Raw genomic sequence first — 47,668 nt, forward strand, 5'->3', positions numbered from 1 at the left:
CCGACTACGGGCTGGTGGGCGATCTGTTCAGTGTCATTCCAGAACTGACGAGCGCCTTGGACTGAAACTGTCGGCGGAGGCCGTGCGCACATGAACCTGCCCGCTGCGTTGTTTCCGACAAGCTGGCATTGGTTTGCTCTTGCGCTCGCGTTGATCGTGCTGTACCAGGCAATCCTGAAGGCGCCGTGGAAGCGGCTGCGCGAGTCGACCCAGGTCAACCTGTTGCTCGGATTCGTTGTCGGCTTGAGCCTGACGTGGAGCATGAAGGCCGGCGTCAAACCTGGCCTTAATCTCCATATGCTGGGGGCAATGGCGGTGACGCTGACCCTCGGTCCACGGTTGGCGATCATCGCGCTGGGGCTCACGCTGACCGGTATCGGGTTGAATGGTGCGATCGAGTGGAGTGCATGGCCAATCAATTTCCTGCTCATGGCGGTGCTTCCCGTGATGATTGCGCATGGTTTGCATCGCCTCGCAGTGCGTACGTTGCCCGCTCACTTCTTCATCTTCATCTTCGTGATCGGATTTGCAGGCTCGGCGCTGACCGTCATGCTGCAGGGCGCATTGACATCAGCGGCGATGGTTTTGTCCGGTGCCTACGGCGCCGAATTCCTGCTCAACGAGTATCTGCCGTATTTTTTGCTGCTCGGCTTTGCTGAAGGCTGGCTGAGCGGCGCCCTGATTACCGTCATGGTGGTTTACCGGCCCGAGTGGGTGGCTGCGTTCGATGATCGCCGCTACCTGTGGAACAAGTGAATTCCTGGGTCGTTCATATCTGTTCATTCCGGAGAGAGACATATGAGTAACTACGCCGCACCGATTCGTGACATGCAGTTCGTGATGAATGAACTGGCCGATTTCGATGCCGTCGCTGCATTGCCAGGCAACGAGGAGGTTTCGGTCGACCTGGTCGATGCCATCCTTGACGAAGCAAGCAAGTTTGCCGGCGAGGTCCTGGCGCCACTGAACTGGAGTGGCGATCAGGAAGGCGCAACATGGACCAAGGAAGGGGTCCGGACCGCTACCGGCTGGAAGGAAGCCTACAAACAGTTTTCCGCGTCCGGCTGGACGGCATTGGCGTGCGATCCGGCCTATGGCGGCCAGGGCCTGCCGAAACTGCTGTCAACCGCGGTCATGGAAATGTGGAAGTCGGCCAACATGGCGTTTTCGCTGTGCCCGATGCTGACCACCGGTGCGATCGAGTCGCTGATGCTGCGTGGCAGCGACGAACAGAAGGACATGTACCTGCCGAAGATGGTCAGCGGTGAATGGACGGGGACGATGAACCTGACCGAGCCGCAGGCCGGATCGGATCTCGCCGCCGTGCGCACTCGGGCCGAACCGCAGGGCGACGGCACCTACCGCATCTTCGGTCAGAAGATCTTCATCACCTATGGTGAGCACGACATGACCGACAACATCGTTCATCTGGTGTTGGCACGTCTTCCGGATGCGCCAGAGGGGGTAAAGGGCATTTCGCTCTTTGTCGTACCCAAGTTCCTGGTCAATGCCGACGGTAGCCTGGGCGCGCGCAATGACGTGCATTGCGTATCGATCGAACACAAGCTCGGCATTCACGCCAGCCCGACCTGCGTACTCGCATTCGGCGACAACGGTGGCGCCATCGGCACGCTGATCGGCGAAGCGAATCGCGGCCTGGAGTACATGTTCATCATGATGAACGAGGCGCGCTTCGCGGTGGGCATGGAAGGTCTTGCCCTGTCCGAGCGGGCCTACCAGCACGCCTTGCAGTATGCCAAGGACCGTATCCAGGGCACCGAAGCTGGCGTTCGCGGCGGGCCCAAGGTCAGCATCATCCATCATGCCGATGTCAGACGCATGCTGATGTCGATGAAGAGCAAGACCGAAGCGATGCGTGCGCTGGCCTACGTCGTGGGTGCCGCAACCGATCTGGCACATCATCACACCGACCAATCCGTTCGGGCACAGAAACAGGCTTTCGTCGATCTGATGATTCCGGTGGTCAAGGGCTGGCTGACGGAGAACTCGATCGATGTCGCCTCGACCGGCGTCCAGGTTCACGGCGGCATGGGCTTCATCGAGGAAACGGGGGCGGCCCAGCACCTGCGCGACGCGCGTATCACGACGATCTACGAAGGCACGACCGCCATCCAGGCCAACGACCTGATCGGGCGCAAGATTGCGCGCGAAAACGGGGTCACCATCAAGGCGCTGATTGCAGAGATGCGCGCGGTGGAGGGGCGTCTCGATGCAGCGGATCCCGCACTCGCAGCCATCCGTCGCTCGCTCGCGGCCGGGATCGCGGCCGTTGAGGAGGCCGTGGGCTACATCCTTGCGACCTACAACGACGATATCAAGGCGGCCTCGGTCGGTTCGGTTCCCTTCCTCAAATTGCTGGGCATCGTCGCCGGTGGGTGGCAGATGGCACGCGCGGCGCTGGTCGCGAAGGAAAAGCTAACACAGTCGTCCGGTGACAAGGACTTCTATACGGCAAAGTTGGCCACCGCGCACTTCTATGCGGACCACGTGCTCTCCGAGGCGTCCGGGCTGGCCTATACGGTGGTGAACGGGGCGGCCAGCGCGCTGGCGTTGCCCGACGATCTGTTCTGATCGCACGCGGGCAATTGCCCGCGCCGGTCACGGCAGAGAATAAGAAAGCGGCGGGTGGGAATCTCTCCCCCCGCCGCTTGTTCATCCAGCCTTCAGTGCCTTACTGGACCTTGGCTTTGGCGCGCAGATCAAGGATATGTTTCTCCACGATCTGTTGCTGCAGGCGTTGCTGGATCTGCGGCTTCACTTCTTCGTACGGCGGGGCCTTCAGATCACGTACGTCCTCGAGGTAGATGACGTGGTAACCGAAGTCGCTCTTGACCGGGGTCGTGGTGAACTTGCCCTTGGCGAGCTTGACCATTGCCTCGGAAAAGGGTGCGACGAACATGCCGGGATTGCTCCAGCCCAGATCGCCACCGCGGTCCTTGGAGCCCGGATCGCGTGAGTCCTTGGCCAGATCCTCGATCTTGGCACCGGACTGCAGCTTGGCGATCACCTCCTTGGCCTGATCTTCGGTCTCGAGCAGCACGTGACGCGGCTTGTATTCCTTGTCGCCCATGTGGCTCTTGATGTTGTCGTACTCTTTCTTGAGATCCGCCTCCGTGACCGGATTGCTCTTGACGTAGTCCTGCAGGTAAGCGCGAATCAGGATGGCCTGGCGCGCGATGTCCATCTGCGCCAGAACGTCTGCCTTCTTGTCCAGGCCCTTCTTGACGGCAGCCTGACCCAGGATTTCACGGCGCACCAGTTCCTCGCGCACTGCGTCACGCAGCTGGGGGCTGTCCGGTGCGCCTTGCGCACGCTGCTCACTCATCATGGCTTCAGCGCGGGCGGCGGGGATGGCAGTGCCATTGACCGTGGCCACCGCATCGGCGGCGAAGCTCGCGTGTGTGACAAAGCCCGCAAGCAGGGCGATGGCCAGACGGCTCGGGAAAAGTTTCATTGGTAATCCTCAGGTGGTATGTTTGGCTTCATCAGCCGTTTGAGCACGAATGGCAAGGGCATGAATCTCGCCTTTCATCAATTCACCGAGCGCGGCATAGATCATCCTGTGTCGCGCAACGGTATTCTTGCCGGCAAATTCGCCGGATACGATATGCAGATTGTAATGTCCACCGCCACTTCTGGCACCGGCATGGCCGGCGTGGCGTGCGCTGTCATCCTCGATCTCGATGAACTCCGGCGACAATACCTCGAGACGTTGCCGGATACGTTCCGCAACCGTCATGGCATGACCTTGCGGAACGGGCGCACCGAGGTCGACGCAAAAACACCCTGTTTGACATAGGGATCTTCGGCCATCCAATCCTGTGCGTCGCTCAAGGACGCGAACTCGGCGACGACCAGGCTGCCGGTAAAGCCGGCCGGGCCCGGGTCGGGCGAATCGATGGCCGGCAGCGGGCCCACCAGCAGCACCCGGCCTTCATCACGCAACTTCTCCAGCCGCGCGAGGTGTTCCGGACGGGCCGCCATCCGCTTTTCGAGCGAATTCGGAACGTCTTCACCCATCAGGACGTAGAACATCAGTTTGCATCCTCCTGCATGTGTTTGGAGAGATAAAAGCCTTGGCCAAGAACGAAGGCGAGCATCAGTCCCATCCCGCCGAATAGCTTGAAGTTCACCCAGGCCTCTTCGGAAAAGCTGTAGGCGACATAGAGATTGAGCACGCCCATGCCAAGGAAGAACGCAGCCCACGCGAGATTGAGCCGCGACCAGACCGCATCGGGCAACTGTATCTGGGCTTCGAGCATGTTGCGAATCAGATTGCGCTTGAGGACCAGCGCCGAAAAGGCCAGCGCCCCACTGAACAGCCAGTACAGCGCGGTCGGCTTCCACTTGATGAAGGTCGGATTATGAAACAGCAGCGTCGCGCCACCAAACACCACGATGATGGCGAGACTGACCCAGAGCATGCGATCGACCTTGCGGTGCTTCAGCCACACGATCGCGATCTGCAGCACGGTCGCGCAGATCGCAACGATGGTCGCCACCAGAATCGGGGCCTGGCTGGCCTCGATATCGCCCTGCAGTACGCCGCTCAACAGGGTGAGCGCGCCCTCGGGATCGGCACCGGCAAATTTGTAAGCGACAAAAAACAGGATGACCGGCAACAGGTCGAAAAGAAACTTCATGGATTCGTATCGTGCATCGGGGTGGATCGGAAAATTCAGGCTGTCTCGGCGCGATTGCGCATATGGTTCGCAAGCGCGGCGAAGGACTCGTGCAAGCGCTTGCGCAGCGCCTCGTCCTGGATGTGCTCCTGCAGCGCCTGCGACATGCACAGCATCCACTGGTCGCGTTCGGCGCTACCGATCGAAAACGGCAGGTGTCTTGCGCGCAGGAAGGGCGGGCCGAAACGTTCAACGTAAAGCTGTGGTCCGCCGAACCAGCCCGACAGAAAGAGAAAGAGTTTTTCCTCGGAACCGGCAAGGTCTTCGGCGTGCATCCGGCGAATGCCGTAGGTTTCCGGGAGCATGTCCATGAGCTGGTAAAACCGCTTGACCAGCGCGCGGACGACGACCTCGCCGCCGATTTCGTCATAGGGGGTGAGTTGCGGCAGGGTATTTCGCGCGTCAGGCTGCATGAATGTCGATCATATCCTCGCTGCGTCCGCAGCGCTGGTTTGCCGGTACGGCTTCATCGATCAGCCGCGGGCGGGGAAGCTTGAGCTCGCCCATCTGTTCGATGAACGAATCGCGTGTCTGGTTCCTGAAGCGTGAGTTGGTGAGCGCTTCCTGCCCTACCGAACTGACCCGCATGCCCTTGTAGTCGTGTCCGGGGTAGATCAGCGTTTCGTCCGGAAACGACATGATGCGGCTGATGCTGTCGAACAGCGCGCCTGCATCACCGCCCTGAAAATCAGTCCGGCCACAACCGCCAATCATCAGGGTATCACCAGTGAAGAGCCGATCACGCCAGTGAAAGGTCATGCAGCCTGCCGTGTGACCGGGGGTCGCCATGGCGCGAATCACCTCGTTGCCGAAAACGATGACGTCTCCGTCCACGAGCTGGCGGTCGGCACAACTGGCACCGGACAGTTCACCGGTGGCACTGCGGGCACCGGTAACTTCGCGCAAGCCCGCAACACCGGTGATGTGATCCGCGTGCGCATGCGTCTCGAGCAGCCAGGTCAGCTGAAGATTGAGTTCCTGCAGCAGCGTCAGATACCGTCCGACATGCTCGCGCACCGAATCGATCAGCACAGCATCCCCTGTTTGCGGGTCCGCAAGCAGGTAAGTCAGCGTGCAGCTAGTGTCGTCGAACAACTGACGGAATTCGATACTCATTGATGATGCGCTCCGGCCTTGACTGCCGGCATTCTAACGCGGCTGGATGACGCTGCGGTGAGCGGAACCCGCAGTATTGCACGCAAGCCCCCCTCGGGGCGTGGAAGCAGGTCCAGGTGTCCGCCGTGAGACTTGACGATGCGCTCGACAATGGCCAGCCCGAGGCCAGCCCCCTTAGTGTTGCTGCGCGCCCCCTCCATGCGCGTAAACGGGTGGCGCATGCGTTCGATCTGGTCCTCTGGAATGCCGGGCCCCCTGTCCGCAACCTCGATACAGGCGTCGTCGTCATCCACGAACGCCGAGATGTCGATCGACTGCGTTTCGCCGGCATAACGCAGCGCATTGTCGATCAGATTTGCCAGCGCCCGGCGTAGCGAGAGCCGCCGCACGGGCGCTTCCAGCCGGGCGGGCAACGACAACTCGAGCGGGAGCCCGCGCAGCCGGTAAGGTTCGGCAAGCTCGGCAACCAGCGCGGACAGGTCGGTCTCCTGCAGGGGCTCTTGTGGCGCGCCGCGACCGAAATCCAGAAACTGCCCGATGATGCGGTCCATTTCCTCGATATCGGTCACCATCGCGGTCACCTCGCCGTCGGGCGCGCCAGACATCTCCACGCCTAGGCGCAGGCGCGCAAGCGGCGTGCGCAGGTCATGAGACACGCCCGCGAGAATCAGCGCGCGGTCGGCATCGGTTCGCGCCAGGTCTCCGGCCATCTGATTGAAAGCACGCGCGACGATCGCAATCTCCTGAGGACCGGATTCCGCAAGCGGGGGAGGCGTCTGTCCGTTTCCCACCATGCGCGCGGCGCGCGCCATCTGCCGCAAGGGCGCGCCGATGCGCGAGACGATGAGGTAGGCCCCGAGCAGCGCCGCCATCAGCGCTGCGCCTCCCCAAGACAGCCACTCGAGCGCGTGCGGCTTGGCAATGCGGTCTTGCGGCAGCATGGCCCAATACTCGTCCTGATCGTCGGGATCGAGTCGAAAGCTGATCCAGAAGCCATCGAGGGTTTTCCAGCGCGAGGCAAAACGGGTGTGTTCACCAAGGTTGCGCCGGACTTCGGCCACGAGAAGCCGCATCGGTCGGGTATCCTGCAGGGGGACGATCTCGTCCGTGCTTTCTGCCGGATACACGCGAATTCCTTCGAGTGCGGCCAGTTCGATCAGCAGTTCTCGCCGTCGTGCTGCGTCGCCGTTGATGAGTGCGGTACGGGTCAGATTGACCACGCTCACCACCATCTGCGCGAGGTCACGCGCCCTCGGCCCCTCTTCGAAATAGCGAAATATCTGACTCCAGGCGGCGAGTGCCAGCGTAAGCAGCAGCGCAACCAGCAGGAAGGTCTGCCACAACAGCGTGCGGGGGAGCAGACGCTGCGCAACGCGGTGCAGCTGATGGAGCCAGCCGGATGGCCGCCGGGCGAGGAGTTCAGTCACTGACCGCAGGCTTGTTATCGTCGGGCACGAAGACGTAACCGAAGCCCCAGACGGTTTGAATGTAGCGCGGCTTTGCCGGATCGTCTTCCACGAGCTTGCGCAGGCGAGACACCTGGACGTCAATCGCGCGATCGAAGACGCCATATTCGCGTCCGCGGGCCAATTCCATCAGTTTGTCGCGGGAAAGCGGCTGACGCGGATGTTGCAACAGCACTTTCAGCAGCGAAAACTCTCCGGTCGTGAGCTGGATTTCCTCACCATCGCGCATCAGCGAGCGGGTGCCGAGATTCACGCGGATCCGCCCGAAGACGACGATTTCGTCTTCCGCAGTCGGTGCGCCGGGCAGGGGAGGGGGCTGGCGTCGCATGACGGCCTGGATGCGAGCCACCAGTTCGCGCGGGTTGAACGGTTTGCCGAGATAATCGTCGGCACCCATCTCGAGGCCGACGATGCGGTCGACGTCGTCACCCTTGGCAGTCAACATGATGATCGGAATCGCGCTTTCGGCGGCACGAAGACGACGACAGATCGAAAGACCGTCCTCACCCGGAAGCATGAGATCGAGCACGATGAGATCGAAATGTTCCCGATGCAGCGCACGGTCCATCATTGGCGCATCGTTCACCGCCTTGACGGCAAATCCCTGCTCCTGCAAATAGCGCGAGAGCAGATCACGCAGACGGGCGTCATCGTCCACAAGCAGAACGCGGTATCTTGTTTTTCCATTCATGCTGCGCATCCTATCGTTTGTTCAGGTGGCTCGCCAGCGTTGAGCGGGCGCGGACGGGATCTGCTGCGTAACGCTTCGTAAGGCCCCGAGGAAAGGCAACATCCCCTTACAAAGAGGGTACGGCGGAGAGCACCCAGACTAGCGTAGCGCCCCGTTGTCCGCTATTTTGACACCTGTGGACACGACGAGGGGTTCTAGCGGACCCTCAACGAAAATGAAGCCGAATCGCAAACCGTCAGCCTCAACAGAAGCGCCCCTGCGGCGGCGATGCAGAAAGCTTGTTCTTGCGCTGGCGGTATTCGGGGCCCTGGGCTCCACGGCCATGGCCGAAACACTTCGTGAAGATGCCGAAGTCCTTGTCGAGGCGCCGATTGCGCACCCGACCAGTCGCCGCATCGAATTGCGCCGTGCGCTCGAATCCAATGTGCAGGCCGGTACTGCTCATGACCGCCGGCGCCTGAGCCTGGAAGAACGCGAGGCGCTGCATCGCGACCTGCGTGCAGTGATGCGAAACGTCAACGCCGATCATGGGGACGGCGAACGCCGCTGAAAGGTGCGCGTGAAAGTGGCCGCAGGCGCCCGAGACGTCGATTGCGGGCGCTTGTGCCGGTAGAATACCGGCACCATGAAGCTACTTTCTCTTGAAACGTCCTGCGAGCACGCGAGTATCGCGCTCAACCTCGACGGGGCCATCGAAGATCGTCAGATCGACGGTCACAACAATCATTCAGAGAATATCCTGCGCATCATTCATGCGCTGCTTGCCGACGCCGGCGTGACGCCGGCCGCGCTCGACGGAATCGCTTTCGGTAGTGGCCCAGGGGCATTCACCGGCTTGCGTCTTTCCTGCGGGATCGCGCAGGGATTCGCACTTGGCGCGGGAATCGGCGTGGTGCCGGTCTGCAGTCTGGATGCGCTTGCCCTGCAGAGCGCGCTGTCGCGAATCCTGGTGGCGACCGACGCCCGCATGGGCGAGATCTATTGCCGCAGCTATGCGCTTGAGGACGGGCATTTGTCCGCTTTGAGCGATGCTGCGTGTGCATCTCCCGACACACTGCCGCTACCGGATGGACAATGGTACGGGATCGGGTCGGCTTTCGAGGCCTATCCGGCGTTGCGCTCCCGCCTCGGGAGCCGCCTGACGGGCTGCGATGCCCATGCGGTACCGCGTGCGCGAGAGGTCGCACTGCTGGCAGCAGAAGCCGTCGAGCGCGGTGAGCTCCTCAGCGCCGAGTTGGCCACTCCGCTCTACGTGCGCGACAAGGTGGCGCTGACCACGGCCGAGCGTCTTGCCCGCGGTGGCAAGGCATGAGCGTTTGCGCGCGGATTTCGTACGTGCCCATGACGACGGCCGATCTGAGCTGGGTGACAATGCACGAGTCTGACCTGCATGCCTGCCCGTGGTCGACAGGCAACTTTGTCGATGCACTGGAAGCGGGTTACAGCTGCTGGGTCATGCATGACGCGGATGTGCCCATCGGATACAGCGTCGTCCTGAAGGTGCTCGACGAAGCCCATCTGCTCAACATCAGCATCCTGCGCACGGCGCAGGGCAAGGGCATGGGTTCGCGCTTCCTCGATTTCCTGCTCGCGCAGGCCAGAGACGGGGGGGCAAACCAGTTCTTTCTTGAAGTCAGGCCTTCGAACCAGCCGGCCATTGCGCTCTATGAAGGCAGGGGGTTTGTCGAGATCGGCAGGCGTCGCGACTATTACCGGATGGCGGATGCTCGCGAAGACGCCATCGTGATGAAGGTCGAGTTGTGAACACTCGTCGCGATGCCGTGCTCAGGGAGATGGGGCTCGGGCCGATCTGGCGCTTGCGCACGAGCGTGAGCGAAGCCGCGCCAGACCTCGTCGACTCGCGACCGGACCCAGCGATGGTTCGCACCTTCGAACCCGAGACGGACGCAAGCAGGCGGGCGCGCTTGCCCGAGCAGAAGGCCGTACCCGCAAAGAGGTCTCCGGCACCACCTGCACCGGCGCGCGATTACCGGCCGGTGCCTGCTGAACCATCGCACACTGTGTCTCCGCGTCGCGATGACCGCCGGTCCGAACGTATTGCACAGATGGACTGGATGCAGCTCGATGCGGACATCCGCGCCTGTCAGGCGTGTTCTCTGTGCGAAAAACGCAAGCAGGCCGTGCCGGGCACGGGCAATCGCAATGCGCGATGGATGTTGGTCGGCGAGGGCCCCGGCGCAGAGGAGGACCGGCTCGGGGAACCCTTTGTCGGCCAGGCCGGCAAGTTGCTCGACAACATGCTCGCCGCGTTGGGTCTCACCCGCGAGGCCGATGTCTTCATTGCCAATGCAGTCAAGTGCCGCCCGCCCCACAACCGCACGCCTGAAGCGGACGAGCTCGCGGCCTGCCGCCCCTATCTGCTACGCCAGATCGAACTGGTCGAGCCGGACCTGCTGATCGCACTGGGGCGGCCGGCTGCGCTGGCCCTGCTCGAGCGCGAGATCAATATCGGCGCGGCTAGGGGAAAACCGCATAGTTATCGGGATATACCTGTCGTGGTCACCTATCACCCAGCCTACCTGTTGCGCAATCCGCAGGACAAGGGCAAGGCATGGGAGGATCTGTGCTTTGCGCGCAGACTGGTGCCGTTGAAATAACACCCGACCGCGGCGCTTGGCTGCGTGAGATTCGTGATCAGTGGTGGTGGTCGTCGAGTTGACCGACGGCATCGGCCACACGCTGGTTGGCTTCATGCTTGAGTTTGACCAGGAACATCGAGGCGGCGACGAATATCCCGAACAGCACGATCACCGCATTGATCGACAGGCCCGACATGATCAGCAGTGCATAGCCTCCGGTCATGATCAGGATCGACAGGTTTTCGTTGAAGTTCTGGACCGCAATCGAATGTCCGGCCCCCATCAGGATGTGGCCACGATGCTGCAGCAGGGCATTCATCGGCACGACGAAGAATCCGGCCAGTGCACCGACGACGACCATCAGGACCATGGCGATCGTTGCATCCGTGACGATGGTCATGACCAGCACCACCAGGCCCATTGCGATGCCAAGCGGAATGACCCTGACCGAACGTCGCAAGGTGACGAAACGCGCGGCCATCACCGCGCCGATGGCGATGCCGATGGCGACAACGCCCTGCAGCATCGACGCCTTCGAGAGATCGAGGCCAAGGTTGTGCTCGGCCCACTTGATAACGATGAACTGCAATGTCGCACCGGCGCCCCAGAACAGGGTGGTGACGGCGAGTGAAATCTGCCCCAGCTTGTCCCGCCACAGCAGTTTGAGGCAATGGTTGAAGTCGTGAACGAGATAGAGCGGATTGTTCTTGAGCGGTTTGTGATCGACGCCGGTATCGGGGATGTGGAAATTGAACCAGGCGCCGATCAGATACAGCGTGCTGATTGCCAGCACACTGGCCTGGAAGGCGGAGCCGACGAAAGGCAGTTTGAGCGTGAGCAGCCAGCCGGATACGTCGGGGCGAATCAGCACCCCGCCCATGACCGTACCCAGGATGATCGCACCAACCGTCAGACCTTCTATCCAGCCGTTGGCGACAACCAGCAGACGATGAGGCAGATACTCGGTGAGAATGCCGTACTTGGCAGGGGAGTAGGCTGCGGCCCCCAGGCCGATGACCGCGTATGCAAACAGCGGGTGTGCCCCGAGCAGCAGCATGAGGCAGCCGCCGATCTTGATCGTATTGCTGATCAGCATCACCCGCCATTTCGGCATCGAATCGGCAAAGGCGCCGACGAAGGCTGCAAGTGCAACGTAGGAAACGGTGAAGAACAGCTTCAGCAGCGGCTCATACTCTGCCGGTGAGCCCATGTCGCGCAGCAGCGCAATGGCAACGATGAGGAGAGCATTGTCGGCAAGCGCAGAAAAAAACTGCGCGGCCATGATGATATAGAAGCCAAGCGGCATCGTAGCGGTACACACCGTCGCGTTAGCGGAAGCGCGGTTTATATCACGAAGGGAAGAAACTTGTTACAGCATTGGTCGCCGCGATGCCCGATCCGGGGTGAACGGAAAGCGGATCTGTGGTGTAATTCACGATATAAACGGGATTTATGTAAATTATGGCTGATCGCAGACTGCAGGTATTTCATGCCGTGGCAAAGCACGGGTCATTCACACGAGCTGCCGAGCATTTGTTCATGACCCAACCGGCGGTGACCTTCCAGATCAAGCAACTGGAAGAGCACTTCAACACCCGCCTGCTCGAGCGCGGCCATGGCCATATTTCGCTAACCCCCGCAGGCGAGGTCGTCCTTGCATATGCGGAACGGATTCTCGGGCTGTCCGACGAGCTCGAATCGAGGGTCTCCGAACTTACCGATGAACTGGCCGGCGTCATCAACATCGGCACCAGCACGACGATTGCGGCCTACTGGCTGCCACAGCTGCTGGAGCGCTTCAAACGCTTGTATCCGCGCGTTCTGCCGCGCGTCGTGGTAGGCAACTCGCAGCTCACCGAGGACCGCGTGGCTGCGCGCGACCTGGACATTGGCCTGATCGAGATCGTCTCCGACCAGCCTGCGATCGAGCGCTTCAGCGCGGCGAAGGACGACCTTCTCGTCATCTGCGCGCCGACCCATCCGCTTGCCAAGGCACAGTCGCTGCGTGCCGAGGACCTGGTCCAGCATCCATTCATCACGCGTGATGCAGGCAATGCGATACGCGAGCTGGCCGAAGAGTTCTTTAATGCAGCCGGCCTGCCGATGAGCGAGGTCAACGTGTGTGCGGAGCTCGGCAGCCTGGCCACGGTCAAGCATCTTGCGGCGGAGGGCATGGGCTATGGCGTCGCGTCGCGTGCCGCGATCCTGCGCGACCTGCGCGAGGGGAAACTGGTCGGCATTCCGCTCGAACCCAGGCTTTACACCCCGCTCGAAGTTATCATTCCGCGCGACAAGTTTCGCTCGCGCCTCATTACCGCCTTTGCGGAGCATGCCTGCAAGGTGCTTGCCGAAATGGCTGAAGACGTCGCCTTGCGGGCGAAAAAGCAGGGCATCGCCTGATGGCGAAGGCAAAGTCGGCGTATGTCTGCTCCGATTGCGGGGCGCAGACACCGCGCTGGCAAGGTCAATGTCCGCAGTGCCAGGCGTGGAACACGCTGGTCGAGACCATCGTCGAACGCGGCAGCGCCAGCGCACCGAGCCGGTTTGCCGCGCTTGCGGGCAACGCGTCCCGCCTGCAGCCGCTGTCCTCGCTTCAGCCGCGCGAGGAACCCCGGATCCCGACCGGTCTCGAAGAGTTCGATCGCGTGCTCGGGGGTGGGCTCGTTGCAGGCGGGGTGGTGCTGATCGGCGGCGACCCCGGCATCGGAAAATCGACCCTGCTGCTACAGGCCCTGTGCCAGCTGGCCGCGGCACACCCCGTGGTCTATGTGAGCGGCGAGGAGTCGGGCGAACAGGTGGCGCTGAGGGCGCAACGGCTGCAACTGCAGGCGGCCGAACTGCAGATGCTGGCCGAAATCAACCTCGAGCGCATTCTCGACACCTTGCGTAGCGCGGCCCCGCGCGTTGCCGTGATCGATTCCATTCAGACCGTCTATTCCGAGACCCTGCAGTCCGCGCCGGGTTCGGTCGGACAGGTGAGGGAGTGTGCGGCGCAGCTGACCCGCTTCGCCAAGCAGAGCGGGACGACGCTGATCCTGGTCGGTCACGTCACCAAGGACGGCGCGCTGGCCGGTCCCCGGGTGCTGGAACACATTGTCGATACCGTGCTGTATTTCGAAGGTGACAACCACTCCAGTTTTCGGCTTGTGCGCGCGATCAAGAACCGCTTCGGTGCGGTGAATGAGCTTGGGGTGTTCGCGATGACCGACCGCGGCCTGCGCGGCGTCTCGAATCCGTCCGCGCTGTTCCTGTCGCAGCACGCGGAACAGGTGTCGGGCAGTTGCGTACTGGTCACGCAGGAGGGCACCCGACCGTTGCTGGTCGAGATCCAGGCGCTGGTCGATGGCGCCCAGAGTCCGAACCCGCGTCGGCTGTCTGTCGGCCTCGAGCAGACCCGGCTGGCCATGCTGCTGGCGGTGGTGCATCGCCATGCGGGGATCGTGTGCTTCGATCAGGACGTGTTCGTGAATGCGGTAGGCGGGGTCAAGATCACCGAACCAGCGGCCGATCTGGCCATTTTGCTGGCGGTCGTGTCCTCCTTGCGCGACCGGCCGCTCAAAAGCGGGCTGGCAGTGTTCGGCGAAGTCGGCCTCGCCGGCGAGATCCGTCCGGCACCACGCGGTCAGGAACGCCTGAAGGAGGCGGCCAAGCTCGGCTTCAATACCGCGATCATCCCCAAGGCCAACATGCCCCGTCACCCGATCGACGGCATGGAGATCCACGGCGTCGAACGCATCGATCAGGCGCTGGAACTGATCAGATAACGGGATCACGCCGTCCGTCGTACCGTTGTGCCATGGCATGACGACATGGCACAACGGCGGTCGTCAGCGGCCAGCCGACACTGCGGGCAGCCAGGTCGACAGGGCCGGCACCGCAGCGATCACGACCAGCAACAGCAGCACTGTGGCCAGGAAGGGCAGGGTCGCCCTGAACAGCGCGCCCATCGGTACATGCGCCTGAACCATGGCAATGTAGAGTCCGGGGCCGACCGGTGGCGTGACCAGGCCGATCACCGTGGCCACCGTGCAGATCACGCCGAAATGAATGGGATCAATGCCGAGATGCTGGACCACCGGCATCAGGATCGGGACGACCACGATCAAGACGCTGATGCTCTCTAGGAACATGCCAAGCACCAGCATCAGGACGATGACCAGCAGCAGAAACAGAAACGGCGAGTCGGTCACGCCGGCGATGTACGCCACCAGCAGATCCGGAATACCCTGAAACGCCAGCACCCAGCTGAACACCGATGCAGCGGCGATCAGGCCGGTGATGGTGGCGGTGTTGATCGCCACGGCTTTCAGGATGGCAGGCAGGTCGGACCATTTGATCTCGCCATAGGCGAATGCCAGCACGAGCGCGATGATCGACGCGACCGCGCCTGATTCTGTCGGGGTCATGGCGCCACTCATGATGCCGAGAATGACGACGGCGGGTATCAATCCCGGCACGACGCCGGCCACGATCGTTTTCCACGACTCGCGCCAGCGCGTCGGCGTGCCGTCGGGCAGGGTGTCACCACGCAGTCCGTGAAAGAAGATCACCAGCGCGAGACCGACCACGATCAGCGTGCCCGGTACGATACCGGCGATGAACAGCGGCGCGATCGGCTGCACCGCCACCACCCCGTAGATGATCATCAGCATCGAGGGCGGAATGATCGGGCCCAGCAGCCCGGCGGAGACAGTAACCGCGCCCGAGAACGCGCGGTCGTATCCCTTCTTTTCCATCTCCGGAATCATCACTTTGCTCATGACGCCGATCTGCGCCACTGCCGAGCCCAGGATCGAGGCAGCCATCGCGTTCGTAATCAGATTGGCATAGGCAAGTCCGCCCTTGAGCCCGCCCACGAAAACTTCAGTCAATGCGATCAGGCGCTGCGTGAGGCAGCCCTTGTTCATGATCTCGCCAACCAGCATGAACAGCGGAATCGCGAGCAGACCATTGATTTCCAGTGCGCCGTAGAACTGAATCGGTATCGAGTCGTACAGTACCGCCAGATCGTTCGTGGCCATGAAGGCGACGGCACCGGCCAGAATGGCACCAAATATCGGAAAGCCCGTCAGGAGCAGCCCGAAGAAGACGATCAGCGTCATCATGTGCGGGCCCCTTCATGGCGGATGAGATCGTGGGCATGGCGCATGACCGCAGCGAACTGATGAAATGACATCGCAAGCATCGCGCCGGGCAGCGCGGCGTAGTTGTACCAGCGCGGCAACTGCGTCGTGGCGCTGATCTCGAGCTGAACGTCGGCGCGCATGACCCATTCCAGGCCAAGCTTGGCAACAAAGCCGAGCAGGGCGAGAAACACCACCCCATGCAGGACCGCAAGCCAGTGCCGCCCACGTGCCGACAACGCCCGTGGCAGAAAGTCGATTGTCACCAGCTCGCCCTTGTGCACGAGGATGGAGATGCCGAACAGGGTGATGAAGACCAGGATCTGCACCGAGATTTCCTCCGCCCAGAACAGCGGGGCGCTGAAGAAATAGCGCAGTACCACCTGCGTCATCATGATGCAGGTCAGTGTCGCGGTGAGCGAAATGGCCAGCAGGCGTTCGGCGCTGGCAAGCCAGCGATCGATGGCCTGAATCAGGGCATAGGGGGACATGAATCTCTCTCTGCTGCGTATTTTTCGGATGTCGTTCTTATGCGCGGAGCCGCGCCTCGATGCGCATCGAGGGCGTGTCCCGCGTAATCGCGTACGCCAGCGCCGGCCGAGCGGCGCATGCGCTCGTCCGGTGTGGCGAAGCGTGCGCTCAGAGCGCTTTGGACTGCTTGTAGAAGTCGGCGATGAGGGGATTGCGCGCCATGTATTTCTCGCGAATCTGGCCACCGACCGCTTCGAACGCCTTCAGATCGGCGTCGATGACCTTCGCGCCGTCAGCGGTCGCCTTTTCCAGGTTGCCCTTGTCGGCCGCGATGGCCTCCTGGAAGCCCCAGCGCTCTGCATCGGCCACGGCCTTGAGAATCATCGCCCGATCGGCATCGCTGCGCGTATCCCACCATTTCTTCGACACCACGATCACGCCCGGGAAGGCCATGTGGTTCGTCAGCGTGAGATTGGGCGCCTGCTGGTGGAACTTGAGTCCGACCAGCGCATCGAGGTCGACGTCCACCGCGTCGAGCAGGCGCGTGGTCAGCGAGGGCGCCACCTCCGACAGCGGCAGCGCGGTGGGTGCGGCGCCGTTGGCGGCCCACCAGTCGTTGTAGATCGGGCTGGGGAAGGCACGGATCTTCTTGTTGGCCAGATCGGCAGGCGACTTCACCGGGTCGAGCGAGAGCACATGGCGCATGCCGGCGAAGGTGTACCCCAGGCCGACCAGGCCGTGTGGCTCCAGCCGCTTCAGCATTTCCTGGGCGGCTGGCGTCTTGCTCGCGGTGGTCGCGTGCGCAACATCCCGGAAGGTGTAAGGCAGCGACCACCCGAGAAAGGATTCCTCGCGGTTTGCCAGGCCGCCTGCGGTCAGGACGGCGAACTGCACGGCCCCTGCCTGCATCAGGTTGATCATCTGGCCTTCGTTGCCCAGCTTCTGCAGCGGGCTGACGCTGACCTTGAGCTTCCCGCCGGAGGCTTCGCCAAGATTGTCGGCGATGCGTTCGGATACCTTGTGCCAGACATGACTGGGCGGCGTGATGTGACCGAGCTTGAGCATCTCGGCGCTGGCCGGGACGGCGCTCAGCGAACCCAGCGCAAGCAGGCCGGCGGTGGCGAATGATTTCAGCGTATTCTTGATCGAGCGGTGCATGGAGGTCTCCTCTCTATGGGTTGCCTTGTGCGCAATGGCACAGGCGTTCTGGTTTGCTGCAGTGGTGAATCGATTCAGGCAGACGGTGGCGGTGCATCCGGTTGTGCCGCCGGTGCTGCGCGGCGAAAGGCATCCAGCTCCGCGCAGGCGGCATCCACCGCGAGAATTTGGGGATAGGCAGACAGATCGACGCCGAAGCGGCGCGCACTCTCGACCTGGGGCACGAGATAGGCATCGGCGATCGTCGGTGCGTCGCCATGGCAGAACCGGCCGCGCTGTGTATCGGCGGCGAGAAGCGCCTCGAGCGCATCGAATCCGGCGCAGATCCAGGTTGCGCACCACACATTCACCGCGGCTTCGTCGCAGCCGAGCGTGTTGCGCAGGTACTCGAGCACGCGCCGATTGTTCAAGGGATGAATATCGCAACCGACGATCGCTGCCAGCGCGCGTACGCGGGCGCGGCCGTCGTCGTCGGCCGGCAGCAGCGCCGGCGTGGGGTAGCGCGCTTCCAGCCATTCGATGATGGCCGGGGTCTGGATCAGCGTCAGTTCGCCGGTTTCGAGCGCGGGTACCAGCTGTTGCGGGTTGACGGCCTTGAACGCGGCGCCGAGATGCTCCTCGGTGCGCAGATTCACCGCGACGTATTCATACGCGATGCCTTTCAGGTTCAATACGATCCGCAGCCGGTGGGACGTACCACTGCGAAAGAAGTTGTGCAGTTTCATGACGGTCTCTGGTCTTGTGAGTGTCCCGCTGGCCACAGACGCCATGCCTGCAGCCAGCGGGTGAGCGCGTGCCGGGTGATGCCGCTGGAATCAGTTCCTGGCCAGGCAGTTGTCCACGTTCCAGCCGTACAGCCATTCCATCGCATCGTAGAAGCGCTCGGCCGAGCGCCCGCGCCACAAGTCATTGCGGACCAGGCGCTCGACCCCCTTGGCGTGGTAGATGCGCCCCATTTCACGCGAACTCAGCACGATGCGGGCAGTGCGCGCGATGCGCGAACGCTGGTATAGATCGAAGGCCTTGGCGAAATCGTTGTCATGCACGCGCAAGGCCTCGCCGAGCGTGACCGCGTCTTCGAGTGCCATGCACGCCCCCTGCGCCATGTATTGCGTGGTCGGGTGGGCGGCATCGCCGAGCAGGGTGACGCGACCGAAAGACCACTGCCCGATCGGCTCGCGGTCGGCGGTGGCCCAGCGCTTCCAGCTCTTGGGCAGGTCGATGAGCTGGCGCGCTTTCGGACAGATGTCCTGGAAATAGCTTTGCACCTCTTCCGGACTGCCCTCGGTGACGCCCCATTCCTCCTTGCCGCGGCTGTGGAAGGTCACCACCACGTTGTATTGCTCGCCGCCCCGCAGCGGGTAGTGGACCAGATGGCAATTGGGGCCGACCCAGATACTGGCTGCGTTCCACTGCAGATCGGTCGGAAAGTCGGCCTTGTCGACCACGGCCCGATACACCACATGCCCGGTCACGCGCGCCGGATCGCCGACGTATTGATCGCGTACCACCGAGCGCACGCCGTCGGCACCAATCAGTGCGGCGCCGCGAAACGATTTGCCGCCACTGCAGATCACGGTGACACCGGCGTCATCCTGTTCCACGCGTTCGACATGAGTCGAGGTGTGAAACTCGACCTCGCCGGTTTCCTGCGCACCCTCGAGCAGCGACAGATGCACGTCCACCCGGTGGATCACCGCATAGGGATTGCCGAAGCGCTTGATGAACGCTTCACCGGTGGGAATCTTGCCGACCTCGTATTCGTCGAGCGCGTCGTGCATCACCATGTAGTCGGTATACACCGCGCGTCCGCGCGCCTTTTCACCCACACCGAGGGCATCGAAGGCATGGAAGGCATTGGGGCCGAGCTGGATGCCAGCGCCGATCTCGCCGATCTCCGCGGCCTGTTCCAGCACAAGCACCTTGAAGCCGCGCCGCACCAGCGCAAGCGCTGCTGCAAGACCGCCGATGCCACCGCCGGCGACGATGACGGGAAGTTTCTCACTCATGTTGTGTCTCCTTACGTTCTTATCGGGAATCGATCACTCGGCTTCGCCAACGACGAGCGCGACCTCACCCACGCCATCGATGTGACCGCTGATGCGGTCACCGCTCTTCACCGCGCCAACGCCTTCGGGGGTGCCGGTGTAGATCAGGTCGCCCGGTTCGAGGTGGTAGAACTTCGACAGGTCGGCAATGATTTCCCTGACATTCCAGATCAGCATCGACAGATCCGACGCCTGCCGGGTCTCGCCGTTTACCTGCAGACTGATGGCACCCTTGTCGAGCGCCGCGCCGCCAGTCGCCGGCAGGATCGGGGCACAGACCGCGGACTTCTCGAAGTTCTTGCCCAGATCCCACGGCCGTCCCTGTTCCCGCGCCACCAACTGCAAGTCGCGGCGCGTCATGTCGAGACCGGCGGCATAGCCGAAAATCAGCGCGTCGGCATCGGCCTCGGCGACACGGAAGCCGGGCTTGCCGATCGCCACCACCAATTCCATTTCATAGTGGTAGTTGGACGTACCGGTGGGGTAGGGCACGGTGGCACCGGACTCGACCAGGGTCGAGGCGTCCTTCAGGAAGTAGAAGGGGCTCATCGTCGACTTGTCGACGGGGCGTCCCATCTCGACGGCATGGGCGTGGTAGTTGCGGCCGACACAGAAGATGCGTCTGACCGGCATGCGGGCATTGCTGCCGACGATCGGCAGCGAGTAGGTGGGCGATGGCGCCCAGATGAATTCGGGTTGGGACATGGACTGGCTCTCCAGGGGACATTGCGGAAGGCATTCCCGGCACCAGCCAGGAAGCTTCCTTTTCACGAAACGGGACAGGGACCGGGCGAGGCGGCTCAGGCTCGCACTTCGCTCAGGTTCGTACTTCGCTCACGCTCTCACTTCATATACGCCGAGCTTTCGGTGCAGCGGAGTTTCGTCCGCGATGAAGATGAAGCTCGGCTCGGAGGCCGACAGGTTCTTCAGCGTGACCGGCGTGTAGCCCGGCGCGCAGCAGGTGTCAGCGGGCGCGAGTGAGAAAGTCGTTCCGTCGATATCCACACTGGCACCGCCTTCGATGAGGTGGAAAACCATTGCGGGCGAGCGCACCGGCAGTCGCAGCGACTCGCCGGGGCGAAGCATCAGCGCCGAGAAGCCGAGAATGTTCTGACAGTCGCCACCGGTCTCGGGATTGACATAGGCAACCTGAACCGCCTCGGCCTCGGGATGGGCCTGCGCCTGGGCGACCAGTGCGGCACGCGCATCGACCCACGGGTAGCGCAGCATCGGGTAGCGGCGATCGCTGCCGCGACTGAACATCGGTGCCGGCAATACGCCACCATGCGCGTAAGCACGCTCGTTCATGGTGCCGGTCACGGCCTGCGCCTTGCCTTCGGTTACGTAAGAGGTTTCGGTGTAATAGACCAGCGGCAGGTCGAGGACATCGAGCCAGACCACGGGCGCGTTGCCGTCGTGACCGTGCTCGTGCCACAGCCCGGTCGGGGTGAGAATGAGGTCGCCACGACTCATCGGGCACTTCTCGCCATCGACGGTCGTATACGCCCCTTCGCCTTCGACGATCATGCGCACGGCGTTGGGCGTATGTTTGTGCGACGGCGCCCATTCGTTCGGCATCAACAGTTGCATGCCCAGGTACATGCACGCGCTGGCCTGCATCTTTTCCAGGCCGTGCCCCGGATTGGCCAGCACCAGCACGCGGCGTTCCGCCTTCTCGATCGGGGTCAGTTCGCCGGCTTCCAGAAGCAGCGGGCGCAGCGCCTTGTATTCCCAGCAGGTGGGACGGGTGCGCAGCGTCGGTTTTCCCGGCGGGAGCACGGCACGCAGGCTCGGCCACAGGGGCACGAGGTTTTGCGCGGTGAGGGCCTTGCGATAGGTTTCGGGTAGATCTTCGAGTGTTCCAAGTGCCTGCATGATGAACCTTGCCTCCTTCTATCCACCCATTCCGGGGTGCGTTCTTTTGATCTGGATCAATGTTTTGCTGCCTTCGGGGCGAAATCTAGACGGCCAGCACCATTTGATCCATGCAATGGATCGAATAGAATCCATTCCATAATCGAATAAAGGAGTGACCATGCAGATGCTCGAAGTCCGCCTGCTCAACGTATTCGATGAGATCTACAAGACCCGGAGCGTGACGCGGGCGGCGGACAACCTGGGACTCGGGCAACCCGCGGTCAGCATTGCACTGGGCAAGCTGCGTGAGCACTTCAAAGACCCGCTGTTCGTTCGCACCTCGGGCGGCATGGAGCCCACGCCATTCGGGGAAGGGCTGGTGCAACCGGTACGCAAGGCGATCGACGCGGTCGAGGCCGCCCTCGGCCACCGCTCGGCCTTCGACCCGGCGGTCTCGCAACGCATCTTCCGCATCGCCATGACCGACATCAGCCAACTGGTGCTGCTACCGGGGCTGTTGAGGCGGATCCGCGAAGTGGCGCCCGGCGTGACCATCGACGTGGCACCCTTGACCAGTGAAACGGGCGCGATGCTCGAGTCCGGCGGGGTGGATATGGCACTGGGCTTCATGCCGCAGCTCGACGCCGGCTTTTACCAGCAAGCGCTGTTCCACCAGCACTATGTCTGCCTGGCCAGCGCCGACCACCCGAGAATTCGGGAGCGCCTGGATCTTGCGCAGTTTGAAGCGGAAGAGCACGCCGTGGTCACGACGTCCGGTACCGGGCACCTGATCATCGACCATGAAATCGCCCGGCAGGGCATCAGGCGACGCGTCGCCTTGCGGATTCCGAACTTCGTCGGCGTCGCATTCGTGGCAGAACGCACCGACCTGGTGGTGACCATTCCGTCCCGACTGGGCGAAATGCTGGCCGGACGCGGACGCTTCGCCATCTACCCGGTACCCTTTCCGCTGCCGGACTACGCCGTCAAACAGCATTGGCACGAGCGCTATCATCATGACCCGGGCAGTCGATGGCTGCGGGGGGTGATTCACGACCTGCTCGGCGATTCGTGGTCCGACACTGCCGCCGCGGGGGCGGCCTGACGGATTAGCCGGCGACGCCTTTTTTCAGCATCTCGACCATGACATCGGCAATTTCCTGAGGACTGCGCTTGCCTTCGTTGAACCAGACCGAAACCCAGTTCATCGCGCCAAGCAGTGTCAGGCGCAGCAGCGCCCTGTCAACACCCGGGGCCAGCGGCAAGGCCGCAACGAGGTCGCGGAAGACCTGTTCGTAGGCGCGCCGCGCATCGATGATCTTGTCGTAGAGGGTATGGTCGCCGATCATCGCCAGGCTGTGGCCCGTGATGCGATCGACGGGAGAGCCCTCGACCATGCCGGCGACGTGCACCTGGCACGCCCTGCGCAGGCTGTCCCATGGATCGCTACCTTCTGCCGCCGCAGCCTTCACACGCTCGAGCACACGCCTGAAGCCCTCACGGTGGATGGCGAGGTACAAGTCCTCCTTGGCCGGGAAGTGATGGTATACCGAGCCCGGCAACAGCCCGACACTGCGCGCGATATCCCGAATCGAGGTGCGGTCGTATCCGTGTGCGGCAAAACGTTCGGCCGCCACATGCAGGATCAATTCGTGGCGGCTCAGTCCTTCTCCTTCCGCGCCGGTTGCCGACGTCTTGCCCGGGGTCGCGTCACCCGCCACCTTGACCTGCGCCAGACGCGCGCTCAGTTGCCCGCGCTCGAGCAGGCGTTGCTGATCCGGCGTCAAGGCGTCCGCGCCGTCATCGGCGAGCGCCTGCAGACGCTTGACCGCGGTTTCCAGTCCATGACGTTGCCAGATATAGCGCACACCGGATGGCGAGATTCGGACACCGCTCGCGCGCAGGCGTTCGGCAACGGCGGCTTGCCCCATGGTCGGCTCTGTCCGTGCGAGCTGGAGGATGGCGGCTTCGATGCCGGAGCCTTCGTCGTTCGACTGCTGGTTCATTGCTTCTTGCTTCCTGCATGGAGTCGGATGTGTGCGCGTGCCCAATGATAGCCGGGCTCGTGGCCGCTTAGCAGTGCGCCGGCATTCCTGGCCTCGGCGGCAGCGAATCACACGGCTCACGAAATTTATCTTAGCTTCTTTGGTCAGGTGTTTGACAAGTTAGTTTATCGCGTCTATCTTTGCACCATCGTCGCGTGAGTGACGAAGCGCAAGACAGAGCGGATCGATCCGCCGCCAATGCGCCCCCAGGACAACGGATTCATCCGGACCGGACGAAGGTGGAGACAAGATGGATTTACAAATCGCGATCCTGCTCGGGCAGGATGGCATCACCACAGGTGCGATCTACGCCCTGCTGGCACTGGCGCTGGTGCTGGTGTTCGCAGTGACGCGGGTCATCTTCATTCCGCAGGGTGAGTTTGTCGCCTTTGGCGCGCTCAGCCTGGCGGCACTGCAAACCGGCAACGCGCCGGCGACCTTGTGGCTGCTGCTGGCGTGCGGGGCCTGTGTGGCCGTGCTGGACGGTCGTACCGCACTCGCACGGAACGACGGCCGGAAACTGGTCGCGGTGCTCGCCGCAAATCTCGGATATCCCTTGCTCCTTGCCGCGCTGCTGTTCGCCTTTTCGCCCGCGAACCTGCCGGTTCTGGTCCAGGTCGCGCTGACGCTGGCGATCGTGGTCCCGCTCGGACCCATGCTGTATCGACTTGCCTACCAGCCCATTGCCGAGGCATCGGTACTAATCCTGCTGATCGTCTCGGTGGCGCTGCATGTGATGATGGTGGGCCTCGGCCTGCTGTTCTTCGGGGCGGAGGGCGTGCGCACCCCGCCATTTTCGGATGCCCGTTTCGAGTTCGGGTCGATCCTGATCAATGGTCAGCAGATCTGGGTTGTGCTGGTATCGGCACTGCTGATCGTCGCGCTCTACCTGTTCTTTGACCGCACCATCTATGGCAAGGCCCTGCGTGCCACCGCGATCAATCGCAACGGCGCCCGGCTGATGGGCTTCTCGCCGGTGTTCGCCGGCAAGCTCACCTTCCTGCTCGCGGCCCTGATCGGGGTCCTGTCCGGGGTGTTGATCGCACCGGTGACCACGATCTACTACGACACCGGCTTCCTGATCGGGCTGAAGGGCTTTGTTGCGGCCATCATCGGCGGCCTGGCGTCCTATCCGCTCGCGGCCGCAGGTGCCTTGCTGGTGGGCTTTCTCGAATCCTTTTCTTCATTCTGGGCCAGTGCCTACAAGGAAGTGATCGTGTTTACGCTGATCATTCCGGTCCTCCTGTGGCAGTCCCTGAATCGTCACCACGTCGACGAGGAGGAATGAACATGCGCCAAACCGACTCCCGCCCCCTCGTCGCGCCGCTGCCAGCGCCTTCGATGACGCTCGATGGCCGTTTTCGCTGCTTCACCCCGCGCCAGGTGCTCGCTGCCTTCCTCGTGCTCATCGCAGTCGTGCCGCTGGTGCTGCCCGAGTTCTACGTCACGCTGCTCAACTATATCGGGCTGTATGCGATGGTTGCGCTGGGTCTGGTCCTGCTTACCGGCGTCGGTGGCCTGACCAGTTTCGGGCAGGCCGCTTTTGTCGGCCTCGGCGCCTATACCACGGCCGTGCTGACCACATCGACCGACTTGCCGGGCTGGCTGGCCTGGGCCGGCGGCTCGCCGTGGCTGGCGCTCGGCGTCGGGCTGCTCATTACCGCACTGGTCGCGCTGCTGGTCGGTTCGCTGACCTTGCGCCTGTCCGGTCACTTCCTGCCACTGGGCACCATTGCCTGGGGAATCTCGCTGTACTTCCTGTTCGGCACCATGGATATCCTCGGCGGCCACACCGGCATGAGCGGCATTCCGCCGATCTCGATCTTCGGCTGGCAGCTCGACGAGGGCCACGAGATCTATTACCTGATCTGGATCTTCCTTCTCGCCGCCGCGCTGACGACGCAGAATCTGCTCGATTCCCGCGAGGGCAGGGCGATCCGCGCGCTCAAGGGCGGCATGGTGATGGCCGAAGCGATGGGGGTGAACACCTCGCGCTCACGCATGATCATCTTCGTCATCGCCGCGCTGCACGCCGCCGCCTCGGGCTGGCTCTACGCCCACATGCAGCGCTTCGTGAACCCGACACCGTTCGGCGTGCATATCGGCATCGAGTACCTGTTCATGGCCGTGGTCGGTGGGGCCGGGCAAGTGTGGGGGGCGATCGTCGGCGCAGGCGCCATCACCATCATGAAGCAGTGGCTGCAGGACGTGCTGCCGGCAGTGCTGGGTGCCACCGGAAACTTCGAGGTCATCGTCTTCGGCCTGCTGATGGTGCTCATCCTGCATCGCGCCCGCGACGGGATCTGGCCGTGGCTGGCCCGCCTGGTGCCGGTGCGCGGCAACCAGATCGAGATCGATCATGCCGCCGCAGCGCTGCCCCGGCGCGAGATGCCGACCCGGGGCGAGGTCATCCTCGAAGCGCGCAATGTCACGCGCAGGTTCGGCGGACTGGTCGCCAACAACGACATGAGCCTGCATGTCGAGGCGGGTGAGATCCTGGCGCTGATCGGCCCCAATGGCGCCGGCAAGAGCACCATGTTCAATCAGCTGTCCGGCGTCGATACCCCGACCTCCGGTGAGGTGCTGTTCCGCGGCAAGTCTATCGCCGGTCATGAATCGCGCGAGATTGCGCATCTGGGTATGAGCCGCACCTTCCAGCACGTCAAGCTGCTGCCGAAGATGAGCGTGCTCGAGAACGTCGCCATCGGGGCCCACCTTCGCGGCAATCGGGGGGTGATTCCGTCCGCCTGGCGTCTCGATCGTGCCGAGGAGGCCCGCTTGCTGGCCGAGGCCGCGCGCCAGATCGAGCGTGTCGGGCTGGGCTCGCACATGCACGACGAAGCCGGCTCGCTCGCTTTGGGGCAGCAGCGCATCCTGGAAATCGCGCGTGCGCTGGCTTCCGATCCATGTCTGCTGCTGCTCGACGAGCCTGCCGCGGGATTGCGCCTGAAGGAGAAGCAGACGCTTGGCGACCTGCTCAGGAAACTGCGCGCCGAAGGCATGGCGATCCTGCTGGTCGAGCACGACATGGACTTCGTCATGGGCCTGGTGGATCGCGTGGTGGTGATGGAGTTCGGCCAGAAGATCGCCGAGGGTCTGCCCGAAGACGTGCAGAAGAATCCGGCCGTGCTTGAAGCCTATCTCGGAGGCGTGGAATGAACTCGATCGACAACCCGGTGCTTGAAGTGCGCGACCTCTGTGTGGCCTACGGCAAGGTCGAGGCGCTCACCGACGCCAACATCCGCGTCGGCGAGGGGCAGATCGTCACCGTGATCGGACCCAACGGCGCAGGCAAGACCACCATGCTGTCGGCCATCATCGGACTGCTGGCTTCACGCGGCCAGGTCGCCTTCGACGGCAGTGTCGAGGTCAGCCCCGAAGTCGAGCGCATGGTCGCCAGCGGCATGAGCCTGGTGCCCGAGAAGCGCGAACTGTTTGGCGAGATGAGCGTCGAGGACAACCTCGTGCTCGGCGCCTTTCAGCGCTATCGCATGGGCAAGCGCGACCACGCGCAGACCATGGAGGAAGTCTTCACGCTGTTTCCGCGCCTGCGCGAGCGCCGCGCCCAGCAGGCCGGCACACTGTCGGGCGGCGAGCGCCAGATGCTGGCGGTGGGCCGCGCCCTGATGGGCAAGCCAAAGCTGTTGATGCTCGACGAACCCAGTTTGGGACTGGCGCCGCTCATTACCCGCGAGATCTTTCGCATCATCGCCGAATTGCGCAAGACCGGCGTGTCGATTCTGCTCGTCGAGCAGAACGCCCGCGCCGCACTTGCCGTTGCCGATTACGCCTATGTCCTCGAGACCGGCGCAATCGCCATGCAGGGCCCCGCGCATGCGCTGCGGGACGATCCGCGCGTCATCGAAGCCTATCTCGGTCTGGGGGGCAAGCATCAGGACATGCTGGCAAGCTGAATGAAGCAGCAGACAGCCGGTCCGGAAAACGGGATGGCTGGGAGTAAGAAGTGAGAAGTGCAAAGCAGGAGGCCACGACAAGGGTGCCTAACGCCCGGGCCGGTATCCGACATGAACCTTGGGGAACATGGGCGGAAAATGAAACCAGAGGAGTCGAAGGAGAAATCATGAAAATGAAGAAACTTGCATTGTTGTGTTCCACCGCTGCGCTGTTCGCCAGCCAGGCGGCGCTTGCCGACATCAATGTCGGCGTGTCCCTGAGCTCCACCGGCCCGGGTGCGGCGCTCGGCATTCCGGAGAAGAACGCGGTCGCCTTGCTGCCTGCCGAGATCGGCGGCGAGAAGATCAACTACATGCTGCTCGACGACGCAACCGACCCGTCTGCCGCGACCAAGAATGCACGCAAGCTCACCACCGAGGACAAGGTCGACATCCTGCTCGGCTCATCGGTGACCCCCACGTCGCTGGCGATTGCGGAAGTGGCAGTCGAGAGCCAGACCCCGCAGATCGCGATCGCGCCGGCCAACCTGCCGCCGGAGAAGGACCGCTGGGTATTCCGCACGCCACAGCATGTGAACGTGATGGCCAGCGCGGTGGTTGCGCACATGAAGGCCAAGGGGGTCAAGACCGTCGGCTTCCTCGGTTATTCGGACGCTTATGGCGAAGACTGGCTCGTGGCCATGAAGCCGATGCTCGAAGCGGCCGGAATCAAGTTCACCACGGTCGAGCGCTTCAATCGCACCGATACCTCGGTCAGCGGCCAGGTCCTGAAGATCGTCAGTTCGCAGCCCGATGCCGTCCTCGTGGTCGCCTCCGGCAGCCCGGCGGCCCTGCCGCAGACGGCGCTGGTCGAGCGTGGCTACAAGGGCCAGATCTACCAGACCCATGCAGCCGCCAATCCGGCCTTCCTCAAGGTTGCAGGCAAGGCGGCCGACGGCGCGATCATGCCCATCGGTCCGGTCGTGGTCGTGGACCAGATCCCCGACAGCCATCCGTCGAAGAAGCCCGGTCAGGCCTTCGTCAAGGCCTACGAGGAAAAGTACGGCGCCGGCACGTTCTCGTCCTTCGCCGGACATGTCCACGATGCGGGTTCGCTGCTGCAGGCAGCGGTGCCGGTTGCACTGAAAAAGGCAAAGCCGGGGACGAGCGAATTTCGCGCCGCGCTGCGTGACGCGATCGAGGGGGCAAAGGACGTCGTTGGCGTTCATGGCGTCTTCAACATGACGCCGACCGACCATTTCGGCATGGACGACCGCGGCCGGGTGCTGATCCGGGTGGAAAACGGCGGCTACAAGCTGATCGCAAACTGAGGAGCAGGGTGATGGCAACAGGTACTCCGGACATGATCGCCGACAACACGAAGATGTTCGTCGATCCCGTCCTGCTGATCGAAGCTCGCGCTGACGGCACGCGCATTCTGCGTTCCGGCATCAATCTGCCCGAGAACTATGCGCGCTGCGTTGGCGAATGGCTTGAGCACTGGGCGCGCACCGAACCGGAGCGCCTGTTTCTCGCCCAGCGTGATGCCTCGGGCGAATGGGTCCGCCTCACCTACGGTGCGGCCCGGCAGCGGGTGGTGGCGATTGCCACCTGGCTGCTGGGTCAGAACCTGTCGCCCGAGCGGCCGGTCGCGATCCTGTCCGACAACTCGATTGAACATGCCTTGCTGATGCTGGCCGCCATGCACATCGGCGTGCCCGCATGCTCGATCTCGCCGGGCAACTCACTGATGTCGAAGGATCACGGGAAGCTCAAGGGCAATATCGAGCTGCTGCGCCCCGGCGTGATCTATGCGGATCCGCTCGAGCGCTACATGCCTGCCATCGAAGCGGTTGCCGGGCTGCACAGCGGCGTGGTCGTGGCCGGTGGAATCAGCGGCACGGTGCCGGGTTCGGTCCCCTTCGCCGAGCTCGAGACCCGTACGGATGAAGTCGCCGTCATGTCGGCGTTCAACCGCATCACCCCCGATACGATCGGCAAGTTTCTGTTTACCTCCGGGTCGGTGGGCACGCCAAAGGCTGTCATCAATACCCAGCGCATGATGTGCTCCAACCAGAAGGCCAAGGAACTGATGTGGCCCTTCCTCGCCGAGGAGCCGCCGGTGCTGGTCGATTGGCTGCCCTGGAGCCACACCTTCGGCAGCAACCACAACTTCAACATGGTGCTGCGCTGGGGCGGAACCATCCATATCGACGAAGGCAAGCCGACGCCGGCAGGCCTCGACAAGACGGTGAGCAATCTCAAGGAAATCTCGCCGACGGTGTATTTCAACGTCCCGCGCGCCTACGACATGCTGGTGCCGCTGCTGCGCGAGGACAAGCAACTGCGCGACAACTTCTTCCGCCGGCTCAAGTTCATCTTCAACGCGGGGGCCGCCTTGCCCCACCACTTGTGGACCGCGCTCGAGGATCTGTCCTTCGAGTCGACCGGCAGGAAGGTGCTGCTGGTGTCGTCCTGGGGCGCCACCGAAACCGCGCCGATGGCGACCGACTGCCATTTCCGCGCCCGCCGTCCGGGCGTCATCGGACTGCCGGTGCCGGGCACGGCGCTCAAGCTCGTCCCGTCGGCCGACAAGATGGAAGTGCGGGTCAAGGGCCCCAACGTCTTTCCGGGTTACTGGCGTCAGCCGGACATCACCGCCAAATCCTTCGACGACGAGGGTTACTACCTGATCGGCGACGCGGTCGAGTTCGTCGATGTGGCCCAGCCGACACTCGGCCTGCTGTTCGACGGCCGTGTCGGTGAGGACTTCAAGCTGCTCACCGGCACCTGGGTGCACGTCGGATCGCTGCGGGTGAGCGGGATCGACGCGATGAAGCCGGTGGCCCAGGACATCGTGGTCACCGGCCACGATCGGGACGAAATCGGCTTCCTGGTCTTTCCCAACATCCCCGAGTGCCGCACCCTCTGTCCCGGTCTGCCCGCCGACGCCCCCGTCGAGCAGGTGCTCTCGAGTCCGGCCGTGGTCAACCAGGTCAGGGCGGGCCTGCAGGCACTGAAGCAGCAAGGCGGCGGCAGTTCGACCTATGCCACGCGCGCCCTGCTGCTGGCGGAACCGCCATCGGTCGAAGGCGGCGAAATCACCGACAAGGGCTACATCAACCAGCGCGCGGTGCTGAATCGCCGCGCCGATCTCGTCGAATACCTGTATGCCGACCTGCTGGACAAGACGGTCATCACCGTACACGGCGTCGTCTGAACCAAGGAAACAAACATGACCGAGCAACTCGTCAAAACCGCGCAAGACGGCCAGATCTACACCATCACGCTGGCCCGGCCGGCCAAGCGCAACGCCGTGAGCGATCGACTGCTGGCCGCGTTGGAAGCCGCCTTCATGGCCACCCCGGAGGGCACCCGGGCGATCATCCTGGCCGGGGAGGGCGATCATTTCTGCGCCGGCCTGGATCTGGCCGAACATCAGCACCGCGACCCCTTCGGCGTCATGCAGCACTCCCGCGGCTGGCACCGCATCTTCGATCGCATCGAGAACGGCGGCATCCCGGTGATTGCGGCCTTGCATGGCGCTGTCATCGGCGGCGGCCTCGAACTGGCCACCGCGACGCACATCCGCGTGGCCGAGCCGGACACCATCTACCAGCTTCCCGAGGGGCGCCACGGCATCTTCGTCGGGGGCGGTGCTTCGCTGCGGGTCGCACGCATCATCGGTCCGGGGCGGATGTGCGAAATGATGCTGACCGGCCGCGTCATCGACGCCGAAGAAGGCTACCGGCTGGGCCTGTCGCACTACCAGGTGGGCAAGGGCGAGGCGATGGCGAAGGCGCGTCAGCTCGCCGAGCGGGTTGCCGAGAATGCGCCGATGGCCAACTGGGCGATGTGCACCGCGATCAATCGCATCGACAACATGAGCAGCGAGGACGGCCTGTTCGTCGAGTCGCTCACCGCCGCCCTGACTCAGACCAGCCCCGAAGTCGTCGGACGCATCGGCGAATTTCTCAAACGCAAAGGACAAGGACCCCGCACATGACCAGCACCCACGCTTTTGCCGCATCCGAAGCGGCGGCCCTCTCTGCCACTTATGACGACATCTGGCTGGTCGCCGGCCAGCGTACGCCGTTCGCGGACTACAACGGACCGCTGCGCGATGCCTCCGCCACCGATCTCGGCATCGCCGCGGCACGCTCGCTGTTTTCGACAAGCGGCATTCCCGCTGGCGAGGTCAATGCGATCATCGCGGGCAACATGGCGCAGTCGAGTTTCGACGCCTACTTTCTGCCGCGCCACATCGGCCTGTATTCCGGGGTCAATTCGAATGCACCGGCCTTGCTGGTGCAACGCCTGTGCTGCACCGGTTTCGAGACCATTCTCACCGCGGCCGACCAGATCACCCTGGGCAAGGCCAGCGTGGTGCTCGCCGTGGGTGCCGAATCCATGTCGCGCAACCCGGTGGCGGCCTATACCCACCGCGCCGGCTTTCGCATGGGGCAGGTGGATTTTCGCGACTTCCTGTGGGAAGCGACGAAGGACACCGCACCGGGCATCGGCATGGGGGACACCGCCGAGAATCTTGCCAGGCGTTACGGCATCAGCCGCGAAGAGGTGGACCGCTTCGCCGCACTGAGTTTCGAACGCGGCTGCGCGGCGTGGGAAGCGGGCTGGTACGCAGATGAAGTCTCCGCCGTCACCAATGAAAAGTGGGAACTCGACGGCTACCAGCCCCGTGCCATCAAGCTGGCCGATCGTGCGGAACGCTTCGAGCGCGATGGCCATGTGCGCCCCACCAGCTTCGACACCCTGCAAAAGCTCAAGCCCGCATTCGGCGGCGTACAGACCGGCGGCAACAGCTCGGCCATCGTCGACGGCGCGGCGGCGGTGATCGTCGCCCGCGGCGACTGGGTACGGGCCAACGGCCTCAAGCCCCTGGCCCGTATCGTCGGCGGCGCCGCCGTCGCCGTGCCGCCCGAGATCATGGGCATCGGTCCGGCGCCGGCCATCCGGGCCGCGGCCGCAAGGTGCGGCATCACGGTCGGCGATCTCGGCCGTATCGAGATCAACGAGGCCTTCGGCGCCCAGTTCCTTGCCTGCCAGCGTGAGCTGGACTTCGACACCGAGCGCGCCAACAGTCGCGGCGGTGCCATTGCCATCGGCCACCCGCTGGGGGCATCGGGCGTGCGCCTGACCCACACCGTCGCCCGCCAGATGAAGGCCGACGGCGTGCAGTACGGGGTGTCGTCGGCGTGTGCCGGCGGCGGGCAAGGCGTGGCGGTCGTGCTCGAAAACGTCTGAGGAATCGCATCCATGAAAACCGAAAGCCATAGCTTCCTGGTGACCGGCGGCGCCTCCGGACTCGGTGCCGCCACCGTGCGCGCACTGCATGCCGGCGGCGCCAGTGTCGTCATCGCCGATCTCAACGCCGACGCCGGTGAGGCGCTGGCTGCCGAGCTCGGCAGCCGCGCAGCTTTTGCACGCACCAATGTGGCCGATGAAGGCGACGCAAGGGCGGCGGTGGATCTCGCCCTGACCCGTTTCGGCGCCTTGCATGGCCTGGTCAACTGCGCGGGCATCGGCAACGCCGCACGCGTGCTGGGCAAGGAGGGGCCGATGCCGCTCGAGGCCTTCAGCCGCTCCATCCAGGTCAACCTGATCGGCACCTTCAACATGATCCGCATCGCTGCCGAGGCGATGGCCAGGGGCGAGCCGGGCGCCGACGGCGAACGCGGCGTGATCGTCAACACCGCCTCGGTTGCCGCCTACGACGGCCAGATCGGCCAGGCGGCGTATGCGGCCTCGAAGGGCGGCATCGTGTCGATGACCTTGCCCATCGCGCGTGAGCTGGCCCGATCCGGCATTCGGGTGTGCACCATCGCACCGGGGCTCTTCCTTACCCCGATGATGCACACGCTGCCGCCCGACGTGCAGAAATCACTCGGCGAATCCGTCCCCTTCCCGCAACGTCTGGGGCAGCCGGATGAATACGCGAAGCTGGTGCTGTCGATCATCGGCAACGTCATGCTCAACGGCGAGACCATCCGTCTCGACGGCGCCATCCGCCTGGCCCCGAGGTAAGCCATGTCCCGCTCGAACATCTTTCGCATGCGCATTGCGTTCTCGGACTGCGACCCGGCGCAGATCGTCTTCTTCGCCAACTATTTCAAGTGGTTCGACACCTCGAGCCGCGAGTTCTTCACCGCCTGCGGCGTGCCGAGTTGGCGCGACACGCTGGCCGAGCGCGGCATCATCGGCACGCCGCTGGTCGACGCACAGGCGAAATTCCTGAACTCCGCCACCTATGGAGAAGACATCGAAATCGAATCGTCGGTGGAGGAATGGCGCGGCAAGAGTTTCGTCATGCGCCATGTGGCGCGCCGTGGAGACACCGTGCTGTGCGAGGGGCGCGAGGTCCGCGTGTTCGCGATCCAGGACCCGGAGAATCCACTGCGCATCAAGGCAGTGACCGCACCCGAGGACTATCGCGCCATGTGCGCCTGATGCCCGGCCGTCGGGACTGAACCCGGCAAGGCCAAACGGGGGCCATTCACCACGCACCGGCTCCCACACGATCCAGAAGGGCGCAAGCCCAGCCCGATGCAGGCGAATCCGCGCTGCATGGGGCCGACTTGTGCCCAATTCCGGAATGCGCGGGCATTTCGACGCGCATGCCTCGCCTTCGGCAGGCGCAATGCAGCAGCACCGTCAAAACAAGGAGACAGGAGACATGATGAAAACACCAAAGTGGGCAGCCTTCCGGCCGATGGCCATTGCACTCGCGGCAAGCATCGGACTGGGCGCATCATTGCCGGCATTCGCCGACAGCGAGATCGAGATGCTGAAGAAGGAACTGGCCGCACAACGCGCGCTGATCGAGCAGATGCTCGCCGAGCGCAAGGCCGAGAAGGCAGAAAAGGCTGCGGCCCCCGCTGCGGGCGCCCGACAGGTCGCCGGCGCCGGCAGCAATGCGCCCACGGTAAGCTTTTACGGTGTGCTCGACGGCGGTGTGGAACACATCAGCGGCATCGGTGCGGACAAGAACAGTGTGACCCGCCTGCCCAGCATCACCGGTACCGTGGCCTCACGCGTCGGGGTGAAGGCATCGAAGGAATTCGCCCCCGGCTACAAGGTGATCGCCACCGCCGAAGCCGGCTTCAATCTCGACGACGGCACCCAGGGTCAGGCAGGACGACTGTTCGGCCGCCAACTGTGGGCAGGCCTCGATACGCCCTACGGCAGTTTCACCTTCGGCCGCCAGTATTCGATGCTGCTCGGCGCCTTGGGCGTGGCGGACTTCCTCGGCCCCAACATCTATGCCCTGGGCTCGCTCGATTCCTACCTCCCCAATGCCCGCTTCGACAACTCGGTTGCTTGGCGTACCAAGCTCGACAAAGTGTCGCTCGGCCTGACCTACAGCACCGGCCGCGACACCGCCGGCGGCGCACCTGCCTCCGGCACCTGCGCAGGAGAAACGGTCGGCGATGCACAGGCTTGCCGCGGCTGGTCGGCAATGGTCCGCTATGACGACGAACGCTTTGCCTTCGGTGCCGGCATCGACGAACAGCGCGGCGGCGGCGGGGCGAAGGCCTACTTCTTCAACGGCGCGGCGCCGGTGGACTTCTCCCGCTCCGGTGACACCGATACGCGCATGACCATCGGCGGCTCGGTCAAGATCGCCGGCGGCAAGGTCGGGGCAGGGTGGCTCGGCCGCAAACTCGACAGCCAGGCCAACGATATCGAGTCGAACATCTACTACATCAACGGCGCCTGGCCCGTCATGCCGAAGCTGACCGTGGACGGCGGCATCTATCGTGTCACCAACGACGATCAGGATCGCGATGCGACGCTGTGGGTGTTGCGTGGCCTGTATGCGCTCGACACCAGCCTGACCGCCTACCTGCAACTGGGCCATATCACCAACAGCGACAAGGCCGCCTACCAGGTATCGGTGGGGGCGGGCATTGCGCCGGCAGCGGGCAATTCGCAGACGGCGACGATGGTCGGCCTGCGTTACATGTTCTGATTCTGCCCTGCAAGTGCGTGAAGGTGGCAAGCGGCCACCTTCACGTTTTCAACAAGACTTTCGTGGAGACACCCTGGTGACCGAGTACATCGCCCCGACAAGAGACATGACCTTCATCCTGACCGAACTGGCCGGTCTGAAGGCGATCGGCCAGCTGCCCGGTTGCGAGGATGCATCGCCCGATCTGGTATCGGCCATCCTGGAAGAGGCCGGTAAATTCGCCGCCGGCGTGCTCGCCCCGATCAACAGACAGGGCGACCTGCAGGGATGCCGGCTGGACGCAGAGGGCCGCATTGCCGCACCGGAAGGGTGGCAGGGCGCCTACGACCAGTTTCGCGATGCCGGATGGATCGGCTTGTCGCTGCCGCCCGAGTTCGGCGGTCAGGGCTTGCCAAAGCTGGTTTCGACCCCGGTGTGGGAAATGTGGTTCTCCACCAACATGGCATTCACCATGCTGCCCCAGCTTAACGTCGGCCAGGCCGAGGCCTTGTTGATCGCCGGCAGCGACGAGCAGAAGCAGACCTGGTTGCACAAGGTCGTCAGCGGCGAATGGGCCAGCACCATGAACCTGACCGAGCCCCAGGCCGGATCGGATCTTGCGGCCACGCGCACGCGCGCCGAACCCCAGGCCGACGGCAGCTACAAGCTGTTCGGACAGAAGATCTTCATCTCCTACGGCGAACATGAACTGACGCCCAATATCGTCCACCTCGTGCTGGCGCGCCTGCCCGATGCGCCACCGGGGGTGAAGGGCCTGTCCCTGTTCATCGTCCCCAAGTACCTGCTCGATGCCGAAGGCCATCCCGGCGCGCGCAACGATGTGCGCTGCATCTCCATCGAACACAAGATGGGCATCCACGGCAGTCCCACCTGCACCCTGTCCTACGGCGACCAGGGCGGGGCCACCGGCTGGCTCGTCGGCAAGCCGAACGAAGGCCTCGCAACCATGTTCATCATGATGAACGAGGCCCGGTTCGGCGTCGGCGTGCAGGGCGCCGGACTGGCCGAGCGCGCCTACCAGTTCGCGCTCGCCTATGCGCGCGAACGGGTGCAGGGGCGCGATGCCGTCACCGGCGAAGCCGGCAAGCCCATCATTCACCATCCCGACGTCAAGCGCACGCTGCTGTCCATGCGCGCACGGGTGATGGCGATGCGGGCGCTGCTGTACACCGCGGCGGGCTGGTTCGACATCGCCCACAAGCATCCCGACCGCAAGGTGGCAGACAAACATCGTCGCTACGTCGACCTGCTGATGCCAGTGGCGAAGGGATGGTGCACCGAGGTCGGCAACGATGTGTGCGACGACGCCATCCAGGTTTTCGGCGGCATGGGCTTCGTCGAGGAAACCGGCGTCGCCCAGTTCTTCCGCGATGCCCGCATCATCACCATCTACGAAGGCACGACGGGCATCCAGGCCAACGATCTGGTGGGCCGCAAGATCCTGCGCGAAAACGGCGAAACACTGCGCGAACTCATCGCCGACATCGAATCGACGATCGCGCTGCTGCGCGCGGATGACACGCTGGGCGAGATCGCCGACGGCCTCGCCGACAGCGTGGAAGCCTTGAGCGCGGCCGCAAACTGGATTCTCGCCAACGGCCGCGACCAGCTGGGCGAAGTACTCGCCGGGGCCGTGCCCTTTCTCTACGTGCTGGGCACCGTGTGCGGCGGCTGGCAGCTGGCGCGGGCCGCACTTGCCGCGCGTCGGTGCCTGGGCAGTGACGAACCGGGCTACGACCCGTCTTACCTGACGGGCATGATCGAGCTCGCGCGCTTCTACATGGCCACGATCGGCCCCCAAGCCACCGCCATGGCCGCCACCGTCCGCGAAGCAGGCGGCGCCATGATGCGCTTTCCCGAAAGCGCATTCTGAAGCAGATGGCGCAACACTTCGCACGGCTCTCCGACCTCGGCAACGCGGTCGGACACGAACTGGCGGTCGGCGAATGGCTGACCGTCGACCAGTCACGCATCAACGCCTTCGCCGACGTCTCCGGTGACGACCAATGGATCCACGTCGACCCGGTGCGCGCAGCAGACTCGCCATTCGGCGGAACCATCGCTCATGGCCTGCTGCTCGTCTCACTCGCCGCCGGCGCAGTCCGCCAGGTGGAGACCGACGACACCGCCGCCGCCATAGTCTGCGGCCTCGACCACGTACGCTTCATCCACCCCGTACCGGCAGGCGCGCAAATCCGCGCGCGGGTGAGCCTGGCCGCATGGACGCCGCACGACAAGGGCGGAGAGGCGAGGTGGGCAGTGCAGGTCGAAGAGGCATCAAACCCGCGAACGGCCGCCACATTCGAGCTTGTCGTCAGATACCGGCGGGCGAACCAACAGGGGCAATAGCTCGCTGCAGCCAGCACGACAGCGCCTCCGGGCGGTGGCTACCGGCCTCGGGTGACGCCGTCTGGCTCCCTCCCCTTCAAGGGGAGGGCTGGGGTGGGGATGGGTTTGCCCCCCCCCTGCGCGCACAAGTAATTCCCCTCGCATGTGACTTTCTACAGAACAGAGCTCCTCCCCCTTCAAGGGGGAGGTTGGGAGGGGGATGGGTCTTGGTGGCCGCCCATGAAACCCATCTCCACCCCAGCCCTCCCCTTGAAGGGGAGGGAGTCAAACGGAGCCCCTTCGAACCTGATTAGCTGCTTCCTTCCCTTTCCCTGAACATACAAGGGGAGGAACAAGCTGCCAACACATGACGTCATGCATTCAATTGCCGGGCCTCGTGGCCGTTCGCTCGCGCGCCTGCCTCACCCGCACCGGGCGCCATTCTTTCACAAACAATCAGTCGGGAATGACCGCAGTGACCTCGATCTCGACCTTGGCTTCGTCCTCGACGAGGTCGGCGACCTGCACCGCCGTCATCGCCGGAAAGTTCTTGCCCATGACCTCGCGATACACCGCGCCGATCTCCTTCAGGCGAGCGGCATACTCCTTCTTGTCCACGAGGTACCAGGTCATGCGCACGATGTGCTCCGGACCGCCGCCAGCGACCCTGACGACGTCGACCGAGTTCTTCAGCGCGACGTAGATCTGCTGCACCAGGTCGTCGCTCTCGAACTCGCACGCCGCGTTCCAGCCGATCTGGCCGCCGACATAGATCTGGCGGCCACGCGCCTCGATACCGTTGGAGTAGCCGCGCGGTTTGGCCCAGCCTTCGGGTTGCAGCACCTTGTTCATGATGTTCTCTCCGTGAATCTGTTGATCGCCTGGCGAACGTCGTCAGGCCAGGGAATGGCTTTATGGTTGTCGAGCGAGGTCGCGACCAGCACCTGCCGCGCGCGCATCCGCGCCGAATCGGCGCCGACCACGACGTGCTGCAGCACCAGCGATGAAGTGCCGAGTCTCTCGACCGAAAGGTGAAAGCGGATGGTGTCGCCGAAGTTGGATGGCAGGACGAAGGACGTATCGAGCTGGACGGTCGGCGTACCCACCCGCCGCTTGCTCACCAGCTCCGTCCAGGGCTTGCCCAGGTGCGCCCACCAGTCCTCGACCACGCCGTTGAGCATGCGGAAATAGTTGGGAAAGAAGACGATCCCGGCCGGGTCGCAGTCGGAAAAACGCACCAGCCGCTCGGCGATGAACTCCACCGGCTGCACGTCCAGCTCGTCCGAATTCGCATCAGTTGTCAAAACATCCCCTCCCCTCTATTGGCCTGTCCGCTCGCCACCGTCAGTTGCTGAACGCAGCGATGCCGGTAATGGCGCGGCCGAGAATCAGCGCATGCACGTCGTGCGTGCCCTCGTAGGTGTTCACCACCTCCAGGTTCACCAGGTGACGCGCCACGCAGAACTCGTCCGAGATGCCGTTGCCGCCGAGCATGTCGCGCGCCATGCGGGCGATGTCCAGCGACTTGCCGCAGCTGTTGCGCTTGATGATCGAGGTGATCTCGACCGCCGCATTGCCCTCGTCCTTCAGCCGACCGACCCGCAGGCAGCTCTGCAGCCCCAGCGTGATCTCGGTGAGCATGTCGGCGAGCTTCTTCTGCACCAGCTGGTTGGCCGCCAGCGGACGACCGAACTGCTTGCGGTCCATCGTGTATTGACGCGCGGTTTCGTAGCAGGCCTCGGCCGCACCGAGCGCGCCCCACGCAATGCCGTAACGCGCCGAGTTCAGGCAGGTGAAGGGGCCCTTGAGCCCGCGCACCGTCGGGAAGGCGTTCTCTTCCGGGCAGAACACTTCGTCCATGACGATCTCGCCGGTGATCGACGCACGCAGGCCGACCTTGCCGTGAATCGCCGGCGCCGACAGCCCCTTCCAGCCCTTCTCCAGCACGAAGCCGCGGATCTGGCCTTCGTCGTCCTTGGCCCACACCACGAACACGTCGGCGATCGGGCTGTTGGTGATCCACATCTTGGAACCAGACAGGCTGTAGCCGCCGTCGACCTTGCGCGCACGCGTCACCATGCTGCCGGGGTCCGAGCCGTGGTTGGGCTCGGTCAGGCCGAAGCAGCCCACCCATTCGCCGGTGGCGAGCTTGGGCAGGTACTTCCGCTTGGTGGCTTCGTTGCCGAATTCGTTGATCGGCACCATCACCAGCGAGCTCTGCACGCTCATCATCGAGCGGTAGCCGGAATCCACACGCTCGACTTCACGCGCGATCAGGCCGTAGCACACGTAGTTCATGCCGGCGCCGCCGTACTCCTCCGGAATGGTCGGCCCGAGCAGACCGAGTTCGCCCATTTCGTTGAAGATCTCGCGGTCGGTCTTCTCGTGGCGGAAGGCTTCCTGCACGCGCGGCAGCAGCTTCTCCTGGCAGTAGGCGCGCGCCGTGTCGCGTACCATGCGTTCGACGTCGGTCAGCTGGCCGTCGAGTTGCAGCGGATCGGCCCAGTCAAAATGGATCTTGCTCATAGCGTGTTCAGCTCCCTTGGGGTTGGGTGGCAATTCAGTCATCGGTTATTTGAGGAGTTCGCGGGCGACGATCAGCTTCTGCACTTCGGTCGCACCTTCGTAGATGCGCAGCGCGCGAATTTCGCGGTAGAGCGATTCGACCTTGACGCCGACTCTCACCCCCTGCCCGCCGTGCATCTGCACCGCGGCGTCGATCACGCGCTGGGCGTTCTCGGTTGCGGTCATCTTCGCCATCGCCGCTTCGCGCGTGGTCGGCAACTTCTGCACATCGCGGCGCCAAGCGGCACGCGCCGTCAGCAAGGCGGCCGCTTCGATGTCGGTAGCCATCTCACCGAGCCTGGCCTGGGTCAGCTGGAAATCGGCCAGGCTGTGACCGAACATCGGCCTGTTGCGGGCATGATGGAGACCCTCGTCGAGCGCACGCCGGGCAAAACCCAGCGCGGCGGCCGCCACCGAGGAGCGGAAGATGTCGAGCGTGCGCATCGCCACCTTGAAGCCCTCGCCCGGCGCGCCCAGACGATTGGCCACCGGCACTTTCATGTCGGTAAAGCGCAGGCGGGCCAGCGGATGCGGTGCAATGACCTCCAGCCGCTCGGCGATTTCGAAACCCGCCATGTCGGGATAGACGACAAAGGCGGAGATGCCACGCGTGCCCGGCGCCTCGCCGGTGCGGGCGAAAACGCAATACACGTCCGCGATGCCACCGTTGGAGATCCAGGTCTTCTCGCCATTGAGCACATAGTGATCGCCGTCGAGCCGCGCATCGCAGGCCATGGCACCGACATCCGAACCGGCGTCGGGCTCGGTCAGTGCAAACGCCGAGATCCACTCGCCGCTGGCGACCTTGGGCAGCACATGGCGCTTGATCTCTTCGCTACCCGACAAGGTGATCGCGCCGGTGCCGAGTCCCTGCATGGCGAAGGCGAAATCGGCCAGTCCGTCGTGGTAGGCGAGCGTTTCGCGGGCGATGCACAGCGAACGCGAATCGAGCTCCGCCAGTGCGCCACCATAGGCCGCAGGCACCGCATAACGCAGGAAACCGGCCTTGCCCAGGGCTGCCACCAGAGTGCGGCAGGCGTTGTCGGTGTCGTGATGATCGATGGCAGGCATCGCAGTCGATGCCCAATCGAAGATCGCGTCCGAAAGCTGGCGATGCTCTGCGCCGTAGAACGGCAGATCGAGTATGGAGCGGTCCATGTGCGTGGCCCTCAATTGCCTTCGAAGGTCGGTTTCTGCTTCGACGCGAAGGCTTCGAAGGCACGGCGGAAGTCGCCGGTCATCATGCAGATGGCCTGGGCCTGGGCTTCGGACTCGATCATTTCCTCGATGCCCATCGCCCACTCCTGATTGAGCATGGTCTTGGTGACGGTATGGGCAAACCAGGGGCCGTCGGCTAGATTGCGCGCCAGTTTCTGCGCTTGCGAGAGCAAGTCGGCCGACGGATGCAGGGCGCTGAAGAAGCCCCAGGCGAGGCCCTCGTCCGCGCTCATGGCCCGGCCGGTCATCAGCAGTTCGGTGGCACGCCCCTGACCGATCATGCGCGGCAGCAGCCCGCATGCCCCCATGTCCGCACCCGCCAGACCGACCCGGGTAAAGAGGTAGGCGGTCTTGGTTTCCGGCGAGCCGATGCGGAAGTCCGACGCCAGCGCAACCATCGCCCCCGCGCCGGCACAGATGCCGTCGATGGCCGAGATGATGGGCTGCGGTGCGCGACGCATGGCCTTGACGAGGTCGCCGGTCATGCGGGTGAACTCGAGCAGTTCGGGCATGCTCATCTTGGTCAGCGGTTCGATGATCTCGAACACGTCGCCGCCGGAGCAGAAGTTTCCGCCCGCGCCCTGGATGACGACCGTGCGCACGTCGCTGGCGTAGACAAGGTCGCGGAACAGGTTGCGCAACTCGGCGTAGGAGTCGAAGGTGAGCGGGTTCTTCTTGTCGGGGCGGTTCAGTGTGATCGTGGCCACCCTGCCGTCATCACTGCATTCCCACTTGAAGTGGCGTGCTGCGTAGTCCTTGAACGGACGTTTGTGGTCATTCATCGAAAGTTCTGCCATGGCCTCTCTCCGTTGATCTCTGTCGGTGCAGGTCTTCCCTGCCGTGTCCGTTATCGCTTGCATCTTCTGCTGCAGGAGGTGCCTGCGATTCCGACGGGGGCACCGGGTGTTTTCTCCGCGGCTGCGGAACTCGCTTCGCTACGCTCGCTCGGACAGTCCTCGCCGCTGCGCAAACACCCGGCGCCCCCACCTTGTTCCGTGCTTTAGTGACCTGTGTTCATCCATTCGGTGTCAGCCAGCCATCACTTCGCCACCCGCCACCGGGATCGACTGGCCGTGGATCGCTTCCGAACCGGGCAGGCACAACCAGCCCACCGTGCGCGCCACATCCTCAGGCTGCACAAGGCGCCCCTGGGGATTGCTCGCAGCAAGCGTGGTCTTGGCTTCATCGCTGCTGCGACCGGTCTTGGCCACGATGTTGTCCACCGCGCCGCCCAGCAAGGGGGTGTCGGTATAGCCGGGACACACCGCATTCACGGTAATGCCCTGCTTCGCTACCTCCAGCGCCAACGAGCGGGTAAAGCCGATCACGCCGTGTTTGGCTGCCGTGTAGGCAGACACGTAGGCGTAGCCGACGAGGCCGGCCGTACTGGCGATGTTCACGATCCGTCCCCAGCGCGCAGCCTGCATCCCGGCCAGCACCGCCTGGGTGCTGTTGAAGGTACCGGTCAGGTTCACCATCAGCATCTCGTTCCAGAGCTCGGGCGTCGTCTTGCCGACCGGGGCACTCTTCGCTGCGCCGGCGTTATTGACCAGGATCGAAATCGCACCGCGCTCCGCAGCTGCAGCCGCAAACGCGGCAGCAATGCCTGCATGATCGGTGATGTCGGCCGCTACGAGCCCGTGCCCCTGCCCCGCCAGCTTTGCGCGGGTGGCCTCGAGCGCTTGCGCACGACGGCCGACCAGGGTCAGCGTCGCCCCGAGTCGAGCCAACTCCAGTGCGATGGCCTCACCGATACCACTCCCCGCGCCGGTCACCACGGCGTGGCGACCGGACAAGGGCAAATCCGACCCTGCGGAATTCTCAGTATTCAGATTCATGTCGCTCTGCTCTTAACGTCGATCCGGCAACCCGGGTTCAGGCGTGGGGAGAAGGCGTTTGTGCAGAGGGCGAGGACTGTCCGAGCGCGGCGAGTTCCGCAGCCCTCGGAGCAATCACCTTCACCCCGCCCCCCAGCACCCGCGCTGCAAACGGCAGCCCACCTTCACCCAAGGCCCATTTACTTCCCCGGCGCCACGTAACTGCGCTTGAGGTTGGTCTCGTACTGCCCGCGCCCCGAAAGGTACTGCTTCGGCCACGCGACGCCCTTGAACTCGATTTTCGCCGCTTCGTGCAATGTCCAGGCCGGATCGGCGAGGTGCGGACGTGCCACCGCGCACAGATCGGCACGACCTGCAGCAATGATGCTGTTGGCGTGATCGGCCTCGAAGATCGCGCCGACGGCGATGGTGGGGATCCCCACCTCGTTGCGGATGCGGTCGGCAAACGGGGTCTGGAACATGCGCCCGAACACCGGCTTCTCACCCTTCCACACCTGGCCCGACGAGCAGTCGATGATGTCGGCACCGGCTTCCTTGAACAGGCGCGCGATCTCGACCGCATCATCCGCGGTATTGCCGCCCGGGAACCAGTCGTGGCACGACAGGCGCACCGACATCGGTTTGTCGGCCGGCCACACCCGGCGCATTTCCTTGAACACCTCGAGCGGATAGCGGGCGCGGTTCTCGATGCTGCCACCGTACTCGTCCTTGCGCTGATTGGTCAGCGGCGACAGGAAGCTGGACAGCAGATAGCCGTGCGCGCAGTGAAACTCGAGGATGTCGAAGCCGGCCTCGACCGCCATCTTGGTCGAACGCACGAAATCCGCCTTGACCCGGTCCATGTCTTCGCGATTCATCTCGCGCGGCACCTGGGAGTTCGGCAGATAGGGCAGCGGCGACGCCGAAATCAGTTCCCAGCCACCCGACTCCAGCGGTTGATCGATACCTTCCCACGCCAGTTTGGTCGCCCCCTTGCGCCCTGCATGGCCGAGCTGGATGCCCATCTTCGCGTCCGAATTGGCATGGACGAAATCGACGATCCGCTTCCATGCATTCACATGCTCAGGCTTGTACATGCCCGCACATCCCGGGGTGATGCGCGCATCGGGCGAGACGCAGGTCATCTCGGTATACAATAGGCCGGTGCCACCCAGCGCCCGTGCGCCGAAATGCACCAAATGGAAATCGCCTGCCAGTCCGTCGTCGGCCGAGTACATCGCCATCGGCGACATGATGATGCGGTTCGGCAGCGTCAGCCCGCGCAACTTGAACGGGGTGAACATCGGCGGCGGCGCCGGCTTGTCTTCCGGCACCACGACGCCGGCCTGCTTCGCGAACCAGTGCTCGTAGCCTTCCAGCCAGGCCGCATCGCGCAAACGCAGGTTCTCGTGCGAGATGCGCTGCGAGCGGGTGAGCATGGAGTACATGAACTGCTCTGGCTCCATCGTGTTGCAATAGCGCGCGTCGCAGACCTCGAACCACTCCATCGCATTCCACGCCGCATTCTGCAGGCGCAGCACATCCACGTTGCGCAATTCCTGGTAGCGCGTCAGCACGGCAGGAATGTTCTCCACCGCGTCGCCCAGCTCCTGGAACTGACGCGTCAACTCGATGGCGTCTTCGATGGCAAGCTTGGTACCCGAGCCGATTGCGAAATGCGCAGTATGAACCGCGTCGCCCATCAGCACGACGTGGCTGTTGCCGTTGTTCAGCCACCACTTTTCGCACTTGACCTGCTGGAAGTTCAGCCAGGCGGAGCCGCGCAGATGGCGCGCATTGGTCATCAGGGCGTGGCCATCCAGATGCTTCTCGAACAGTTTCTCGCAGAACGCAATGGATTGCTCCTGATCCGCCTTGTCCAGACCGTGTGCCAGCCAGACATGCTCCGGGCATTCTACGATGAAGGTCGTGGTTTCGGCGTCGAACTTGTAGATGTGCGCCTGGAACCAGCCATGCTCGGTTTTCTCGAAGATGAAATTGAAGGCGTCGTAGAGCTTCTTCGTGCCCAGCCAGATGTAGCGGTTCGGACGCTTGATGATGTTCGGCTTGAACACCTCCTGATAACGCTCGCGTGTGGCGGAGAAAATGCCATCGGACGCGATGATCAGATCCGCATCGGGATACTGGCGGTCTTCGCCTTCGACCTCGAAGACCAGTTCGACCCCCATTTTCTCGCAGCGCTCCTGCAGGATGTTGAGCATCTTCTTGCGCCCGATGCCGACGAAGCCGTGACCGCCGCTACGGATGCTCTGCCCCTTGAAGTGCAGTTCGATATCGTCCCAGTGGTTGAAGGCGACCTGAATGGCATCGGCCGTCACCGGATCCCACTCACGCATGTTGTCCATCGTCGCGTCGGAGAAGACCACGCCCCAGCCGAACGTGTCGTAGGGCTTGTTGCGCTCGACCACGGTGATCTGGTGCGCCGGGTTGAGCTTCTTCATCAGGATCGCGAAATACAGCCCTGCAGGGCCTCCACCAATACACACGATACGCATGCCATTGCTCCTTCTGGTTGAGCCGCCCGCCTCTCGAGACGAGATGATCCGGAACGGGTATGAACTGACTTGCTTGTTTAGTGAGCAATATTTCATATCTAAACTATCAAGTCAACAAGCAGCTGGCAATCCGCTGCCTTCCCCTCTTACTCCGCGCTTGAATCGTACTCGACCGACCCGCCAGGCGGATGCAGTGCCAGAAGTTCCTTCAGCATCGCGATCAGCATGTCTGCATTGTCCTGACCGAAAGGCGCCAGCACGCGCGTCTGATGTTCGATGGCTCGCTGCCGCAAGGTATCGGTCAGACGTTGCCCCTTGGGCGTGATCTTTACCACCGTCTGTCGCCGATCACTGCGCACCCGGGTGCGCGACACAATCCCTTCGGCCTCCATGCGCTGCACGACCTTGCTCAGCGTCGGCTGCTTGGTCAAGGTCAGCTGGCTCAGCGCGCCGATACTCTCCCCCGCGCTGCCGTCCAGACTGGCCAGCACCCGCCACTCGGTCACGGACACACCCGCCGCCTCGACCTCATGGTGAAACTCGCGCGAAATCCGGCTGCTGGCCTGGGCAAGCAGGAAGGCCAGGTAGTCCTCGACAAAGCGCTGCGGATCGGCATTCGTCTGCAAACCGGATTCCGCCATCATCATGTCTTCGCCATTTATCGCCGCCACGCTGCGCTCCTCGACAAAGATCGCACTTGCGATCCGTCCAACTTTGCTTATAAATTGTTTATAACTATACGGTAATCACCCTGCAAGCAAACCGGCGGAGCAAGTGATGACATTCTTCCCCCAGCGCACCATTCCCGCTCGCGAACACCCTGGCGGACACATCGCCGTTACGATGCAGGACCGACTGCGCCCCGACCGCCTCTCCGCCTTTCCCTTCTTCAGCTCCAACGATGCGGACGAGGCGAGACTGAAGGTTGCCCGCGTCTTCTGTCCGCACGACCTGCGCCCGGTCAGCAGCCAGACCCCGTTTTCATCCCGCCACAATCTGGTCAGACTCGGCGAGACCGCACTGAATTATCTGACTTACGGCACCGACGTCGATATCCTGCCGGGCTGCCTGGAGAGTTTTTACCTGGTCCAGGTGCCGCTGCACAGCACCGCGCATATCCGCTGCGGCGCACAGGAGGTGCTGTCGTCTCCTGCGACCGCCAGCATGCTCAATCCGCACGAACCCACGCGCATGCGCTGGAAACACGACAACGGCCAGCTCATGCTGTGGATTCCCCGCGCCTCGCTTGAGCGCCGGCTTGCCGAACATCTCGGCGACGAGCTGGATGTCCCGTTGACCTTTGACATCGCGCTGTCGCAGTGCGAAGGCCTGACCCGCAGCTGGTGCAGGATGCTGCACGACCTCGCCGGCAATATCGACGAGTGCGGTGCCGAGTGGCTGTCCTTCCGCCCCACCGTCGCCGCGCTGGAGGACTGCCTGTTGCGCGGCCTGCTGCAACTGCATCGTCACAACTACAGCGATCGACTGCATCAGCCGCAGCAGGCGGCACTGCCCAGACACGTCCAGCGCGCCATCGACTATATCCAGGCCCACCTCGAGGATGCCCTCACCGTGGGTGATCTTGCCCGCGTTGCCTGTGTGAGCGTCAGAGCGCTCGAGGAGGGTTTTCGCAAGCACTGCGGCACGACGCCACTCGTCTACCTGCGCGACGCCCGTCTCGATCGGGTACGCAAGGCGCTCGCCAGCCATGCGCCCGGCACCGACAAGGTCGCCGTGCTCGCACATCGCTACGGCTTCGCTCACCTGGGCCGTTTTTCCGCGTATTACAAGGCGCGCTTTGGCGAAACGCCGTCACAGACTGCAGCCAGGAGCCTTTGCAACTAGTTCAGTGTTGCGCGTCGTTCGGCACTTGAGTCCGCCTGTTTTAGCGGTCAAACCCATCCCCACCCCAACCCGGCAGCCAGCGCGATGACGCGCTCTCGTTCAGGCGGCAGCGAGCGATGCTCATTGAAACCCCGCCCTCACCCCCTTGAAGGAAAGCGACCCAACGAACCTCATTAGCAGGTGCCTTCCCCTTCAAGGGGAAGGACAGGATGGGGATG

General features: G+C 63.5%; 47 protein-coding genes. 22 read left to right on the forward strand and 25 right to left on the reverse strand.

The window, feature by feature from the left end:
* Nucleotides 1-90 precede the first annotated feature (90 nt).
* On the forward strand, nt 91-756 hold the full coding sequence (locus J5J83_RS04015) for an energy-coupling factor ABC transporter permease (RefSeq protein ID WP_212345729.1): 666 nt from the start codon (nt 91-93) through the stop codon (nt 754-756).
* Nucleotides 757-798: 42 nt separating this feature from the next.
* The gene (locus J5J83_RS04020; RefSeq protein ID WP_212345732.1) at nt 799-2,592 is read left to right on the forward strand and encodes an acyl-CoA dehydrogenase; all 1,794 of its coding nucleotides are present in this window, start codon (nt 799-801) and stop codon (nt 2,590-2,592) included.
* A 100-nt stretch (nt 2,593-2,692) separates the two neighbouring features.
* Here the strand turns inward: J5J83_RS04020 and J5J83_RS04025 are convergent, their stop codons facing one another.
* The 8 genes from J5J83_RS04025 to ompR are packed head-to-tail and all read right to left on the reverse strand — an operon-like array spanning nt 2,693 to nt 7,976.
* Nucleotides 2,693-3,475 carry a peptidylprolyl isomerase gene (locus J5J83_RS04025; RefSeq protein ID WP_212345734.1) on the reverse strand — a complete coding sequence of 261 codons (783 nt, stop codon included), beginning with the start codon at nt 3,473-3,475 and terminating at the stop codon, nt 2,693-2,695.
* A gap of 9 nt (nt 3,476-3,484) precedes the next feature.
* The gene (locus tag J5J83_RS04030; protein ID WP_212345736.1) at nt 3,485-3,760 is read right to left on the reverse strand and encodes a BolA family protein; all 276 of its coding nucleotides are present in this window, start codon (nt 3,758-3,760) and stop codon (nt 3,485-3,487) included.
* Nucleotides 3,757-4,056: a YciI family protein gene (locus J5J83_RS04035; RefSeq protein WP_212345738.1), complete on the reverse strand. Its 300-nt coding sequence runs from the start codon at nt 4,054-4,056 to the stop codon at nt 3,757-3,759. The genes J5J83_RS04030 and J5J83_RS04035 overlap by 4 nt, the downstream gene beginning before the upstream one ends.
* Nucleotides 4,056-4,664 carry a septation protein A gene (locus J5J83_RS04040; protein ID WP_212345740.1) on the reverse strand — a complete coding sequence of 203 codons (609 nt, stop codon included), beginning with the start codon at nt 4,662-4,664 and terminating at the stop codon, nt 4,056-4,058. Before J5J83_RS04040 ends, J5J83_RS04035 begins: the two co-directional genes overlap by 1 nt.
* A gap of 35 nt (nt 4,665-4,699) precedes the next feature.
* Nucleotides 4,700-5,116 (reverse strand): group II truncated hemoglobin, encoded by a 417-nt coding sequence (locus J5J83_RS04045; protein WP_212345742.1) that lies wholly within the window; start codon nt 5,114-5,116, stop codon nt 4,700-4,702.
* A complete protein-coding gene (locus J5J83_RS04050) occupies nt 5,106-5,819 on the reverse strand; it encodes an MBL fold metallo-hydrolase (RefSeq protein ID WP_249115608.1) in 714 nt (237 codons plus the stop codon). The genes J5J83_RS04045 and J5J83_RS04050 overlap by 11 nt, the downstream gene beginning before the upstream one ends.
* Nucleotides 5,816-7,201, reverse strand: a complete 1,386-nt coding sequence (locus J5J83_RS04055; protein ID WP_212352788.1) for a sensor histidine kinase — start codon at nt 7,199-7,201, stop codon at nt 5,816-5,818. The genes J5J83_RS04050 and J5J83_RS04055 overlap by 4 nt, the downstream gene beginning before the upstream one ends.
* A gap of 37 nt (nt 7,202-7,238) precedes the next feature.
* Nucleotides 7,239-7,976, reverse strand: coding sequence for a two-component system response regulator OmpR (gene ompR / locus J5J83_RS04060; protein WP_212345745.1), 738 nt, complete (start codon nt 7,974-7,976; stop codon nt 7,239-7,241).
* A gap of 322 nt (nt 7,977-8,298) precedes the next feature.
* On the opposite strand from ompR, the gene J5J83_RS04065 reads away from it, so the two are divergent.
* The 4 genes from J5J83_RS04065 (at nt 8,299) to J5J83_RS04080 (ending at nt 10,594) form a co-directional block, all read left to right on the forward strand.
* Nucleotides 8,299-8,526 carry a hypothetical protein gene (locus J5J83_RS04065; protein ID WP_212345748.1) on the forward strand — a complete coding sequence of 76 codons (228 nt, stop codon included), beginning with the start codon at nt 8,299-8,301 and terminating at the stop codon, nt 8,524-8,526.
* Between the two features lie 75 nt (nt 8,527-8,601).
* The gene (tsaB, locus tag J5J83_RS04070; RefSeq protein WP_212345751.1) at nt 8,602-9,288 is read left to right on the forward strand and encodes a tRNA (adenosine(37)-N6)-threonylcarbamoyltransferase complex dimerization subunit type 1 TsaB; all 687 of its coding nucleotides are present in this window, start codon (nt 8,602-8,604) and stop codon (nt 9,286-9,288) included.
* A 29-nt stretch (nt 9,289-9,317) separates the two neighbouring features.
* A complete protein-coding gene (gene rimI, locus J5J83_RS04075; RefSeq protein WP_212352790.1) occupies nt 9,318-9,740 on the forward strand; it encodes a ribosomal protein S18-alanine N-acetyltransferase in 423 nt (140 codons plus the stop codon).
* 29 nt (nt 9,741-9,769) lie between these two features.
* On the forward strand, nt 9,770-10,594 hold the full coding sequence (locus J5J83_RS04080) for a uracil-DNA glycosylase (protein ID WP_212352792.1): 825 nt from the start codon (nt 9,770-9,772) through the stop codon (nt 10,592-10,594).
* A 37-nt stretch (nt 10,595-10,631) separates the two neighbouring features.
* Here the strand turns inward: J5J83_RS04080 and lplT are convergent, their stop codons facing one another.
* Nucleotides 10,632-11,882 (reverse strand): lysophospholipid transporter LplT, encoded by a 1,251-nt coding sequence (gene lplT / locus J5J83_RS04085; protein WP_212352794.1) that lies wholly within the window; start codon nt 11,880-11,882, stop codon nt 10,632-10,634.
* A gap of 155 nt (nt 11,883-12,037) precedes the next feature.
* On the opposite strand from lplT, the gene J5J83_RS04090 reads away from it, so the two are divergent.
* Together J5J83_RS04090 and radA are read left to right on the forward strand one after the other, a co-directional pair.
* A complete protein-coding gene (locus J5J83_RS04090; RefSeq protein ID WP_212345753.1) occupies nt 12,038-12,976 on the forward strand; it encodes a LysR family transcriptional regulator in 939 nt (312 codons plus the stop codon).
* Nucleotides 12,976-14,340, forward strand: coding sequence for a DNA repair protein RadA (gene radA, locus J5J83_RS04095; RefSeq protein ID WP_212345755.1), 1,365 nt, complete (start codon nt 12,976-12,978; stop codon nt 14,338-14,340). The genes J5J83_RS04090 and radA overlap by 1 nt, the downstream gene beginning before the upstream one ends.
* A 63-nt stretch (nt 14,341-14,403) precedes the next feature.
* Here the strand turns inward: radA and J5J83_RS04100 are convergent, their stop codons facing one another.
* The 7 genes from J5J83_RS04100 to J5J83_RS04130 form a co-directional block, all read right to left on the reverse strand.
* Nucleotides 14,404-15,681, reverse strand: coding sequence for a TRAP transporter large permease (locus tag J5J83_RS04100; protein WP_212345757.1), 1,278 nt, complete (start codon nt 15,679-15,681; stop codon nt 14,404-14,406).
* Nucleotides 15,678-16,190, reverse strand: a complete 513-nt coding sequence (locus J5J83_RS04105) for a TRAP transporter small permease (protein WP_212345760.1) — start codon at nt 16,188-16,190, stop codon at nt 15,678-15,680. Before J5J83_RS04105 ends, J5J83_RS04100 begins: the two co-directional genes overlap by 4 nt.
* 148 nt (nt 16,191-16,338) lie before the next feature.
* The gene (locus J5J83_RS04110; RefSeq protein WP_212345761.1) at nt 16,339-17,328 is read right to left on the reverse strand and encodes a TRAP transporter substrate-binding protein; all 990 of its coding nucleotides are present in this window, start codon (nt 17,326-17,328) and stop codon (nt 16,339-16,341) included.
* Between the two features lie 74 nt (nt 17,329-17,402).
* Nucleotides 17,403-18,053, reverse strand: coding sequence for a maleylacetoacetate isomerase (gene maiA / locus J5J83_RS04115; protein WP_212345763.1), 651 nt, complete (start codon nt 18,051-18,053; stop codon nt 17,403-17,405).
* Between the two features lie 90 nt (nt 18,054-18,143).
* On the reverse strand, nt 18,144-19,337 hold the full coding sequence (locus J5J83_RS04120; protein WP_212345766.1) for a 3-hydroxybenzoate 6-monooxygenase: 1,194 nt from the start codon (nt 19,335-19,337) through the stop codon (nt 18,144-18,146).
* 33 nt (nt 19,338-19,370) lie between these two features.
* On the reverse strand, nt 19,371-20,081 hold the full coding sequence (locus J5J83_RS04125) for a fumarylacetoacetate hydrolase family protein (RefSeq protein ID WP_212345768.1): 711 nt from the start codon (nt 20,079-20,081) through the stop codon (nt 19,371-19,373).
* A 129-nt stretch (nt 20,082-20,210) separates the two neighbouring features.
* On the reverse strand, nt 20,211-21,251 hold the full coding sequence (locus J5J83_RS04130) for a cupin domain-containing protein (protein ID WP_212345771.1): 1,041 nt from the start codon (nt 21,249-21,251) through the stop codon (nt 20,211-20,213).
* Nucleotides 21,252-21,411: 160 nt separating this feature from the next.
* On the opposite strand from J5J83_RS04130, the gene J5J83_RS04135 reads away from it, so the two are divergent.
* Nucleotides 21,412-22,338: a LysR family transcriptional regulator gene (locus tag J5J83_RS04135; RefSeq protein ID WP_212345774.1), complete on the forward strand. Its 927-nt coding sequence runs from the start codon at nt 21,412-21,414 to the stop codon at nt 22,336-22,338.
* A 4-nt stretch (nt 22,339-22,342) separates the two neighbouring features.
* Here the strand turns inward: J5J83_RS04135 and J5J83_RS04140 are convergent, their stop codons facing one another.
* Nucleotides 22,343-23,164, reverse strand: a complete 822-nt coding sequence (locus tag J5J83_RS04140; protein ID WP_249115875.1) for a TetR/AcrR family transcriptional regulator — start codon at nt 23,162-23,164, stop codon at nt 22,343-22,345.
* A 364-nt stretch (nt 23,165-23,528) separates the two neighbouring features.
* Here J5J83_RS04140 and J5J83_RS04145 point away from each other — a divergent pair, with 364 nt between their 5' ends.
* The 12 genes from J5J83_RS04145 (at nt 23,529) to J5J83_RS04200 (ending at nt 37,510) form a co-directional block, all read left to right on the forward strand.
* Nucleotides 23,529-24,566 (forward strand): branched-chain amino acid ABC transporter permease, encoded by a 1,038-nt coding sequence (locus J5J83_RS04145; protein WP_212345779.1) that lies wholly within the window; start codon nt 23,529-23,531, stop codon nt 24,564-24,566.
* Between the two features lie 53 nt (nt 24,567-24,619).
* Nucleotides 24,620-26,437 carry a branched-chain amino acid ABC transporter ATP-binding protein/permease gene (locus J5J83_RS04150; protein WP_212352796.1) on the forward strand — a complete coding sequence of 606 codons (1,818 nt, stop codon included), beginning with the start codon at nt 24,620-24,622 and terminating at the stop codon, nt 26,435-26,437.
* Nucleotides 26,434-27,192, forward strand: a complete 759-nt coding sequence (locus tag J5J83_RS04155) for an ABC transporter ATP-binding protein (protein WP_212345781.1) — start codon at nt 26,434-26,436, stop codon at nt 27,190-27,192. The genes J5J83_RS04150 and J5J83_RS04155 overlap by 4 nt, the downstream gene beginning before the upstream one ends.
* Nucleotides 27,193-27,359: 167 nt before the next feature.
* Entirely contained in the window at nt 27,360-28,502 is a 1,143-nt protein-coding gene (locus tag J5J83_RS04160) for an ABC transporter substrate-binding protein (RefSeq protein ID WP_212345783.1), read from the forward strand.
* An 11-nt stretch (nt 28,503-28,513) separates the two neighbouring features.
* Nucleotides 28,514-30,391, forward strand: a complete 1,878-nt coding sequence (locus J5J83_RS04165) for a feruloyl-CoA synthase (protein WP_249115609.1) — start codon at nt 28,514-28,516, stop codon at nt 30,389-30,391.
* 15 nt (nt 30,392-30,406) lie between these two features.
* The gene (locus J5J83_RS04170; protein WP_212345785.1) at nt 30,407-31,177 is read left to right on the forward strand and encodes a crotonase/enoyl-CoA hydratase family protein; all 771 of its coding nucleotides are present in this window, start codon (nt 30,407-30,409) and stop codon (nt 31,175-31,177) included.
* Nucleotides 31,174-32,436, forward strand: a complete 1,263-nt coding sequence (locus J5J83_RS04175; RefSeq protein WP_212345787.1) for a thiolase family protein — start codon at nt 31,174-31,176, stop codon at nt 32,434-32,436. The genes J5J83_RS04170 and J5J83_RS04175 overlap by 4 nt, the downstream gene beginning before the upstream one ends.
* Before the next feature lie 12 nt (nt 32,437-32,448).
* On the forward strand, nt 32,449-33,216 hold the full coding sequence (locus J5J83_RS04180) for a 3-hydroxyacyl-CoA dehydrogenase (protein WP_212345789.1): 768 nt from the start codon (nt 32,449-32,451) through the stop codon (nt 33,214-33,216).
* A gap of 3 nt (nt 33,217-33,219) precedes the next feature.
* Nucleotides 33,220-33,639: an acyl-CoA thioesterase gene (locus tag J5J83_RS04185; protein ID WP_212345792.1), complete on the forward strand. Its 420-nt coding sequence runs from the start codon at nt 33,220-33,222 to the stop codon at nt 33,637-33,639.
* Between the two features lie 226 nt (nt 33,640-33,865).
* Entirely contained in the window at nt 33,866-35,161 is a 1,296-nt protein-coding gene (locus tag J5J83_RS04190; protein WP_212345795.1) for a porin, read from the forward strand.
* Nucleotides 35,162-35,237: 76 nt separating this feature from the next.
* Complete coding sequence (locus tag J5J83_RS04195) at nt 35,238-37,034, forward strand: acyl-CoA dehydrogenase (RefSeq protein WP_212345797.1); 1,797 nt, start codon at nt 35,238-35,240, stop codon at nt 37,032-37,034.
* 5 nt (nt 37,035-37,039) lie between these two features.
* Nucleotides 37,040-37,510, forward strand: a complete 471-nt coding sequence (locus J5J83_RS04200; RefSeq protein ID WP_212345800.1) for a MaoC family dehydratase — start codon at nt 37,040-37,042, stop codon at nt 37,508-37,510.
* Between the two features lie 435 nt (nt 37,511-37,945).
* Here J5J83_RS04200 and J5J83_RS04205 read toward each other — a convergent pair whose 3' ends face one another.
* The 8 genes from J5J83_RS04205 to J5J83_RS04240 all read right to left on the reverse strand — a co-directional run bounded on the left by J5J83_RS04205 (nt 37,946) and on the right by J5J83_RS04240 (nt 46,276).
* Nucleotides 37,946-38,341, reverse strand: a complete 396-nt coding sequence (locus tag J5J83_RS04205) for a RidA family protein (RefSeq protein WP_212345803.1) — start codon at nt 38,339-38,341, stop codon at nt 37,946-37,948.
* Nucleotides 38,338-38,760, reverse strand: a complete 423-nt coding sequence (locus tag J5J83_RS04210) for a thioesterase family protein (RefSeq protein WP_349251860.1) — start codon at nt 38,758-38,760, stop codon at nt 38,338-38,340. Before J5J83_RS04210 ends, J5J83_RS04205 begins: the two co-directional genes overlap by 4 nt.
* A 73-nt stretch (nt 38,761-38,833) precedes the next feature.
* Entirely contained in the window at nt 38,834-40,015 is a 1,182-nt protein-coding gene (locus J5J83_RS04215; RefSeq protein WP_212345807.1) for an acyl-CoA dehydrogenase, read from the reverse strand.
* A gap of 45 nt (nt 40,016-40,060) precedes the next feature.
* Nucleotides 40,061-41,212: an acyl-CoA dehydrogenase family protein gene (locus tag J5J83_RS04220; RefSeq protein ID WP_212345809.1), complete on the reverse strand. Its 1,152-nt coding sequence runs from the start codon at nt 41,210-41,212 to the stop codon at nt 40,061-40,063.
* Between the two features lie 11 nt (nt 41,213-41,223).
* Nucleotides 41,224-42,069 carry an enoyl-CoA hydratase family protein gene (locus tag J5J83_RS04225; protein ID WP_212345811.1) on the reverse strand — a complete coding sequence of 282 codons (846 nt, stop codon included), beginning with the start codon at nt 42,067-42,069 and terminating at the stop codon, nt 41,224-41,226.
* A 231-nt stretch (nt 42,070-42,300) separates the two neighbouring features.
* A complete protein-coding gene (locus J5J83_RS04230) occupies nt 42,301-43,110 on the reverse strand; it encodes an SDR family NAD(P)-dependent oxidoreductase (protein WP_212345813.1) in 810 nt (269 codons plus the stop codon).
* Nucleotides 43,111-43,289: 179 nt separating this feature from the next.
* Nucleotides 43,290-45,605, reverse strand: a complete 2,316-nt coding sequence (locus J5J83_RS04235; protein ID WP_212345815.1) for a bifunctional salicylyl-CoA 5-hydroxylase/oxidoreductase — start codon at nt 45,603-45,605, stop codon at nt 43,290-43,292.
* Between the two features lie 146 nt (nt 45,606-45,751).
* The gene (locus J5J83_RS04240) at nt 45,752-46,276 is read right to left on the reverse strand and encodes a MarR family winged helix-turn-helix transcriptional regulator (RefSeq protein ID WP_349251861.1); all 525 of its coding nucleotides are present in this window, start codon (nt 46,274-46,276) and stop codon (nt 45,752-45,754) included.
* 106 nt (nt 46,277-46,382) lie between these two features.
* Between J5J83_RS04240 and J5J83_RS04245 the strand changes: the two genes are divergently transcribed.
* The gene (locus J5J83_RS04245; protein WP_249115610.1) at nt 46,383-47,450 is read left to right on the forward strand and encodes an AraC family transcriptional regulator; all 1,068 of its coding nucleotides are present in this window, start codon (nt 46,383-46,385) and stop codon (nt 47,448-47,450) included.
* Nucleotides 47,451-47,668 lie beyond the last annotated feature (218 nt).

It is taken from the genome of Azoarcus sp. L1K30, from assembly GCF_018122735.1.
Lineage (GTDB): Bacteria > Pseudomonadota > Gammaproteobacteria > Burkholderiales > Rhodocyclaceae > Parazoarcus.

What these genes read in the sequence shown, in the direction of transcription:
- ompR (WP_212345745.1), bottom strand. Translation starts at nt 7,976, where the DNA reads ATGAATGGAAAAACAAGATACCGCGTTCTGCTTGTGGACGATGACGCC.
- maiA (WP_212345763.1), bottom strand. Translation starts at nt 18,053, where the DNA reads ATGAAACTGCACAACTTCTTTCGCAGTGGTACGTCCCACCGGCTGCGG.
- J5J83_RS04225 (WP_212345811.1), bottom strand. Translation starts at nt 42,069, where the DNA reads ATGGCAGAACTTTCGATGAATGACCACAAACGTCCGTTCAAGGACTAC.
- J5J83_RS04045 (WP_212345742.1), bottom strand. Translation starts at nt 5,116, where the DNA reads ATGCAGCCTGACGCGCGAAATACCCTGCCGCAACTCACCCCCTATGAC.
- J5J83_RS04175 (WP_212345787.1), top strand. Translation starts at nt 31,174, where the DNA reads ATGACCAGCACCCACGCTTTTGCCGCATCCGAAGCGGCGGCCCTCTCT.
- J5J83_RS04105 (WP_212345760.1), bottom strand. Translation starts at nt 16,190, where the DNA reads ATGTCCCCCTATGCCCTGATTCAGGCCATCGATCGCTGGCTTGCCAGC.
- J5J83_RS04015 (WP_212345729.1), top strand. Translation starts at nt 91, where the DNA reads ATGAACCTGCCCGCTGCGTTGTTTCCGACAAGCTGGCATTGGTTTGCT.
- J5J83_RS04100 (WP_212345757.1), bottom strand. Translation starts at nt 15,681, where the DNA reads ATGATGACGCTGATCGTCTTCTTCGGGCTGCTCCTGACGGGCTTTCCG.
- J5J83_RS04065 (WP_212345748.1), top strand. Translation starts at nt 8,299, where the DNA reads ATGGCCGAAACACTTCGTGAAGATGCCGAAGTCCTTGTCGAGGCGCCG.
- J5J83_RS04090 (WP_212345753.1), top strand. Translation starts at nt 12,038, where the DNA reads ATGGCTGATCGCAGACTGCAGGTATTTCATGCCGTGGCAAAGCACGGG.
- J5J83_RS04040 (WP_212345740.1), bottom strand. Translation starts at nt 4,664, where the DNA reads ATGAAGTTTCTTTTCGACCTGTTGCCGGTCATCCTGTTTTTTGTCGCT.
- J5J83_RS04150 (WP_212352796.1), top strand. Translation starts at nt 24,620, where the DNA reads ATGACGCTCGATGGCCGTTTTCGCTGCTTCACCCCGCGCCAGGTGCTC.
- J5J83_RS04235 (WP_212345815.1), bottom strand. Translation starts at nt 45,605, where the DNA reads ATGCGTATCGTGTGTATTGGTGGAGGCCCTGCAGGGCTGTATTTCGCG.
- J5J83_RS04035 (WP_212345738.1), bottom strand. Translation starts at nt 4,056, where the DNA reads ATGTTCTACGTCCTGATGGGTGAAGACGTTCCGAATTCGCTCGAAAAG.
- rimI (WP_212352790.1), top strand. Translation starts at nt 9,318, where the DNA reads ATGACGACGGCCGATCTGAGCTGGGTGACAATGCACGAGTCTGACCTG.
- J5J83_RS04165 (WP_249115609.1), top strand. Translation starts at nt 28,514, where the DNA reads ATGGCAACAGGTACTCCGGACATGATCGCCGACAACACGAAGATGTTC.
- J5J83_RS04080 (WP_212352792.1), top strand. Translation starts at nt 9,770, where the DNA reads ATGGGGCTCGGGCCGATCTGGCGCTTGCGCACGAGCGTGAGCGAAGCC.
- J5J83_RS04050 (WP_249115608.1), bottom strand. Translation starts at nt 5,819, where the DNA reads ATGAGTATCGAATTCCGTCAGTTGTTCGACGACACTAGCTGCACGCTG.
- J5J83_RS04130 (WP_212345771.1), bottom strand. Translation starts at nt 21,251, where the DNA reads ATGCAGGCACTTGGAACACTCGAAGATCTACCCGAAACCTATCGCAAG.
- J5J83_RS04030 (WP_212345736.1), bottom strand. Translation starts at nt 3,760, where the DNA reads ATGACGGTTGCGGAACGTATCCGGCAACGTCTCGAGGTATTGTCGCCG.
- J5J83_RS04020 (WP_212345732.1), top strand. Translation starts at nt 799, where the DNA reads ATGAGTAACTACGCCGCACCGATTCGTGACATGCAGTTCGTGATGAAT.
- J5J83_RS04185 (WP_212345792.1), top strand. Translation starts at nt 33,220, where the DNA reads ATGTCCCGCTCGAACATCTTTCGCATGCGCATTGCGTTCTCGGACTGC.
- tsaB (WP_212345751.1), top strand. Translation starts at nt 8,602, where the DNA reads ATGAAGCTACTTTCTCTTGAAACGTCCTGCGAGCACGCGAGTATCGCG.
- J5J83_RS04190 (WP_212345795.1), top strand. Translation starts at nt 33,866, where the DNA reads ATGATGAAAACACCAAAGTGGGCAGCCTTCCGGCCGATGGCCATTGCA.
- J5J83_RS04110 (WP_212345761.1), bottom strand. Translation starts at nt 17,328, where the DNA reads ATGCACCGCTCGATCAAGAATACGCTGAAATCATTCGCCACCGCCGGC.
- J5J83_RS04140 (WP_249115875.1), bottom strand. Translation starts at nt 23,164, where the DNA reads ATGGGGCAAGCCGCCGTTGCCGAACGCCTGCGCGCGAGCGGTGTCCGA.
- J5J83_RS04245 (WP_249115610.1), top strand. Translation starts at nt 46,383, where the DNA reads ATGACATTCTTCCCCCAGCGCACCATTCCCGCTCGCGAACACCCTGGC.
- J5J83_RS04135 (WP_212345774.1), top strand. Translation starts at nt 21,412, where the DNA reads ATGCAGATGCTCGAAGTCCGCCTGCTCAACGTATTCGATGAGATCTAC.
- J5J83_RS04160 (WP_212345783.1), top strand. Translation starts at nt 27,360, where the DNA reads ATGAAAATGAAGAAACTTGCATTGTTGTGTTCCACCGCTGCGCTGTTC.
- J5J83_RS04180 (WP_212345789.1), top strand. Translation starts at nt 32,449, where the DNA reads ATGAAAACCGAAAGCCATAGCTTCCTGGTGACCGGCGGCGCCTCCGGA.
- radA (WP_212345755.1), top strand. Translation starts at nt 12,976, where the DNA reads ATGGCGAAGGCAAAGTCGGCGTATGTCTGCTCCGATTGCGGGGCGCAG.
- J5J83_RS04125 (WP_212345768.1), bottom strand. Translation starts at nt 20,081, where the DNA reads ATGTCCCAACCCGAATTCATCTGGGCGCCATCGCCCACCTACTCGCTG.
- J5J83_RS04205 (WP_212345803.1), bottom strand. Translation starts at nt 38,341, where the DNA reads ATGAACAAGGTGCTGCAACCCGAAGGCTGGGCCAAACCGCGCGGCTAC.
- lplT (WP_212352794.1), bottom strand. Translation starts at nt 11,882, where the DNA reads ATGCCGCTTGGCTTCTATATCATCATGGCCGCGCAGTTTTTTTCTGCG.
- J5J83_RS04155 (WP_212345781.1), top strand. Translation starts at nt 26,434, where the DNA reads ATGAACTCGATCGACAACCCGGTGCTTGAAGTGCGCGACCTCTGTGTG.
- J5J83_RS04170 (WP_212345785.1), top strand. Translation starts at nt 30,407, where the DNA reads ATGACCGAGCAACTCGTCAAAACCGCGCAAGACGGCCAGATCTACACC.
- J5J83_RS04220 (WP_212345809.1), bottom strand. Translation starts at nt 41,212, where the DNA reads ATGGACCGCTCCATACTCGATCTGCCGTTCTACGGCGCAGAGCATCGC.
- J5J83_RS04120 (WP_212345766.1), bottom strand. Translation starts at nt 19,337, where the DNA reads ATGAGTGAGAAACTTCCCGTCATCGTCGCCGGCGGTGGCATCGGCGGT.
- J5J83_RS04025 (WP_212345734.1), bottom strand. Translation starts at nt 3,475, where the DNA reads ATGAAACTTTTCCCGAGCCGTCTGGCCATCGCCCTGCTTGCGGGCTTT.
- J5J83_RS04215 (WP_212345807.1), bottom strand. Translation starts at nt 40,015, where the DNA reads ATGAGCAAGATCCATTTTGACTGGGCCGATCCGCTGCAACTCGACGGC.
- J5J83_RS04200 (WP_212345800.1), top strand. Translation starts at nt 37,040, where the DNA reads ATGGCGCAACACTTCGCACGGCTCTCCGACCTCGGCAACGCGGTCGGA.
- J5J83_RS04230 (WP_212345813.1), bottom strand. Translation starts at nt 43,110, where the DNA reads ATGAATCTGAATACTGAGAATTCCGCAGGGTCGGATTTGCCCTTGTCC.
- J5J83_RS04145 (WP_212345779.1), top strand. Translation starts at nt 23,529, where the DNA reads ATGGATTTACAAATCGCGATCCTGCTCGGGCAGGATGGCATCACCACA.